At 74.4% G+C, this 57,671-nt stretch carries 41 protein-coding genes and 2 pseudogenes (2 of these 43 only partly in view); 29 read left to right on the forward strand and 14 right to left on the reverse strand.

All coding sequences use genetic code 11. The annotated features are described in order from the left end of the window. The 9 genes and pseudogenes from glnA (ACH4B3_RS10940) to ACH4B3_RS10980 form a co-directional block, all read left to right on the forward strand. On the forward strand, positions 1-404 hold the final stretch of the coding sequence (glnA, locus tag ACH4B3_RS10940) for a type I glutamate--ammonia ligase (RefSeq protein ID WP_398462472.1). It extends 1,006 nt beyond the left edge of the window; only the last 404 of its 1,410 coding nucleotides appear in the window; its start codon lies off the left edge, out of view; the stop codon is at positions 402-404. 196 nt (positions 405-600) lie between these two features. Further along, complete coding sequence (locus ACH4B3_RS10945; RefSeq protein WP_398462473.1) at positions 601-1,002, forward strand: cytidine deaminase family protein; 402 nt, start codon at positions 601-603, stop codon at positions 1,000-1,002. A gap of 394 nt (positions 1,003-1,396) precedes the next feature. Continuing rightward, positions 1,397-2,230, forward strand: a complete 834-nt coding sequence (locus tag ACH4B3_RS10950) for a thioesterase II family protein (protein WP_398462474.1) — start codon at positions 1,397-1,399, stop codon at positions 2,228-2,230. Further along, positions 2,230-2,499 carry a DUF5988 family protein gene (locus tag ACH4B3_RS10955; RefSeq protein ID WP_398462475.1) on the forward strand — a complete coding sequence of 90 codons (270 nt, stop codon included), beginning with the start codon at positions 2,230-2,232 and terminating at the stop codon, positions 2,497-2,499. Before ACH4B3_RS10950 ends, ACH4B3_RS10955 begins: the two co-directional genes overlap by 1 nt. Positions 2,500-2,598: 99 nt before the next feature. Then, positions 2,599-3,453 (forward strand): annotated as a pseudogene (locus tag ACH4B3_RS10960) (TauD/TfdA dioxygenase family protein); the annotation flags it as partial. Positions 3,454-3,487: 34 nt separating this feature from the next. Next, entirely contained in the window at positions 3,488-4,054 is a 567-nt protein-coding gene (locus ACH4B3_RS10965; RefSeq protein ID WP_398462476.1) for an FcoT family thioesterase, read from the forward strand. Positions 4,055-4,101: 47 nt separating this feature from the next. Further along, on the forward strand, positions 4,102-9,900 hold the full coding sequence (locus ACH4B3_RS10970; protein WP_398462477.1) for a beta-ketoacyl synthase N-terminal-like domain-containing protein: 5,799 nt from the start codon (positions 4,102-4,104) through the stop codon (positions 9,898-9,900). Then, positions 9,897-11,450, forward strand: coding sequence for a long-chain-fatty-acid--CoA ligase (locus tag ACH4B3_RS10975; protein ID WP_398462478.1), 1,554 nt, complete (start codon positions 9,897-9,899; stop codon positions 11,448-11,450). The genes ACH4B3_RS10970 and ACH4B3_RS10975 overlap by 4 nt, the downstream gene beginning before the upstream one ends. Before the next feature lie 155 nt (positions 11,451-11,605). Next, on the forward strand, positions 11,606-12,751 hold the full coding sequence (locus tag ACH4B3_RS10980; RefSeq protein WP_398462479.1) for an SAM-dependent methyltransferase: 1,146 nt from the start codon (positions 11,606-11,608) through the stop codon (positions 12,749-12,751). A gap of 65 nt (positions 12,752-12,816) precedes the next feature. On the opposite strand, the gene ACH4B3_RS10985 is transcribed toward ACH4B3_RS10980, so the two are convergent. Next, positions 12,817-13,095 (reverse strand): hypothetical protein, encoded by a 279-nt coding sequence (locus ACH4B3_RS10985; protein WP_398462480.1) that lies wholly within the window; start codon positions 13,093-13,095, stop codon positions 12,817-12,819. A 117-nt stretch (positions 13,096-13,212) separates the two neighbouring features. Between ACH4B3_RS10985 and ACH4B3_RS10990 the strand changes: the two genes are divergently transcribed. Beyond that, the gene (locus ACH4B3_RS10990; protein WP_398462481.1) at positions 13,213-13,581 is read left to right on the forward strand and encodes an arsenate reductase family protein; all 369 of its coding nucleotides are present in this window, start codon (positions 13,213-13,215) and stop codon (positions 13,579-13,581) included. Between the two features lie 191 nt (positions 13,582-13,772). Here ACH4B3_RS10990 and ACH4B3_RS10995 read toward each other — a convergent pair whose 3' ends face one another. Beyond that, entirely contained in the window at positions 13,773-14,216 is a 444-nt protein-coding gene (locus ACH4B3_RS10995; protein WP_398462482.1) for an SPW repeat protein, read from the reverse strand. 181 nt (positions 14,217-14,397) lie between these two features. On the opposite strand from ACH4B3_RS10995, the gene ACH4B3_RS11000 reads away from it, so the two are divergent. From ACH4B3_RS11000 to ACH4B3_RS11020, 5 genes are all read left to right on the forward strand, one after another. After that, positions 14,398-17,226: an AAA family ATPase gene (locus ACH4B3_RS11000; protein ID WP_398462752.1), complete on the forward strand. Its 2,829-nt coding sequence runs from the start codon at positions 14,398-14,400 to the stop codon at positions 17,224-17,226. 642 nt (positions 17,227-17,868) lie between these two features. After that, the gene (locus ACH4B3_RS11005) at positions 17,869-18,660 is read left to right on the forward strand and encodes a S1 family peptidase (protein WP_398462483.1); all 792 of its coding nucleotides are present in this window, start codon (positions 17,869-17,871) and stop codon (positions 18,658-18,660) included. A 278-nt stretch (positions 18,661-18,938) separates the two neighbouring features. Continuing rightward, positions 18,939-19,073, forward strand: a complete 135-nt coding sequence (locus ACH4B3_RS11010) for a hypothetical protein (RefSeq protein ID WP_398462484.1) — start codon at positions 18,939-18,941, stop codon at positions 19,071-19,073. A 100-nt stretch (positions 19,074-19,173) separates the two neighbouring features. Beyond that, positions 19,174-19,731: a winged helix-turn-helix domain-containing protein gene (locus ACH4B3_RS11015; protein ID WP_398462485.1), complete on the forward strand. Its 558-nt coding sequence runs from the start codon at positions 19,174-19,176 to the stop codon at positions 19,729-19,731. Positions 19,732-20,037: 306 nt separating this feature from the next. After that, the gene (locus ACH4B3_RS11020; RefSeq protein ID WP_398462486.1) at positions 20,038-21,315 is read left to right on the forward strand and encodes a sensor histidine kinase; all 1,278 of its coding nucleotides are present in this window, start codon (positions 20,038-20,040) and stop codon (positions 21,313-21,315) included. Between the two features lie 156 nt (positions 21,316-21,471). On the opposite strand, the gene ACH4B3_RS11025 is transcribed toward ACH4B3_RS11020, so the two are convergent. After that, positions 21,472-22,365, reverse strand: a complete 894-nt coding sequence (locus ACH4B3_RS11025) for an alpha/beta fold hydrolase (protein WP_398462487.1) — start codon at positions 22,363-22,365, stop codon at positions 21,472-21,474. A gap of 204 nt (positions 22,366-22,569) precedes the next feature. On the opposite strand from ACH4B3_RS11025, the gene ACH4B3_RS11030 reads away from it, so the two are divergent. From ACH4B3_RS11030 to ACH4B3_RS11060, 7 genes are all read left to right on the forward strand, one after another. Next, positions 22,570-23,217: a LuxR C-terminal-related transcriptional regulator gene (locus tag ACH4B3_RS11030; protein WP_398462488.1), complete on the forward strand. Its 648-nt coding sequence runs from the start codon at positions 22,570-22,572 to the stop codon at positions 23,215-23,217. A 344-nt stretch (positions 23,218-23,561) separates the two neighbouring features. Next, entirely contained in the window at positions 23,562-26,678 is a 3,117-nt protein-coding gene (locus tag ACH4B3_RS11035) for an alpha-N-acetylglucosaminidase (RefSeq protein WP_398462489.1), read from the forward strand. Between the two features lie 460 nt (positions 26,679-27,138). Then, positions 27,139-29,259 carry a hypothetical protein gene (locus tag ACH4B3_RS11040; RefSeq protein WP_398462490.1) on the forward strand — a complete coding sequence of 707 codons (2,121 nt, stop codon included), beginning with the start codon at positions 27,139-27,141 and terminating at the stop codon, positions 29,257-29,259. 137 nt (positions 29,260-29,396) lie between these two features. Then, positions 29,397-30,098, forward strand: coding sequence for a TetR/AcrR family transcriptional regulator (locus ACH4B3_RS11045; protein ID WP_398462491.1), 702 nt, complete (start codon positions 29,397-29,399; stop codon positions 30,096-30,098). 77 nt (positions 30,099-30,175) lie between these two features. After that, entirely contained in the window at positions 30,176-30,652 is a 477-nt protein-coding gene (locus tag ACH4B3_RS11050) for a MerR family transcriptional regulator (RefSeq protein ID WP_398462492.1), read from the forward strand. A 200-nt stretch (positions 30,653-30,852) separates the two neighbouring features. After that, positions 30,853-31,188 (forward strand): YnfA family protein, encoded by a 336-nt coding sequence (locus tag ACH4B3_RS11055; RefSeq protein ID WP_398462493.1) that lies wholly within the window; start codon positions 30,853-30,855, stop codon positions 31,186-31,188. 56 nt (positions 31,189-31,244) lie between these two features. Then, positions 31,245-31,907 (forward strand): class I SAM-dependent methyltransferase, encoded by a 663-nt coding sequence (locus tag ACH4B3_RS11060; RefSeq protein WP_398462494.1) that lies wholly within the window; start codon positions 31,245-31,247, stop codon positions 31,905-31,907. A 226-nt stretch (positions 31,908-32,133) separates the two neighbouring features. On the opposite strand, the gene pulA is transcribed toward ACH4B3_RS11060, so the two are convergent. From pulA to ACH4B3_RS11095, 7 genes and pseudogenes are all read right to left on the reverse strand, one after another. Continuing rightward, positions 32,134-34,854 (reverse strand): pullulanase-type alpha-1,6-glucosidase, encoded by a 2,721-nt coding sequence (gene pulA / locus ACH4B3_RS11065; RefSeq protein ID WP_398462495.1) that lies wholly within the window; start codon positions 34,852-34,854, stop codon positions 32,134-32,136. A 166-nt stretch (positions 34,855-35,020) separates the two neighbouring features. After that, positions 35,021-36,397, reverse strand: a pseudogene (locus ACH4B3_RS11070) (alpha-amylase family protein); the annotation flags it as partial. A 538-nt stretch (positions 36,398-36,935) separates the two neighbouring features. Beyond that, positions 36,936-38,003 (reverse strand): LacI family DNA-binding transcriptional regulator, encoded by a 1,068-nt coding sequence (locus ACH4B3_RS11075; protein ID WP_398462496.1) that lies wholly within the window; start codon positions 38,001-38,003, stop codon positions 36,936-36,938. Next, positions 37,991-39,661 carry a glycoside hydrolase family 13 protein gene (locus ACH4B3_RS11080; protein WP_398462497.1) on the reverse strand — a complete coding sequence of 557 codons (1,671 nt, stop codon included), beginning with the start codon at positions 39,659-39,661 and terminating at the stop codon, positions 37,991-37,993. The genes ACH4B3_RS11075 and ACH4B3_RS11080 overlap by 13 nt, the downstream gene beginning before the upstream one ends. Before the next feature lie 73 nt (positions 39,662-39,734). Then, a complete protein-coding gene (locus ACH4B3_RS11085; protein WP_398462498.1) occupies positions 39,735-40,595 on the reverse strand; it encodes a sugar ABC transporter permease in 861 nt (286 codons plus the stop codon). 2 nt (positions 40,596-40,597) lie between these two features. Beyond that, positions 40,598-41,620 carry a carbohydrate ABC transporter permease gene (locus ACH4B3_RS11090; protein ID WP_398462499.1) on the reverse strand — a complete coding sequence of 341 codons (1,023 nt, stop codon included), beginning with the start codon at positions 41,618-41,620 and terminating at the stop codon, positions 40,598-40,600. A 13-nt stretch (positions 41,621-41,633) separates the two neighbouring features. After that, positions 41,634-42,908, reverse strand: a complete 1,275-nt coding sequence (locus tag ACH4B3_RS11095) for an extracellular solute-binding protein (protein WP_398462500.1) — start codon at positions 42,906-42,908, stop codon at positions 41,634-41,636. Between the two features lie 318 nt (positions 42,909-43,226). On the opposite strand from ACH4B3_RS11095, the gene ACH4B3_RS11100 reads away from it, so the two are divergent. From ACH4B3_RS11100 to ACH4B3_RS11120, 5 genes are all read left to right on the forward strand, one after another. Beyond that, positions 43,227-44,900 carry a glycoside hydrolase family 13 protein gene (locus ACH4B3_RS11100; protein ID WP_398462501.1) on the forward strand — a complete coding sequence of 558 codons (1,674 nt, stop codon included), beginning with the start codon at positions 43,227-43,229 and terminating at the stop codon, positions 44,898-44,900. A gap of 25 nt (positions 44,901-44,925) precedes the next feature. Next, positions 44,926-45,996 carry a LacI family DNA-binding transcriptional regulator gene (locus tag ACH4B3_RS11105; protein WP_398462502.1) on the forward strand — a complete coding sequence of 357 codons (1,071 nt, stop codon included), beginning with the start codon at positions 44,926-44,928 and terminating at the stop codon, positions 45,994-45,996. A 36-nt stretch (positions 45,997-46,032) separates the two neighbouring features. After that, positions 46,033-47,070, forward strand: coding sequence for a phosphatase PAP2 family protein (locus ACH4B3_RS11110; RefSeq protein WP_398462503.1), 1,038 nt, complete (start codon positions 46,033-46,035; stop codon positions 47,068-47,070). Between the two features lie 99 nt (positions 47,071-47,169). Further along, on the forward strand, positions 47,170-47,910 hold the full coding sequence (locus tag ACH4B3_RS11115; RefSeq protein WP_398462504.1) for a sporulation protein: 741 nt from the start codon (positions 47,170-47,172) through the stop codon (positions 47,908-47,910). A 110-nt stretch (positions 47,911-48,020) separates the two neighbouring features. Then, positions 48,021-48,908, forward strand: coding sequence for an HAD family hydrolase (locus ACH4B3_RS11120; RefSeq protein WP_398462505.1), 888 nt, complete (start codon positions 48,021-48,023; stop codon positions 48,906-48,908). Between the two features lie 147 nt (positions 48,909-49,055). On the opposite strand, the gene ACH4B3_RS11125 is transcribed toward ACH4B3_RS11120, so the two are convergent. The 4 genes from ACH4B3_RS11125 to glnA (ACH4B3_RS11140) form a co-directional block, all read right to left on the reverse strand. Further along, entirely contained in the window at positions 49,056-52,295 is a 3,240-nt protein-coding gene (locus ACH4B3_RS11125) for a bifunctional [glutamine synthetase] adenylyltransferase/[glutamine synthetase]-adenylyl-L-tyrosine phosphorylase (protein ID WP_398462506.1), read from the reverse strand. A 147-nt stretch (positions 52,296-52,442) separates the two neighbouring features. Beyond that, positions 52,443-52,937: a hypothetical protein gene (locus ACH4B3_RS11130; protein WP_398462507.1), complete on the reverse strand. Its 495-nt coding sequence runs from the start codon at positions 52,935-52,937 to the stop codon at positions 52,443-52,445. 269 nt (positions 52,938-53,206) lie between these two features. After that, on the reverse strand, positions 53,207-54,487 hold the full coding sequence (locus ACH4B3_RS11135) for a hypothetical protein (protein ID WP_398462508.1): 1,281 nt from the start codon (positions 54,485-54,487) through the stop codon (positions 53,207-53,209). A gap of 106 nt (positions 54,488-54,593) precedes the next feature. Then, the gene (gene glnA / locus ACH4B3_RS11140) at positions 54,594-55,958 is read right to left on the reverse strand and encodes a type I glutamate--ammonia ligase (protein ID WP_398462509.1); all 1,365 of its coding nucleotides are present in this window, start codon (positions 55,956-55,958) and stop codon (positions 54,594-54,596) included. 467 nt (positions 55,959-56,425) lie between these two features. On the opposite strand from glnA (ACH4B3_RS11140), the gene ACH4B3_RS11145 reads away from it, so the two are divergent. Together ACH4B3_RS11145 and ACH4B3_RS11150 are read left to right on the forward strand one after the other, a co-directional pair. Continuing rightward, the gene (locus ACH4B3_RS11145; protein WP_398462510.1) at positions 56,426-57,022 is read left to right on the forward strand and encodes a DUF6153 family protein; all 597 of its coding nucleotides are present in this window, start codon (positions 56,426-56,428) and stop codon (positions 57,020-57,022) included. 131 nt (positions 57,023-57,153) lie between these two features. Then, positions 57,154-57,671, forward strand: partial view of a DUF305 domain-containing protein gene (locus tag ACH4B3_RS11150; protein ID WP_398462511.1) — the 5' portion only. The gene runs 121 nt beyond the window's last position; only the first 518 of its 639 coding nucleotides appear in the window; it begins with the start codon at positions 57,154-57,156; its stop codon lies off the right edge, out of view.

Consider the following 57,671-nt stretch of genomic DNA (forward strand, 5'->3'; position numbering starts at 1 on the left):
GCAACCGCTCGGCCGCGATGCGTATCCCGATCACGGGCTCCAACCCGAAGGCCAAGCGCGTCGAGTTCCGCGCCCCGGACCCGTCCTCCAACCCGTACCTGGCCTTCTCGGCCCTCCTCCTCGCGGGCCTGGACGGCGTCAAGAACAAGATCGAGCCGGCCGAGCCGATCGACAAGGACCTCTACGAGCTCGCCCCCGAGGAGCACGCGGGCGTCCCGCAGGTCCCGACCGACCTCTCCTCCGTCCTCGACGCGCTGGAGCAGGACAACGAGTACCTGCAGGCCGGCGGGGTGTTCACCGCGGACCTGATCGAGACCTGGATCGACTACAAGCGCACCAACGAGATCGCCCCGATCCAGCTGCGCCCGCACCCGCACGAGTTCGAGCTGTACTTCGACCTCTAAAGACCGCCACGGGTCGCAGCGGATCTCCGCGCACCCGGGCCGTCCGCAGGCCGTCGGCCGTGTCCTCCCCGCACCGGAGGACACGGCCGACGGCCGTTTTTCCGGGCCGGCCGCCCCGGGGCCCGGCGTCCGGCCCCGGATCCGCCGGTACCGCCGGTGGGCGCCCCCGACCGGCCGAGCGGGGAGGATGGGGCGCATGAGCGCTTCCGTCGACCACCAGCTGATCGAGGCCGCGGCGCGGGTCGCCGCCACCCGCTGCCGGGGGGACAACCACACGATGGCGTCCGCGGCCCGGGCCGCGGACGGCCGGATCATCACCGCGGTGAACGTCTACCACTTCACCGGCGGGCCGTGCGCGGAGCTGGTGGCCATCGGCACCGCGGCCGCCCAGGGCGTGTACGAGCTGGAGACCATCGTCGCGGTGGGGGACCGCGGCCGGGGGGTGGTGCCGCCGTGCGGCCGCTGCCGCCAGGTGCTGCTCGACTACTTCCCCGGCGTCGGGGTGATCGTCGGCGCGGGCGACACCCTCCGGACCGTTCCCGTCCGGGAACTGCTGCCGGAGAGTTACGTCTGGGCGGACCACCAGCTCGACGAATGACTCCCCCGGCGGTCGGGCGGCCCCGGGGCGGACCGGTTCGTCCGCCGGGAATCCCCGATTCCTCAATGCATCCTCAAGGCACATTCCACCGCCTTCGGAGTGTAAATAAATGCCCTTAATCCGATAGTGGGTGGGGCGCATGAAGCCCGATGCGGTGGGGCACTCTGACGCCTGGCGGCAGATGTTTCCGGACACCTGGGAAGTCATCCAGTGAGGTGATTCCGGCGGGCACCTGCCGCGGGCAGCCGATTCCGGCCTCCGTCGTCCACCTCAGGGTGAGCAATGTGACCACGGGGGTTCGCAATGATCGCGACGACACCAGGGGCTGGATTCGTGCTGCCCGAAAGCCATGCCGACGGGTGTGGGGAGGTTCCGACGGAAGGCAGGGGCGGAAATGGCCGGGCAGGTCGACGGCGCACTGTGGGTTCGCAGCTTCCAGCCGGTTGACCGGGCGGGGGTACGGCTCGTGTGCTTTCCGCACGCGGGCGGATCGGCGAGTTTCTTCCACCCCATGGCGCGCTCGCTCCACCCCCACATCGGGGTGCTCGCGGTGCAGTACCCGGGGCGCCAGGACCGCCGGTCGGAGCCGGGGGTGCGGGACATCAGGGAGCTGGCCCGGCGGATCGCACCGGAACTGGTGCCCTGGTCCGCCGCCGGGCCGCTGGCGTTCTTCGGGCACAGCATGGGGGCCGTCGTGGCCTTCGAGACCGCCCGGGAGCTCCGGCGGCTGACCGGCCGGCCTCCGGTGATGCTCTTCGCCTCCGGCAGGCGCGCCCCCTCGACGGTCCGGGACGAGCGGCTGCACCAGCACGGTGACGAGGCCATCATCGGCGAGCTGCGGCTGCTCAACGGCACCGACGCCGCGATCTTCCAGGACGAGGAACTCGTCCGGATGGTGCTGCCGGCCCTCCGCAGCGACTACGAGGCCATCGAGACCTACTCCTGCGCTCCGGACGTCACGGTGGACTGCCCGGTCCTGGCCCTGATCGGCGACCGCGATCCGCGGGTGACCGCGGATGAGGCACGGGCCTGGCGGCGGCACACCACCGGCCCGTTCGACCTGGAGGTCTTCGACGGCGGCCACTTCTACCTGGTGCCGCACGCCGCCCGGATCATCGACCGGATCAGGGCCCGGCTCGCGACAGCGGCGGCAGTACCCGGACATCGGACGGACCGGCCCCTCCCGGAAGGTGGAGGCGACCGGGTGACCACGGAAGGGAGGCGATAATGGCGACCTGCCAGGACGACCCGGGAAAGGCCCGTGACAGCGAGGTGACCGCGGCTCCGTGCGAGGGGAACGCCGTGCTGCGCGGCAGTCCGCTCGGCGCGCCGGCGGACATGGACCGCATCGTGACGGTGCAGGACATCGAGCAGGTGCTGAAGCTGTGCAAGGGCAGCCACTACGACCACTACCTGCCGACCGCCGACTGGGAGGTGCGGTCCGGGCGCCGGCTCCGGGTGTTCCGTTGGAGCCACCGCACCCGCGTCGCCGAATGATCCGCCCCGCCCTCCGCCCGCCGGGCGCGTAGTACCGCCGAACCACCTGTACCGAAAAATGGGGACAACATGAGCACCATCCCGCGGACCGATGCCGAGATGGGTCTGAGCGTCGAGGGGTTCGACGCCCTGAACGACCCGGCCGAGAGGCTCCAGGAGCTCAAGGCACTGGTCTACCGGCACAAGGTCGTGGTCCTCCGCGACCAGCACCTCGCACCCGCCGAGTTCGTCGCCTTCGGCAGGCGGCTGGGAGAGGTGGAGACGTACTACCAGCCCATGTACCACCACCCCGAGCACAAGGAGATCTTCGTCTCCTCCCATCTGGCCGCCGACGGCGAGCAGGTGGGGGTGCCCCGGACGGGCCAGTTCTGGCACCACGACTACGCGTTCATGCCCCGGCCCTTCGGGCTGACGCTCATCCATCCGCAGTCGGTCCCGGGGAAGAACCGCGGCACCTACTTCATCGACATGGGCAAGGCGTACCGGCAGCTGCCCGACGGGCTGAAGGCGGAGATCCAGGGCAGCCACGGCCTGAACAGCGTGCGCCGGTACTTCAAGATCCGGCCCAGCGACGTCTACCGCCCGATCTCCGAGGTCCTCGCGGAGATCGAGGACGTGACCCCGGCCTGCGCGCACCCCACGGTGTTCAGCCACCCGGTCACCGGGGAATCGGTTCTCTACATCAGCGAGGCCATCACCTACGCGCTGCAGGACGCCGACGGCCGCCCCCTGCGGGACGGACTGCTGGAAGAACTGCTCGACGCGTGCGGTCAATCGGACACCACCTTCACGCACGAGAACATCCATCTGCAGACCTTCGACAAGGGCGACCTGCTGATCTGGGACAACCGCAGCCTGGTGCACCGCGCCCTGCACACGGTCGCCCCCGAGCCGGCCGTCTCCTTCCGGGTGACCGTGCACGACGAACACGAGTTCTACCCCGGCATCGGCCGGCAACCGTCTGTCGGCGGGGCGCTGAGGAGGGCGCATGACCGTCGACGACTCCCCGCCGGAGTCCGTCAGCCACCGCGACGACCAGGATCTGCTGACCCGGGTGCTCCGGGTCTACAAGCCGCACTGCCGCTACCTGCGGTCGGCCTCGGTCACGTGCGCGGGACAGCCGAGGGACGGCGGGAAGGTCAGCCTGCGCGGTGAGTTCCACATACCCGAGTCGTGCTACATCGACGACACCGGGCATTTCAACTCGGTGGAATTCAATCTCTGTTACAACCAGATGATCTATTTTGTGATGGCGAAATCGGTGAAAGAGCGGGCCATGTGGCCGTTCGACCACTGGACCATGGACGAATTCTGGGCCCGGCAGTTACCGGACATGTTCATCGTGGATTTCCGCAGCAGCTTCCGGCGCCATATGCGGGGCCGCCGGTTCTGGGGGGAACTCGATGTGACCGGCGTCGTGGAGCGCGACGGCGGCAACGGTCCGCTGGTCCTGGTCAAAACGGTGTGCCGCTTCGGCGAGGAGGAGGTGCCCGCCTGCCACGGGGAGGTGCGGATAGCCGTACGGAAGAGCCCGCCGACGGCACACCGGCTCTGACGACCGCCCGTGTGACCACCCCCTACGCGACCCCGCAAGCAGGAGCCATGCCTGGAACCGACCCCGGACCGCACGACCGTGCCGGCGGACCGCACGACCGTGCCGCGGAAGGCGCCCCGCGGACGGCGCGCGCCCCGGGTGCCGAACCCGTCGCCGTCGTCGGTATCGGGCTGCGACTGCCCGGTGGCAACGACACCCCGGACGGATTCGCCGAGTTCCTGCGCGCCGGACGGTCCGGGGTCGGTCCGCCGCCCGCCGGCCGCTGGGACCCCCGGGGTCCGGCCGCCGAAGACCCGGACGGCGGCGGAGACCTCCGGTGCGCCCGGGGCGGCTTCCTGGACCGGCCCGACCGGTTCGACGCCAGGTTCTTCAACATCTCGCCGAAGGAGGCCGACCATCTGGACCCGCAGCAGCGGCTCGCCCTGGAGGTGAGCTGGGAGGCGCTGGAGGACGCCGGGATCGACCCCGGCCCCCTGCGGCACGGCCGGGGCGGCGTCTACCTGGCGGTCAGCAACAGCGACTACGCGCACGAGCTGGCCCGGTACACCGACCGGGAACTCAACGGCTACATGGCCACCGGCACCACGCCGAGCGCGGTGTCCGGCCGGGTGTCGTACTTCCTCGGCTGGCGCGGCCCGTGCATCACGGTGGACACGGCGTGCTCGGCCTCGCTGGTGGCGGTACACCTCGCCGCGCAGGCCCTGCGCTGCGGCGAGACCGACATCGCGCTGGCCGGCGGGGTCAACGCGCTGGTGGGCTCGCGCCCGTACGTCATGGCGCGCCGGGCGAACCTGCTGGCCCCGGACGGGCTGTGCAAGACCTTCGACGACGCGGCCGACGGCTACTGCCGCGCGGAGGGCGGCGCGGCCCTGGTGCTGAAGAGGCTGTCCGACGCGGAGCGGGACGGCGACCGGATCCACGCCGTGGTCCGCGGCTCGGCCGTCGGCTCGGACGGCGAGAGCGGCTCGCTCACCGTGCCCAGCGGCCCGGCCCAGGAGGAGCTGATGCGCACCGCGCTGGCGTCCGCCGGGCTGCGGCCGCACGACGTGTCGTACGTCGAGGCGCACGGCACCGGGACGCCGCTGGGCGACCCCATCGAGGTCGGGGCGATCAGCGCCGTGTTCGGCGCGTCGCACTCCCGGCGGAACCCGGTGGCCATCGGGTCGCTGAAGACCAACATCGGGCACCTGGAGTCGGCGGCCGGCATCGCCGGTGTGGTCAAGACCGTGCTCCAGCTGCGGACGGCGACCTACTTCCCGCATCTGCACTTCACCCGGCCCTCCAGCCGCATCCCGTGGCGGACCGCGCCGGTCACCGTCCCCACCGAGGCGCGTCCGTGGACCGCCGGCGTCCGGCGGGCGATGGTCAACTCCTTCGGCCTGACCGGCAGCATCGCCTCGGTGGTGCTGGAACAGGCGCCCGAGCGGTCGGCCGGCCCCGGGCGCGCGCCGGCCGACGGCGGCCATCTGCTGACCCTGTCGGCGAAGACCGTGCCCGCCCTGCAGGGCCAGATCCAGCGCTACCAGCGGATGCTGCGCGACCATCCGGAGACCGACCTCGGCGACCTGTGCTACTCGACCAACGTCTGCCGCGCCCACTTCGGACTGCGGCTGGCCGGGGTGGTGCGCGACCACGACGACGTCCACCGGCTGCTGGAGCGCGGGCTGTCCCGGGCCGTGCGGCCGGAACCCTCCGGTGCGGCGAAGGTGGCGTTCCTCTTCCCCGGCGGCGGCACCCAGTACGTGGGGATGGGGCGCCCGCTGTACGAGCGGTACCCGGTGTTCCGGGCCGAACTGGACGCCTGCGACCGGCTGTTCGCCCCGCTGCTGGGCCGCTCGGTCCGGGACGTGCTCCTCGGCCGCGCCGCGGACGCCGCGCTCGTCCACCGGGTCGGGTACATGCAGCCGGCGCTGTTCGCGCTGGAGTACGCGGTCGCCCGGCTGTGGCTGGCGTGGGGGGTGCGTCCCGCGGTGCTGGTCGGGCACAGCGCCGGTGAGATCGTCGCGGCCACCGTGGCCGGGGTGCTCACCCTGCCGGACGCGGTCACCCTGACGGCCGCCCGCGCCCGGCTGATGGAGGCCGCGCCGCCCGGTGCGATGACGGCCGTGGAGGCGTCCGCCGGCGAGGCCGCCCCGCTGCTGGAGGGGTACCGGGACCTGTCGGTGGCGGCGGTCAACGGCCCCCGGCAGCTGGTGCTCTCCGGCGGCACGGCGTCCCTCGCCGAGGTCGAGCGGGCACTCACCGGGCGGGGGATCAGGCACCGCAGGCTGGCGGTGTCCTGCGCCTCCCACTCGCCGCTGATGGCCGGGGCCGCCGAGGAGCTGCGGCGGCTGGCCGGCGCGTTCACCTTCCACCAGCCGGAGTTCACCCTGGTGTCCGGTCTGACCGGCCGGGTCGCGGACCCCGCCGAACCGGCCACGCCCGACTACTGGGCCCGCCATCTGCGGGAGACGGTGCTGTTCGCCGACGGCCTGCGGGCCGTCGCCGCCCGCGGCCGGCACACCTTCCTGGAAGTGGGCCCGGCCACCGAACTGACCGGCCTGGGCAAGCGGTGTGTGGACGACGCGTCCGCCCACCGGTGGCTGCACAGCCTGCACCAGGAGGACACCGACGCCACCACCGTGCGCCGGACCCTCGCGCGGCTCTACACCGGCGGGGCGGCCGTCGACTGGCACGCCCACCACCACGGCCGCCACCGCCGGCGCATCACCCTGCCCGGGTACGCCTTCGACCGCCGGCGCCACTGGCTGCCGCCCGGCTCGGCGGCCGCGCCCGCCCCGAGCGGCACCGCCGGCGCCCATCCGCTGCTCGGCCGGGAGGTCTCCACCGGGGAGCAGCTCGCCGCGGGCGTCCGGGAGTTCTCCGCCCGGCTCGCCGCCGACCGGCCCGGCTACCTGGCCGACCACCGGCTCCTGGGCAAGGTCGTCTTCCCCGCTGCCGGCTACGTCGAGATGGTGCTGGCGGTGCAGGACGCGGTGCACGGTGAGACCGGTCTGCCCGTCGCGGACCTCCGGCTGCACGAGGCGCTGCTCCTGCCCGAGGGGACCGCGGTGGAGGTGCGCACCCGGCTGCGCACGCGGCCGGACGGGACCGGTGAGGTCACCGTCGTCAGCCTGCCGGGCGGCGAGGGGCGCGACGGCCCGCCCCTGGAGCGGCGTCATGCCACCGCCGCCCTGGGGGCCGGCGCGGACGGGCCGACCGCGGTGGAGGCGGCCCTGCGGGCGTCGGCCGGCCGTGCCGCCGAGCCGCTCGCCCGGCACTCCGCCGACGACCTCTACGCCGGCTTCGCGGAACGGGGCGCGGAGTACGGGCCGCGCTTCCGGGGGCTGCTGCGGGCCGAGACGCACGACGGACCGGTGGTCGTCGCCGAGCTGCGCGGCTGGGACCCGTCGATGGGCGGGCACCTGCCGCCGGCCATCCTCGACTCCGCCCTGCAGAGCCTCGCGGCGCTGCGCGGCGAGGACGACGTGGTGGCCGTGCCGGTCGGCATCGCGCGCTGCCGGCTGCTGCGCAAGCCGCGCGGCGGGACGCTGCGGAGCGTGCTGCGCGCCGTCCCGGTCGGCTCCCCCGCCGGGGCCGGCGGCGCGGCGGTGCCGGCCGGCGCCGATCTGCTGGTGCTCGACGGCGACCGCGCGGTCTTCGTGCTGGAGGGGCTGACGCTGCGCGGGGTGACGAACCCCGCCCCGGACCGCGAGCGGCTGTACTCGGTGCTGCGCTGGGAGCGGCGGCCGCCGGACGCCCCGGGGGCCGCGGGGCCGCGCCGGGCGCTGCTGGTCGGCGCCGACGAGCGGGGCGCGGCCGCGCTCGCCGCCGCGGCCACCGCCCGGAACGTCGCGGTGTCGGCGGTCGCGACCCCGGCGGAGGCGTCCGCTCCGCTGCGGGAGCGGCCCGCGGAGGTGTGCTGGTTCTGGCGGCCGCGGCGGTCGGCCGAGGAGACGCTGCGGACGGAGTGCGAACGCAACTACCGGAGTCTGCTGGCGCTGCTGGACGTGCTGCGGGACACCGGCTTCGGCCGCGACCAGCGGCTGTGGCTGGTCACCGCGGGCGGGCAGTGGGTGCCCGGGGACCGGCCGCCGCACGGCGCGCCCGGCGGGGCGGCGGACGGCGCGGGCCCACCGGCCGCCGCGACGCTGTGGGGCTTCGGGCCCGCGCTGGCGGCGGAGTCGCCCGGGTACCGGGTCACCCTGGTCGACCTGCCCGCCGAGGACCCCGGCGGGGCCTACCCGGTGCTGCTCGACGAATGGGCGGCGGTGGCGTCCGCCGAGCACCGGGTGGCCTACCGGTCGGGACTGCGGCACGTGCGCCGGTTGCTCCCGGGCCGGGGCGGTCCGGACGGGACCGGCGATGCGCCGGCCGTCGCGGAGCACGGGCGGGGCGGCGGCGCCGGGCCGGTGCCACCGCGGGCGGAGCCGGCGCCCGGGGGGAACCGGCCCGGGGGGCGGGCCGCCGCCGGCCCCGCGGTGGTGTCCGGCGCACCCGGGCCGGGCGGCCCGTCCGCGGCGGCTCCCGGGGCCGGTACGGAGCCGGGGGCGGGGGCCGGGGCGGATGCCCGCGAGGTGGCGGACGACGGGGTGGCGCCGCACGCGCCCCCGGTCGCCGTCCGGCCGGACCGCACCTATCTGATCACCGGGGGGTTCGGTGCGCCGGGGATGCTGACCGCCGAGCACCTGGCCGCGCGCGGCGCCCGGCACATCGCGCTGCTGGGCAGGCGTACGCCGGACGCGGCGGCGCTCGCCGCGCTGCGGCAGCGGGTGGGCCCGGACACCGAACTCCTCCTCTACGCGGCGGACCTCGGCCGGGCCGGGGACGTCCGGCGGGTCAGCGACGCGCTGCGCGCCGGGCCGCGGCCGCTGGGCGGCATCGTGCACGCCGCCGGGGTATCGGCCGGGGTGGCGGCCACCGCCCGGACCTGGGAAGACCTCGACACCGCGTTCCGTGCCGGGGTGTACGGCAGCTGGCTGCTCCACCGGGCCGCGCTGACCCATCCCGAGCTGGAGTTCTTCATCGGGTACGGGTCGATGGCCGCGCTGCTCGGCCTGTCCGGGGAGGCCGGCCGCGCGGCGGGCGACGCGTTCCTGGACACACTGCTGTGCGGGCGGTACGCGGCCGGGCTGCCGGGGATGAGCGTCCACTGGGGCGCGTGGGACCGGACCGGCCGGGCGGACACGGACACATGGGACAGGACCGGCCGGGCGGACACCGACACAAGCGACCGGGCCGGCCGGGCGGACACCGGCACACCGGACCGGGTCGGCCGGGCGGACACGGGGGCGCGGGACCGGGCCGGCCCGGAGGACACCGACACACGCGACCGGGACGACCCGGCGGACACGGGGGTGCGGGACACCGCCGGTGCGGGCGGCCTGGGGTTCGCGTTCCTGCGGCCGGCCACCGCCATGCGGGCCGTGTTCCGGCTGCTGTCCGCGCCGCTGCCGCAGATCGGTGTCGCCGAGGTGGACTGGGACCGGGTCGCGGCCACCCGGCCGCGGCCCGACGCGCTGTACCAGCGGGTCGCGCGCGGCCGCGGCCCGGCGGGCGCCGGGGTGGACCTGGCGGCGCTGCTGCGGCAGCCGCGGGCGGACCGGCGGGAGTCGGTCTCCCTGGTGGTGCGCGGCTTGATCGCCGAACTGCTGCACTTCGACGGCGCGGAGGACGTGCCGCCGGACGCCCGGTTCTTCGAGGTGGGGCTGGACTCGCTGGCGGCCGTGGAGCTGAAGAACGCGCTGGAGCTGTGGTTCCGGCTGCCGCTCTCCGCCTCCAGCGTGTTCGACCACCCGTCGGTCGGCCGGCTCGGGGAGTACATCGACGGGCGGCTGGCCGCCGTCCTGGAAGGGGAGTCGCGATGAGTGATGGGACGTCGTCCCGGCCCGGCACGGTCGCCGCCGCGGCGGCCCGGCACGCCGAGGTCCGGCCGGACCGGGTGGCGGTGGAGTGCGAGGGCCGTACGGTCTCCTTCCGCGAGCTGCACCTGCGGAGCAACCGCACCGCGCACGCGCTGCTGGCGTCCGGGGTGGCGCCGGGGAGCCGGGTCGCGCACCTGGGGCAGGACTCGGAGCACTTCTACGACCTGCTGCTGGCGTGCGCCAAGACCGGCGCGGTGCTGGTGCCCGCCGATCCCCGGCTGACGCCCGGCGAGGTGGTGCACGTGCTGCGGGACTCGGACAGCGAGCTGCTGTTCGCGGCGCCGGAGCAACTGGCCGCGGTGCAGGGGGTGCTGCCCGCGCTGGAACGGCTGCGGGCGGTGGTGACGGTGGATCCGGCGGCGCCGGGCGGCGGCGCCTTCCTGCGCTGGAAGGCGGGGAGTCCGGACTGCGGTCCCGGCACCGCCGGAGGGCCGGGGCAGCCGCTGGCCCAGCTCTACACCAGCGGCACCACGGGCCGCCCGAAGGGCGTGGTGCTCAGTCAGGGCAGCTTCTGGGCGATCGGCGACCTGCTGGCCCGGCACGGGCTGGACTGGCTCGACTGGCGGGAGGGGGACCGTGCTCTGGGGGTGCTGCCGGGCCACCACGTGGGCGGTCCGTGGTGGTTCCTGCAGGGCTTCCGGGCCGGGGCGGCCACGGTGCTGGCGCGCGGCTTCGACGCCCGGCGCGTGCTGGAGCTGATCCGCACCGGTGCGGTGAGCATCACCCTGCTGGTGCCGTCGATGCTGCGGATCCTGCTGGACGAACCGGAGGTGCGGCCGGCCGACTTCCGCGGCCTGCGGAAGGTGGTCTACGGCGGGGAACCGATCCCCGCACCGCTGCTGGGGCGGTGTCTGGAGGTGATGGGCTGCGAGTTCGCCCAGATCTACGGCCTCACCGAGACGTGCGCGCCGGCGGTGTGCCTGCCGCCGGCCGACCATGTGGCCGGCGGGCCCCGGCTGCGGGCCGCGGGCCGCCCGTTCCCGGGGGTGGCGGTGCAGGCGGTGGACGAGCGGGGCGAGCCGGTGCCGGACGGCCGGGTCGGCCAGTTGCGCATCTCCACGCCCGCCGTGATGGACGGGTACTGGCGGCAGCCCGCCGAGACCGCGCGCTGCCTCATCGACGGCTGGCTGTACACCGGGGACGCGGGCCACGTCGACGAGGACGGCTATGTGTACATCCGGGACCGCATCAAGGACGTGATCCTGGTGGCCGGGGAGAACGTGTACCCGGCGGAGGTGGAGAACGCGCTGCGGAGGCATCCGGCGGTGGCCGACGCCGCGGTGACCGCCGTGCCGCACCAGGTGCGGGGCGAGCAGGTGCACGCGTGGGTGGTGCCGCGCCCCGGTGAGCGGCCGACGCCGCGCGAGCTGCGGGGGTTCCTGGCGGACCGGCTCGCGGACTACAAGCGGCCCTCGGCGTACACCTTCGTCGCCGAGCTGCCCCGCAACGCCGGCGGGAAGATCATGCGTCGTGCGCTGCGCGACCGCGCCTAGAGGGAGGGAGGGAGGGAGGGAGGGAGGGGCGGAGGGCCGGACGTGCCGTCCGGCAGCCGCCGGAGGTGCCGCACACCCCGGTGGCGGGCGCCGGCGGCGGCCGGCGCGGTGTTCCGACCGGAGGCGGCGTCCTCCGCGACCACGGAGGTAGTCCCATGATGCTCAAGGCGCTCATGAACCTCGCGGGCAGCGACCGGCCGGCGCTGTCGCTGACGCTGGCCCGGCAGTTGTCCAAGCCGGTGTACCGGGCCTGCTTCCTCGCCTCCGCGGCGAGCAGCGGGGTGCTGCGGCGGCTCGCCGACCGGCCCAGCGACGTGCCGGCGCTGATGGCCGCCCTCGACCTCGGCACCGACCGGCACCGGCTGCGGGTCTGGCTGGACGTCGGCGTCAGGCTCGGCGATCTGAGGGTGCGGGACGGCCACTACCGGCTGCGCAGCAGGGCCGCGAAGGTACTGGCGCGGCCGGACAACGACTGTTTCGCGGCGATGGTCGACCAGTTGGTGCGGCACCACGGACCGCTGCTGGCCGACGCTCCGGACATGCTGCGCGAGGGGCGCCGGCTGTCCCTCGCCGACCAGGACGGTCCGCTGGTCGCCCGGGTGTCCCGGGTGCTGGAGCCGGCCGTGGAGTCGGCCGTGGAGCGGGTCGTGCGGCGGCGGGGGCCGGTGCGGCTGCTGGAGCTGGGCTGCGGCAGCGGCACGTACGTGCGGTACGCCGCGTCGCTCAACCCGGAGCTGACCGCGGTGGCGGTCGATCTCCGGCGCGACGTGGTGGAGCAGGCGGCGGCCAATCTGGCCGGCTGGGGGCTGGCGGACCGGGTGGAGACCCGGGTGGGCGACCTCCGCACGCTCCGCGCGGGGCCGGAGTTCGACCTCGTCACGCTGCACAACGCCATCTACTACTTCCCGTCCGAGGAGCGGGTCGCGGTACTGGCACGGGCCCGTTCGTTCCTGGCTCCGGGCGGCACGCTGCTGCTCACCACGGGCTGCCGGGGCGGGCCGGCCGCCCTGCACGTGCTCGACCTGTGGTGCCAGTACGGGGACTTCGGCGGTCCGCTGCCGCGGGCGGCGGAGCTGGCCGGCCAGCTGGCGAGCGCGGGACTCGCCGGGGTGCGCAGTCACGCGCTCGTTCCGGGCGGGTCCTTCCGGGCCTTCGTCGGCACCAACGCGCCGCACGGCGCGCACCCCCGGCACGGCGCCGGCGCCCGGCGCGGCTGGGGAGGCTGGGGCGGGCGGGCCGGTGCGCGGGCCCGCCGCCGGTCCGGCGGGCAGGACCCGGCGGGTGGCGCGGGAACGCGCTAGCCCGCCGTGTGGTGCGTCGGATCCCGGCCTGGCGGGGCCGGGATCCGACGCGGCCGGTCGTCAGGTCACCGGTTGTCGTAGCGGATGAAGGAGCGGACCATCCGGCAGGTGGTCTCGGAGGGCGGGTGCACGCCGATCTGGGCGGCGGTGGCGCGTATCCGGGTGTCGGAGGCGTTCTCGGCGCGGTAGACGCCGGAGTTGAGCAGGGCGATGGCCAGGCGCATGGCCTTCAGCCGGCGGTTGTGGGTCTCGTACCACTCGCGGGGCTGCCCGGCGGGCATCCGCTTCTTCGGCAGCGTCGGGAAGCTCGGCAGGTCGGGAAGAGGTGTTGCGGCAACGGCCATCGGCATCCTCCTGAGGCGGTGGGAAACCCTCTGTCTCACCCCTGATTTTACTGCGGGGGACTGACAAAGTCCCCAGGCCAGAGGGGGTTTGAAGGCGCTCGCGATACGGTGTCCGGCATGGAGATCTGGATCAATCCGGCCTGTTCGAAGTGCCGCGGCGCAATCGGTCTGCTCGACGCGGAGGGGGCCGAGTACACCGTTCGCCGCTACCTTGAGGACGTCCCCTCCGAGGAGGAGATCCGGGCGGTGCTCGACCGGCTCGGCCTGGAGCCGTGGGACATCACCCGGACGCAGGAGACGGCGGCCAAGGAGCTGGGATTGAAGGACTGGCCGCGAACGGAGGCGTCCCGGGACCGGTGGATCACGGCGCTCGCGGGGCACCCGAAGCTGATCCAGCGGCCGATCATCACCGCGGACGACGGGTCGGCGCTGGTGGCCCGCACCGACGAGGCGGTGCGGGAAGCGGTGTCGCGGTCGCGGGGGTGAGCGGGCTGTCACGCGCCGGAGCGACTCGCGTGCGGTGGGTGCGGGAGGCGCGCCCCCGGGCCGCCGGGCGGCGCTCCGCCGCGGGCCGGGCCCACGGCGCGCCGGGCGGGGGGTTCGCGCGCCGCGCCGGACAGCCCGCCGGCCGCGCCCCGGACGGGGTGCGGCCGACGGCCTCCGGTGCGGGCCACCGGTCAGGTGGCCCGGCTCCGGCTGTTCCGCATCACCACACCTGCGGCGGCCAGGCCCAGCAGACAGGTGACGGCTCCGACAATGACGTTGTTCCAGATCATGCCCGCGTCCGGGAACCTCGTGACCACCCAGGGGGACACGATCAGCCAGGCTCCGACCGCGCACATGGCCCAGCTCAGGCCGTACATCCGCTCCGGTGCCAGGGTGAGCCCGAGGCCCAGCAGGGCGATGCAGACGCCGACGATCAGGTTGTGCGTGGTGAGGTCGACGTTGCCGGAGAAGTGGACGACCCACGGGGACACCGCGAGGTAGAGACCGGCGAGCAACACGGGCCCGTCGACCAGTACGACATCCCGCTCACCGAGCACACGAGCGTAGCGCTCCTGCATCTCGGACGCGTCGGGATGGCCCCTAAGATCACTTGTGTGACGCGAGAGGTCGGCCATACGTCTCGCCTCCTTCGATCATGTAAGTCTGACCGCGCAGTGCGACGAAGCGCCGCATCACCATTGTGCGCCTCACCTTGATTTATAGGTAGATGTCCGGATCGTTCGGATTCTCCCGGGGTGAGGCGGCCGTTCGAGGGCCAGGGGGCGACGACACGTGGAGCGAGAACCGCACGAGCGCATGGTCGGCCGGGAGGGGCTGCTGGCCCGGGCGCGCGCCCGGCTGGCGGACGGCGGCAGCGTGCTGCTGCCGGGGCCGGCCGGCATCGGCAAGTCCACCGTGCTGCGGGCGCTGGCGGCCGAGTTCGCCGCGCAGGGACAGCTGCTGCTGCGCTGCTCCCCCACCGCGTCCGAGGCACAGCTGCCGTTCCTGTCGCTGATCGACGCGCTCGGGCCGGTGGTGGACGAGGTCGCGGACGGCCTGCCGCTCTCCCAGCGGTCCGTCCTGGACGCCGCGTTGACCGGCCGTTCCGGCGCGGTGGAGCACGGCGACGGCCTGGCCCTGCGGCTGGCCGTGCTCTCGGTGTTCCGGGCACTCGCGGCCCGCTCCCCGGTGCTGCTGGTGGCCGACGACATGCAGTGGGTGGATCCGCCGAGCGCGGAGCTGCTGGCGTTCGTCGCCCGGCGGGTCGGCGGGCTGCCGATCCGGATGATCGGCGCGGTGCGCACCGAGACGGCCGGCGAGCGGCCGGACCGGGACGGCGCCCCGGACCTGGAGCGCCACCTGCGCACCCTGCCGCCGCCGGCCCTGGTGCTGCGGGTCCCGCCGCTCACCCCCGCCCAGGTGTCGGAGCTGCTGGGGCGCCGAAGACGGCCGGCGCTGCCCGGCGCCGTACTGCGCGAGGTCCACCGGGCCAGCGGCGGCAATCCGCTCTTCGCCCTGGAGCTGGGCCGCGCCCTCACCGAGCTGGGCGCCGCGCCCCGCCCCGGCGACCCGCTGCCCGTCCCCACCAGCCTGCGCACCCTGGTCCTGGACCGGTTGCGCACGCTGTCCCCCGAGGCCCGGACCACACTCCTGGTGGCCAGTGCCGGCGCCCGCCCCACACCGGCCCTGCTCCGGGCCGCCGGCCGCGACGACGCCGAGGCGGAGCTGGCCCGGGCGGCCGAACTGGGGGTCGTCGAGGCCGACCACGAGCCGGTCGTCCGGTTCACCCACCCGATCGTGTCGGCCGCGCTGTACGCGGAGGCGTCGCCCCGCGACCGGCGGGCCGCGCACGCCGCGCTGGCCCGCGCGGCGGACGACCCCATCGAGCGCGCCCGGCACTTCGCGCTCGCCACCGTGGGCCGGGACGGCCAGGTCGCGGACACCCTCAGCCGGGCGGCGAGGGTGGCCCGGGAGCGCGGCGCGCCCGCGACGGCGGCCCGGCTGGGCCTGCTGGCCGCCGAACGCACCCCCGAACACGACCCGCGGGCGATCGCCCGGCGGCTGGACGCGGCCGAGGACGCCCTGGTCGCGGGCGAACCGGAGTTCGCCCGGCAGACCGCACAGGAGGTGCTGGCGGACGCGACGCGGCCCGCCGACCGGGTCCGGGCGTGGATCGCGGTGATCGACTCGGCCGGGCAGGCGATGGCGGATGTCGACGACGTGTTCCCGCAGGCGCTCGCGGACGCCGGCGGCGACCCCCGGCTGCTGGCTCCGCTGCGCTACCAGTTGGCCTGGCACGCGCTGCTGGCGAGCGGCTCGCTGCCGCGCGCCCGGACCGAGGCGGCCACCGCGGCGGTACTCGCGGCCGAGTCCGGCGACCGGCGCACCGAGCTGCTGGCGCTCTCCTTCCAGACGCAGACCGAAGTGCTGATGGGGCACCAGAACGCCGAGCAGACTCTGGCCGCGGCACTCGCCGCACCGCAGGACCCGCAGGTGGCGTGCGACCACAACGGGCCCGGTTACAGCCGCTTCCGCTGGCTGCTGATGAGCGACCGCCTGGACGAGGCCCGGGCGGCGGTGAGTTCGCTGGCCCGGCTGGCCGAGCAGCGCGGCGCGGTGGAGGGCCAGATGCTGTTCCTGCGCGGACTGGCGGAGACCGAGCTGCGCGCGGGCCGGTGCGCGAACGCCCTGGAGAGCGCGCACGACAGTCTGCGGCTGGCCCGGGACGCCGGGGTCGGCGAGGGGCCGATACGGCAGCTGGTGGCGCTGGCGGAGGCGGCGGGCGGCAGCGTGACCCGGGCCCTGGCACTGGCCCAGGACGCGGTGTGGCGGGCCGAGGAGGACGGCGACGTGCTGTACCTGGCGCGGAGCCTGTACGCGCTCGGGCACGCCAGGCTGACCGGCGGCGACGCCGAGGGGGCGGTACCGCTGCTGCGCCGGTCCCGGGAGATGGAGGAGCGCCAGGGGGTGGCCGACCCGGCGCAGAGCTACTGGCACGTCGACCTCGCGGAGGCGCTGGTGCGGGTCGGCGAGCCCGATGCGGCACAGCAGGTGGTGGACGAGGCCCGCGCGGTGGCGCTGCGGCTGCGCCGGGGCGGGGTGCTGGCCGTGCTGGACCGGGCGGAGGGGCTGGTGCGGGCCGCGCGGGACGATCTGGACGGCGCGGCGCAGGCCCTGCGGGCGGCGGCGCGCGGGCTGGGCGGGCTGGGCTACCGCGTCGAGGAGGGGCGCGCGGAACTGGCCCTCGCCGATGTGGAGTTCCGCCGCGGCGACCCGGCGGCGGGGCGGGCCGGGCTGGACACGGCGGCCCGGATCTTCCGGCGGGCGAAGGCGGTCCCGTGGCTGGAGCGGGCCGTCGCGTCGCTGGCCGCCGCGACCGACGCGGGCTGCCGGGTCGACGACGGCCCGGGTCCCGGCGGAGCCCGGACGGTCGGCGGCACGGCGCCGCCCGGGCTGCTGGACTCACTCGCCGAGATGGAGCGCCGGGTCGCCACCCTGGTGCTGGAGGGAGCGACCAACCGCGAGATAGCGGCCCGGCTGTTCATCAGCGTCAAGACCGTCGAGGCCACGCTGACCAGGGTCTACCGCAAGCTGGGCATCCGGTCGCGGGTGGACATCGTGCGCCTGGCGTCCCGCGGCGGCTGACCCGGCGGAACCCGGAGGACGACGTCCCGCGACGGGGGCGGCGACCACGGGAAGCGGCCACCCCGCGGCGGGGGAAGGCGACATGGCGGCCACGTGGTGGCGACGTGATGGCGACGGCGGGGCGGCGACCGGTCGGCGACGCCGGAGCCACCGGGCCCGGGGCACCGCGTGCCCGGCCCGCCGCGGCGACCGACCCGGTCGAGCACCGGAAGGGACCGTCCCGCGGCGGGAAGACGACCGGTCCGCGACGCCGGGTCGGCGACCGGTCCGCGAACGCCGCCGGAGCCACCTGTGGGGCCGGAAATGCGGGGCGGGCGGCGTGCGGGCCTGACCGGGAGCGCCGTTCGGAGCAGCCGGTTCCGGGCCGGCGGCGGGCCGGCGCGGCGCGTTCCCGGGGGCCGAAAAGGCCGTGCCCGGCGGGGGCGGCCCCGCCCACCCGGACACTTTCGTCATGGACATGGGGATCTCCCTATGCCCGTACCTGAGGGGCAACCCTCATTGGGGGCACGGCGGCCCGGCTTCTAGCGTGACGCCGTCGACGAGGAAGTCGACAAGTCGTCCCGTCCGGTGTGTGCGCGCCGCGAACGGTGTCACTCCCCACCGCCGGCGGAACCCCCCACTCATGAAACTCCGAGGAGAATCATGTTCTTCAAGCTGCCTCGCCGTGCCAAGCTCGCCGCCGCGGCCGTCGGTGTCGCCGCGTCCCTGGGCGTCGCGCTGTCCGGCACCACCGCCCAGGCCGCGCCGCAGCCCATCGTGGGCGGCTCGACCACCACCGCCAGCGCGTACCCGTACGTCATGCAGATCACCGACTCCGGCCAGAACCAGTTCTGCGGCGGCACCCTGGTGACCCCGACGAAGGTCGTCACCGCCGCGCACTGCATGGTGGGCGAGACCACCAGCTCGGTCCGGGTGGTCGGTGGCCGCACCTACCGCAACGGCACCAACGGCACCGTGGCGAGAGTCAGCAAGATCTGGATCCACCCGGAGTACCGCTCGGTCACCAAGGGCAAGGACATCGCCGTGCTGACGCTGTCCTCGGCCATGCCGTACACCACGGCGAAGTACGTCTCCCCGACCGAGACCAACGTCTACGCCGCGGGCACCACCACCCGCATCGTCGGCTGGGGCACCACCAGCTCGGGCGGTTCCTCCTCCAACCAGCTGCGCACCGCCACCGTGCCGACCACCTCGGACACCTACTGCCGGGGCGCCTACGGCACCCGCTTCATCGCCAGTGACATGGTCTGCGCCGGCTACGACGCGGGCGGCGTGGACACCTGCCAGGGCGACAGCGGCGGCCCGCTGCTGATCGGCGGCCGTCTGGCCGGCATCGTGTCCTGGGGCGACGGCTGCGCCGACCCGGGCATCCCGGGCGTCTACACCCGTCTGACCACCTTCTCCAGCCTGGTGACCCAGCAGATCAACTCCTGAGTCCCGCAGGGCCCCGTGCGACCTGCGCGGGGCCCGGAACCGGCCACCAGCGGCCCGACGCCGCGCGGTGCCCTCCGCACACCGTCACCACCGCCCGCCGGGGACCGACCCCTTCCTCCGGCGGGCGGTCCGACGTCCGGCCCCGGTACCGCCCCGCGCGGCACCGGGGCCGGAACCATGCGGGCCCGCCGGTCCGCCGGGGCCGCCCGGCCGGGGGAATCCCTCGATCCCTCACCTGGCCCAGCGCTCCGGCCGGGTTGTCTGGTTCAATAGGGGGCATGGCCAGCTACCACGACCACGACACCGCGACGGGTCGCTCCGACCTCGAGCCGTTCTGGCCGTCCCGGCAGGCGCACCATTTCGACCGCGAGTGTTGCCGCGCATCCCGCGCGCGGGCCCGCTCGCTCGGCTGACGCTCTCTCAGCAGCCTCCGGCCTCTCCGAGCATTCAGCGGCCTTGACCCGCGCACACGACGTCCCCGTCGCCCCTCTGCGCGAAAGAAGCCGACTCGTCATGTCGTATGTTCGTCCGCTCTCCTCCCCGGCCTCCGCCACCCCCGTCGCCACCCCGCCGCACCCGCACCGGCAGCGGTTGCGAGCCGTCGCACCGGACGAGGTGCCTCCGGTCGCCGAACTGCTGCACTCCGGCGCGACCTGGCTGCCCGCTCCCCCGCACACCCTGCCCAGCCTGCCCGGGCAGCCGCCGATGGTCGGCTACCTGGTGCTCGTCCCGGCCGACCGGCCGGCCGCCGAACCACCCGCCCAGCCCGCCGCCCCGCGCGGGGACGAACTCGTGCGCATCGACGGCGACCAGCGGACCGCCTGGGTGCGGGGGCGCCAGCTGGACCTGACCTACCTGGAGTTCGAGCTGCTGGCCCACCTGGTCGCCCACCCGCACCGGGTGCACACCAGGGACCAGTTGGTGACCACGGTCTGGGGGTACGGCCACGTGGGCGACGGCCGCACGGTGGACGTCCATGTGGCCCGGCTGCGGCGGAAGTTGGGAACCGAACACCGGAAGACGATCGTCACGGTCCGCCGGGTCGGCTACAAGTACGTGCCCACCGCCTAGCGGTGCCGGCCCCGGGGTCTGCCGGGGCGGCGGGCCCGGATGGGCCGCCACGAGGCACCGGGACCCGGGTACGCGGTGAGGGGCCGGGCTCCGCAACTCCGTCGCGCGGGACCGGTTCCGGGCACCCCGTCAACTCGCCCCCGGGTCTCCGGCGCCCTCGGTTCGGGGGTACCCGGCATACCCGCGGGGTGGGGCTAGGTATACCCCTGAAGTGGGGAGAGACCCCGTGACCGATCATGGTCGCCGGCCGCACACTGGAGCCGTCGCCCGAGGTCCGGGTGGCGGGGCAGAGGCAGGAGTGAGGCGATGAAGGCTGGCGGAGCGCTGGTCACCGCGGTGCGGGGGCTGGTCCTGACGATCATGACGCTGGCCGGTTCGATCACCTTGTTCGTCCTGTCGCTGGTGTCGATCGCGCTGATCCCGACGGGTGTCGGGCTGTTCACCACGCCACTGGTGATCGATCTGGTCCGTGCCCATGCGGACAACCGGCGGCGGCTGGCCCACGAGTGGGGCCAGGTGTCCATAGCCCGGCCCTACCGCCCCGTGCCCGAGGGCCTGCGCGGCGGCCTGCCCGGCGTGGTGAAGCGCTGCTTCCTGCTGCTCAGGGACCCGGCGACATGGCGGGACCTGATGTGGCTGTCCGTCGACATGACGGCGGGCTGTCTGCTGGCGATCCTGCCGCCGGCCCTGCTCCTCGACGGCGTGTTCGGCTATGTACTGGCGGCCGGGGTGTGGCGGCCGATATACGACACGGGGTCCGGCTACTGGTACAGCTTCATCCAGATCGAGAGCCAGACCTCCGCCTTCCTCGCCGCGGGGCTGGGCACCGTGTACATCGCGATCGCGCTGACCGCCGGCCGGGCGATCCAGCGCGGGCACTTCTTCCTGACCCGGGCGTTCCTGGCCCCCACCCCCCAGATGTCCCTCGCCGCCCGGGTCGAGCGGCTCACCGCCACCCGGCACGACGCCCTGGACACCTCGGCCGCCGAACTGCGGCGTATCGAGCGGGATCTGCACGACGGCGCGCAGGCCCGGCTGGTGGCCATGGGGATGAGCCTGGGCACCATCGAGGCGCTGATCGAGAAGGACCCCGCCAAGGCCAAGGAACTGCTGGCCGCGGCCCGCACCAGCTCGGCGGAGGCCCTGGCCGAGCTGCGCGACCTGGTGCGGGGCATACATCCGCCCGTGCTGGCCGAGCGCGGTCTCGGCGACGCGGTCCGGGCCCTGACCCTGCGGATGGAGATGCCCGTGATGGTCGACGTGGAGATCCCCGGGCGGGTCGAGGAACCGGTGGAGGCGGCCGCGTACTTCGCGATCAGTGAAGCCCTGACGAACGCGGCGAAGCACTCCGGCGCCGACCAGGTCTGGGTGGACGTGCACTACGCCGAGGGGGCGCTGCGCATGGCGGTGACCGACGACGGCCGGGGCGGGGCGGCGCTGTCCGCCGGGTCCGGGCTGCGGGGAGTGGAACGCCGGCTGGGAGCCTTCGACGGTGTGCTGGCGGTCAGCAGCCCGCCCGGCGGGCCGACGATGGTGACCATGGAAGTGCCCTGCGAGCCGGCGATACGGGAGGGCCGACGGTGACCGCGGCCTGACCGGACCGACCGGCCCGCCGAGTGGCGGTCTCCGTCCCGGTGCCCGAGTGGCAGGCGGCCGTCCGCGGGCGGTCCCCGGGCGTCCACCGGCGGGCGGTGTCCGTCCGCAGCAGGCCGAGGCCCGTCCGCGGCCGGGCGGTGTCCGTCAGTGGGCGGGCCCGCCGGAGCGCAGCAGGTGCCGCAGGATCCGTTCGGCATGGGTCCACAGCAGCGCGCCACCGGCCTCGGGCAGGACATGGTGGCGTGCGGTGGGGATGCGCCGGGCGAGGGTGGCGCCTTGATCGGGGGAGTGAACGGTACTCGTGTCGAGTGCCCCGTACCAGATGTCGACCGGGACGGTGATCCGCGCCGGGTCGAACGTCCACCGGCTCATGCTCAGCAGCGTGTCCCGGGCGTATCCGGCCGGCCCCTGGCGGAAGCCCTCGGCCAGGGCCTGGCGGAACAGCGGCTCGAACCGGGCCTCGCGGTACACCGCCCGATCGGTCTCACCGCTGCCCGCCAGGATCACCTCCCACAGGGTGTCGGCGCTGCCGAAGGCGGCGAAGGACTCCTCCGCACGCCGCGGGTCGGTGGTCGCGAGGCGCACCAGTTCGCGGACCTCCGGCGGCAGCGCGTCCGCGAAGCCGGGGGCGGCCAGTTCGTCCCCGGCCGAGACGACGGCCACCGCCGAGGCCAGTCCGCGCGCCGCGCAGCACAGGGCGAACGGGGTGCCCTGGGAGAAGCCGACGATCCGCAACCGCTCGGCCGGCAGGTCGCGGTCGGCGGCGAGGTGGCGGACGTCCGTCGCCCAGTCGTCCAGGGTCCGGCCGGGCGACGGGTCGGAGGCACCGAGCCCGGGGCGGTCCACCGACACCAGGCGCACCCGCAGCGGGTCGCGCGGGACGTCCGCCCCGAAGTTCAGCCGCCGGGAGGTGCCCGCGCCGGGGCAGAGCAGGACCGGCGTACCGTCCGGAGGTCCCCACTCGGCCCAGCCCAGCCGCCGCCCGTCGGGCAGCACGCTCACTCCCGTCCGGTGGGGGTCGTCCGCGTATGCGCTCATGCCGCCATGTTCGCCCGCCGGCCCCACCGGTGCATCCGATTTCCGGGCGGTGCGGTATGCCGTTCGGCCGGCGGTACATTCATGGCTGTCCGGTGCCTCGTCGTCCGGAGCTGTTCCCCGCCGTCCCGCCCGCCGGGCCGGCCCGCTCTCCCGTCCCCCGTCCCGCCTGGTCCCCCATCTCCGAACCGTCTCCGTGGAGTTGCTGTGCGCGTGGTTGTCGCCGAAGACCTCTTCCTGCTGCGGGACGGTCTGGTCCGGATGCTGGAGGCGTACGACTTCGAGATCGCCGCGGCGGTGGAGAGCGGCCCGGAGCTGAGCCGGGCGCTGGCCGACCTCGATCCGGACGTCGCCGTGGTCGACGTGCGGCTGCCTCCGTCCTTCACCGACGAGGGCCTGCAGTGCGCGCTGGCCGCCCGCCGCGCCTCCCCCGGCCTTCCGGTCCTGGTGCTCTCCCAGCACGTGGAGCAGTTGTACGCGCGGGAGTTGCTGGCCGACGGCAGCGGCGGGGTCGGCTATCTGCTCAAGGACCGGGTCTTCGACGCCGACCAGTTCGTCGACGCGGTGCGGCGGGTGGCCGCGGGCGGCACCGCGATGGACCCGCAGGTGATCTCGCAGCTGCTGACCCGGCGGGGCCGGGACAAGCCGATGGGGAGCCTGACGCCCCGTGAGCGGGAGGTGATGGAGCTGATGGCCCAGGGCCGGTCCAACGCGGCGATAGCGGCGCAGCTGTTCGTCACCGAGCGGGCGGTGGCGAAGCACACCTCGAACATCTTCGGCAAGCTCGGGCTTCCGCAGTCCGACGACGACAACCGCCGGGTGCTGGCCGTGCTGGCCTACCTGGACCGCGGCTGAGCACCCGCCCGCCCTTGCCCCGGCCCCGGCCCCGCGTCGGCCCCCGCGGGGCGCCGCGGGCCCGGACCCCGCACCGCTGCCACCGGCACCCGCCCGGGCCCGCACCGCCGCCGCCCCCCGCCCGGGCCCCGCACCGCCGCCGGCGGCACCGCCAGGGCCGCGGGCCCGCCACCGGCCCCCGCCCGGCACCGCCGGCCCCCGTCCCGTCCGGCTGAGCGGGGGTGGCCCGTCCGGCTCACCCGCGGCCGCCGTACGGCGTGCCCCGCGCGCACCATTGCTCCCGTCACGCAACGCTGGTTAAGTGCCCAGGGCACACGACCGTTGGCCTTTCGTTGGGGGCACACGTGAGTGATCTGACCAGACGTACGCTGATCGGCACCGCCGGGGCGCTCGGTGCCGGAGCCGCGCTGGGGAGCGGGACTCCCGCCGCGGCCGGTGAACCGGACGACGACGCCGGCCGCGCCGACGGCCCCGCGTTCGACACCGGACCGGCCCGGGCCGCGCTGGAGCGGCTCCTCCCCGACCATGCCGACCAGTTCCGGCTGGATCCGCTGCGCGGCGCGCCGGAGCGGTTCGAGGTGTCGGGCAGGCCGGGCCGGATCACGGTGGCGGGGACCAGCCCCGCGGTGCTCCTGACCGGTGTGCACTGGTACCTGAAGTACACCTGTCAGGCACATGTCTCCTGGTCCGGAAACCAGCTCGGGCTGCCGAAGAAGCTCCCCGCGCCGCGCGACGCGATCCGGCAGAGCACCTCGCTGCCGCACCGGTTCGCGTTCAACGACACCCACGACGGTTACACCGCCCCGTACGCGGACTGGGACCGCTGGGAGCGGCTGATCGACGTGGCGGCGCTGCACGGCTGCAACGAGCTGCTGGTCACCACCGGGCAGGAAGCGGTGTACCACCGGTTGCTGCAGGACTTCGGGTACTCCGACGAGGAGGCGCGAGCCTGGCTGCCCGCGCCCTCCCACCAGCCGTGGTGGCTGCTGCAGAACATGAGCGGCTACGGCGGCCCGATGAGCCGGGCACTGCTCGACCGGCGGGCCGGGCTGGGCCGGCGCATCGCCGACCGGCTCCGCGAACTGGGCATGGCCCCGGTGCTGCCGGGCTACTTCGGCACCGTCCCGGACGGCTTCGCGGCCCGCAACCCGGAGGCGCGCACCGTGCCGCAGGGGGACTGGGCCGGGCTCAAGCGCCCGGACTGGCTCGACCCGCGCACCCCGGCCTTCCGGGCGGTGGCCGAGTCGTTCTACCGGCACCAGCGGGAGCTCTTCGGCCCGGTCGACCTGTTCAAGATGGATCTGCTGCACGAGGGCGGCAGTCCGGGCGACGTGCCGGTGCCGGAGGCGGCGCGGGCGGTGGAGGCCGCGCTGCAGACCGCCCGCCCCGGCGCGACCTGGGTGATCCTCGGCTGGCAGGAGAACCCGCGCCGGGACCTGCTGGACGCGGTCGACCACGACCGGATGCTGGTGGTGGACGGGCTGTCGGACCTGGAGACGGTCACCGACCGGGAGCGGGACTGGGGCGGGGTGCCGTTCGCGTTCGGCACCATCCCCAACTTCGGTGGGCGCACCACGATCGGCGCCAAGACCCACATGTGGGCGGAGCGGTTCACCCGGTGGCGGGACAAGCCCGGCAGCAAGCTGGTCGGCACCGCCTACATGGCGGAGGCGGTGGAGCGGGACCCGGCGGCGTTCGAGCTCTTCAGCGAGCTGGCGTGGCGGGACGGGGCGGTGGACCGGGCGGAGTGGTTCGACGGTTACGCCGACGCCCGGTTCGGCGGCCGGGACCACCGGGCCCGGGAGGCGTTCGCGGCCCTGCGGGAGACCGCGTACGAGATCAGCAGCCGCGACGGGCGCCCGCATGACAGCGTCTTCGCCGCCCGCCCCAGCCTGGCGGCCCGTTCCGGCACCAACTACGCCACCCACACCCCCGCGTTCGACCCGGCGGGCTTCGACGCCGCGCTCACCGCGCTGCTGGCGGTGCGCCCGCCGCTGCGGGACAGCGACGCCTACCGGCACGACCTGACCGATGTGGCCCGGCAGGCGCTGGCCAACCGCTCCTGGCAGCTGATCCCGCAGCTCCAGGCCGCCTACGCCCGCAAGGACCGGGAGACGTTCGCGGCGCTCTCCCGGCTGTGGCTGAAGCTGATGCGGCTGAGCGACGAGATGTCGGGGGCCCACCGGGCGTTCCTGCTGGGCCCGTGGCTGGAGGACGCCAAGCGGCTGGCCACGGACGAGGCGGAGGCGGCCCGGCTGGAGTGGACCGCCCGCACGCTGATCACCACCTGGGCGGACCGGCCCACCGCGGACGGCGGCAAACTGGCCAACTACGCCAACCGCGACTGGAGCGGCCTGATCGCGGACTTCCATCTGCCGCAGTGGCAGAGCTACCTGGACGAGCTGGAGGACGCGCTCGCCCAGGGGCGGCCGCCCAGGAGCTTCGACTGGTACGCGATCGAGGAGCCGTGGACCCGGGAGCGCAAGAGCTACCCGGTGCGGCCCACCAGTGACGCCCACCGCACCGCCCGCCGGGTGTACGACGCCCTGGCCAAGGCCCCCTACCAGGGCACCCTGACGGTCGGCGCGGAGCCGACCGCGCTGCCGCCGGGCGGCACCGGGACGCTCACCGCCGCGTTCCGGAACGTCAACGGGCTGAGCGCCACCGGCCGGGTGGACTTCGAGCTGACCGGCCTGGCGGCCACCCCGCAGGGACCGCTGTCGCTGGACGGCGTCCCGGCCGGCGGCACCGGCGAGGCCCGGTGGCGGACGGCCGCGCCGGCGGAGCCGCTGGACCGTCCGCTCAAGCCGCTGCCGTACCAGCTGGCGGTGTCCTACGGGCCGAAGGGCGAGGAGCGGGTCCGGGCCGTCCAGGACGGCACCCTGTGGGTGGCCGGGCCCCTGGAGACGGGGCTGCGGACGGTCACCGGCAACACGGCCGTGTTCGGGCAGCTCGGGGAGCGGTTCGCGATCGACGGTGCCGGCCAGGACCTGTGGCGGGCCACCGCGGAGTTCGGCTCGGTCTACCGGGAGGGCGCGCTGGCCGCCGGTGGGCAGCTGACGGTACGGGTGGACGCCCAGGCGGTCACCGGGCCGTGGGCGCGCGCCGGGCTGGTGGTGCGGGACAGCCTGGCCACCGCGGGCGCGCCGGGCTTCCTCAACCTGGCGGTCACCCCGGCCAACGGCGTGGTGCTGTCGTACGACAGCAACGGTGACGGGACGCTGGACACCTACCGGCGGATCACCGGCGTCAAGGCTCCGGTGCACCTGCGGCTGATCCGGACCGGCGCCACCTCCTACACCGGCGAGCTGTCCACGGACGGCGCGACCTGGCGCACGGTCGCCACCGTCACCGTGCCGCGGGCGGCGCCCGCGCAGGACGCGGGGATCTTCATGACCGCCACCCACGGGGGCAGCGGGGCGCGCGGCACGGTCGAGTTCAGCGGCTGGCGCTTCGGCTGAGACGGCCCCGGCCCGCCCCCACCGCCCGGTGTCCCGACGGCCCGGCCCGCACCGCACGGGCCGGGCCGCCCGGGCCGGTGACGGCGACAGCCCGGCGGGCTGGTGACGGCCCGGCCGGCCGGCGCCTGCCGTGAGGTGCCGGTCCCGGTCGCGGGTGCCGTGAGGTGCCGGTCCCGGTCGCGGGTGCCTGCATGCGCTGGACGGACCGACACGGTGGGGAGCCGCCGGTGGCCGGGCGGGCCCCTGCCGTACCGGGCGCCTGGGGTTACCGGGCCCCTGTCGTACCGGCGCCTGTACCGGACGCCTGTCGTACCGGCGCCTGTCGTGCGGGCCCCCGTCGTACCGGGGCCCCGCCGTACCGGGCGCGGGGTTCCGGGCAGGCGGGGCCTGGCGGACGAGCGCGACACTCCGCCCGAACGGCTCAAAGTGACCATCGCACCTATCACTCGTTCTACGCACCGTGGAGCACCAGCAGTCGACAGCCACCCTCTCCGGGCCTCCCCCGCAGGCCGACGTCGAGCCGGTCGACGTCGAGCAGGCCGAGGCGGCCATCGTCGAGCACTACCCGCGACTGGTGCGGCTGGCCTATCTCGTCCTGCCGCCGGGCATGCCCCGGGACCGGCGGGTGCTGACCGCGCACGGCCTGGTGCAGCGGGCGCTGCCCCGTCACCGGTCGAGCGGGGCCGTGACCGGACCGCCCGGGCAGCGGATGCCGGACGGGCCGGGTCCGGCCGGGTCCGGCTACGCCTACGTACGGCTGCGGGTGGTGCGCGGCGCCCTGGCGGCGGGCCGGACCCGCCGCTTCTGCCGGCTGCCGCGCCGCGGCCAACTGCCGCCGCTGCTCCCCCTGGTCCGTGGGCTGCGGCTGCTCCCGCGGACCGGCGGGGCGGACGCGGTCGCCCTGGACGGGGCCCTGGCCGGGCTCTCCGGGCCCGGCCGCGCCGCGTACGCGCTGCGCGCCGCGGAACGGCTGCCCGAGCGGGCCGCGCGGGCCGTGCTGGCCGCCGCCGGTGTGACCGACCCGGGGGCCGCGCTGGCCGAGGCCGCGGCGGTCCGGGATCCGGCCGGCAGCCGGGACGCGTCGCCGCTGGAGTCGCCGGGGTTCGACCCGTGTGTGCTGCAGGCGCGGCCGACGGACCTGCTGCGCCGGCGGCAGCACGGGCGGGCGGCCCTGGTGGGTGCCGCGGCGCTGGTGGTGTGCGGCACCCTGCTCGGCGTGCCGGGCGAGGGCTGGGGGCCGGAGCGTGCCGTGGTGCCGGCCGAGCGTCCGGACCCCGCGCTGGTGGCCGCCACGGACCCGGCCAGGCTCACCCGTGCCGAGCCCGGTGCCTGGCGGTCGGCCACCCGGGCCGACTTCGCCACCTGGCCCGCGCGGGGCGGCCGCACCGGTGACAGCGCACTGCTCCGCCGCGCGCTGCGGACCTGGGCGCGGCCGGGTGCGCAGGTTCAGCTGTCGGTGACACCGGGCACCCCCTCCGGCGCACCGGCCGGCCCGCCCCAGCTCCTCTACGCCGGGGACGTCGGGCAGGCCAGTGTGGTGGTGCTGTACGACGGGCTGCGGGTGGTGCGGTACGCCGAACCCAGCAGCGGCGGTCCGGACTCCGCGGGGCGGCGGACCGGGGAGCGGCGGACGGCCCGGGCGGACGGCGCCGGCGGCCCGGCGGCCCCGGACCGCACCACCGGCACCACCGGCACCGGCAGCGGCACGGCCGGCCGGGAAGGGCTCGATGCGGACGGCGTCGGCACCGGACCGCGTCCCGCGGCGCTGGACTTCGCCCGGGTCGACGCCGGGGACGAGGCGTCCGCCACCGCACTGGTGATCAGCCGGTCCGCCGACCGGGTGCGCTATCTGACCGCGCCGTGGGTCCGTACCGTACGGGTGCGCGACCTGCTGGCCCCGCAGGCCGCGGGGAAGCCCCTGGACCGGGCCGCGGACGGGGTGACCGCCCCGGTGAGCAGTCCGGTGGCCCGGGAGGGTGGTGGATGCGGCAGCTGGGCGGCGCTGCAGTTCGGCGCGCGGCTGGTGACCGACCTCGGCGAGATCGTGCCGGCCCGGCTGACCCACGGCACCCCGCCGGCCGTCCACGACGTGACCGGGCCGCAGGCCCGCGCGCGCTGGGCGGGGTCCGCCTGCCGGCTCGCCTCGATGGCCTCGCGCGGCGTGCGGAGCGTGAACACCTGGCGGTTCGCCACCCAGCCGCTGCCCGACGGGACCGGGGTCGCCGACTGGGTCTGCACCCGCGCGGAGACCTGGCGGGGTTCGGGGAGCAGCGTCCTGGCGCAGTTCCGGCCGGCCGCGGCGAAACCTGGCACCCAGGGCACGGTGACCGCGACCGCGCGGGACTCGGCGGCGTGCGGGCCGCGGCAGCCGCGGGTGCTGAGCGGGGTGCGGTGGCGGTCCGGGGCCGGCCAGTGGTTCCTGCTCGCGGCCGGCAGCCCGGAGGTGGTCTCCATCGCCTCCGGTGGTGAGGTGCGCGGCGCGGTGCTGGGGCACACGCTGGCGCTGCCCGCCTCGGCCGAGGTCCGGCCGCGGCTGCGGGCCCGGCTCTCCGACGGCTCGCGGATCCGGGCGCTGGGCTGACCGGCGATGCGGAACGTGCCGGCGGGCGCCGGTCCGCGTCCCCGGGCCGGTGGCGCGAGGCCGGCCCCGCGCCGGTGAGCCGGGGTTTCGCCGTCCGCGGCGGCCACGTCCCGGGCCCCGGTCATTAGAGTGTCCGCATGACGAGCGGAACGCGCCGCAGGATGGGTGTCCAGGAGCGCCGGGAGCAGCTGATCGCGGTCGCTCTGGAGCTGTTCAGCCACCGCTCCCCGGAGGACGTGTCGATCGACGAGATAGCGGAGGCGGCGGGCATATCGCGGCCGCTGGTCTACCACTACTTCCCGGGCAAGCAGAGTCTGTACGAGGCCGCGGTGGAGCGGGCCGCGCGGGAGCTGGCGAGCCGCTTCCGGGAGCCGCACGACGGCCCGCTGGGCGCCCGGCTGCTGCGGGTGATGCACCGGTTCTTCGACTTCGTCGACGAACACGGCCCCGGGTTCTCGGCGTTGATGCGCGGCGGTCCTTCGGTGGGGTCCAGCAGCACCAGCGCGGTCGTCGAGGAGGTCCGGCAGGCCGCGTACGAGCACATCCTCGACCATCTGGGCATCGAACGGCCCGCTCCCCGGGTGGAGCTGCTGGTCCGCTCCTGGGTGTCGCACGCGGAGACGACGGCGTTGCTGTGGCTGGACGGCCGCACGGTGGCGCGGGCGGACCTCGAACGGCAGTTGGTGCACGACTTCGGCGCGCTGGCGGCCGTCGCCGCCGCCTACGACCCGGACGTGGCGCGGCTGATGGGCGGCATCCTCGCGTCCGAACCGCCGGACGGCCCGTTCATGGAGCTGCTGACCCGGCTGGTGACGCTGGTCCCGCACCCCGCGTCCTGAGCCGTGCGGTGCGGTGGTGCGCGGCGGCCGCTCGGACCGGGCCGGGCGTCCCGGCGCCGGGCCCGTACGCTGGGCGCATGTCTGAGGTGATGGCACCGTCCGCGGCGGGACCCGCGGAGACGACCGGCGAAGCGGAGCTGAGCATCGGCCAGGTCGCCGAACTCACCGGGCTGAGCGTGCACGCCCTGCGCTTCTACGAGCGCGAGGGCATGCTCCCCACGCCGGTACGCCGGAATCCGGGCGGGCGCCGCGTCTACACCGGACGGGACGTGGACTGGCTGGTCCTCTGCACCCGTTTCCGGGCCTCCGGCATGCCGCTGACCACGATCCGGGACTTCGTGGACCTGGTCCGGCAGGGTTCCGGCAACGAGGCCGACCGGCTCGCGCTGCTCCGGGCGCACCAGGACCGGGTGGTGGCGCAGATCGCCGAACTCACCGAGTGCCTCGACGCGATCCGGCACAAGGTCGAGGTGTACGAGCGGCATCTGGCCGCCGGGACCGCCGACGGGCTGTGGAGCGGCGCCGGCCCGGCGGACCGCTGCGCGCGCGGGTGACCGGCCGCCGGGCGCCCGGCGACGGCACCGGTGCCCGGCCGCTCGGTGCCGGCCGTCGCGTGCCCGGCCACTCCGTGCCGAGGGCCTCGCTGCCGTTGCGCCTGCCGCCCGGCCGGTCGGTGTCGCTCCGCCGCCCCGCCACCTGAACGGCCCATCCGCCCTGTTCCCCGCTTCCCCCTGCCGTCAGAGAGACTCGCACGGTGATCGTCGCCCGTTCCGTCGCCCTGTTCGTCGTCGCCGCCCTGTTCGAGATCGGGGGTGCCTGGCTGGTGTGGCAGGGCGTCCGGGAGCACCGGGGATGGGTCTGGGTCGGTGCGGGCGTCATCGCGCTCGGTCTGTACGGCGTGGTGGCCACCTTCCAGTCCGACGACGACTTCGGCCGCATCCTGGCCGCGTACGGCGGGATCTTCGTCGCCGGGTCGATCGCCTGGGGCATGGTCGCCGACGGCTACCGCCCCGACCGCTACGACGTCATCGGCGCCCTGGTGTGCCTCGCCGGGATGGCCCTGATCATGTACGCCCCGCGCGGTCGCTGACCGGCCGGGACAGCACGTCCAGGCTGCCCCTGGACACGAACGGAAGGTCCGAGACCGTGGCGGACGAGCGGGAACTGGCCGAGACCCAGCGGCTCCACTGGCAGGACACCTACGCCGCGCACCCCGGCATGTACGGCGAGCGGCCCTCCGAACCGGCCGTCCACGCGGCCGGCCTGTTCCGCGCGGCCGGGGCCGGGGAGGTGCTGGAACTCGGCGCCGGGCACGGCCGCGACGCCCTGTACTTCGCCCGTGCGGGGTTCACCGTGCGGGCCACCGACTTCAGCCCCACCGGGCTGGCGCAACTGCGCGACGCGGCCCGCGCCCGGGGCGTGGCCGGGCAGGTCACCACCACGGTGCACGACGTACGCGACCCGCTGCCCCTGCCGGACGCCTCCGTCGACGCCGTCTTCGCGCACATGCTGCTGTGCATGGCCCTGTCCACCGGGGAGATCCACGCGGCGGTCGGCGAGATCCGTCGCGTCCTGCGGCCCGGTGGCATCCTCGTCTACACCGTCCGGCACACCGGCGACGCCCACTACGGCGCCGGCACCGCCCACGGCGACGGCATCTACGAGCACGGCGGCTTCGCCGTCCACTTCTTCGACCGCGCTCTGGTCGACGCCCTCGCCGAAGGCTGGTCCCTGGACGAGGTGCACGCCTTCGAGGAGGGCGATCTGCCCCGGCGCCTGTGGCGCGTCGTCCAGACCCTGCCCCGGTGACCGCGGCGGCCGGGCCGCCGGCGGGCCTCACCGGTGACGGCACCGGCCCGGCGGGCGTCCCCGGCACGGCGGTGTTCCGGACCGGGCCGGGGCCGGACGCCGGACGCCGGACGGAGGCCGCGGTCGAGCCCGGGCGCCGGGCCCCGCTCCCGGCACGCCGCGGCCCGCCCCCGGGCTCCGCGCGCCGGGGGCGGGCCCACCGGTCGCGCGGGGCCGGGGTCGCGGGTCAGCCGCGGGTGAAGACCGCGACGGTGCGGGCCGGGACCTCGAAGGTGCCCGAGTCCCGCTGGTAGCCGGCCGACCTGACCACCCGGTCGGCGCCGTCCGCCTGCACCGGGTGGAGCCGGTACCGCTCACCGGCCAGCGTGCCCACGGTCTGCCGCTGCCGTTCCGGGGTGGCGTTGAAGACCACCACCAGCGGTCCGAGCCGCATGGTGATCACGCCGGGTGTCTCGGTGGGCCCGGACAGCGGGAAGGAGAGGGCGGCCTGCACCCCGTCCGTGGTGGACTGGCTGAACGCCGGTTCGGTGGTGCGGATGCGCAGCAGGTCCCGGTAGGCGTCCGCGCTGCCGGTGATCTCCGCGCAGCCGGGGCGCAGCGCCGGGTCGGCCAGCAGCGGCCGGGCGTACGGCCACTTGGCCTTGTTGTCGGCGGCCGGCGGCAGTCCGCGGCCGAAGCCGTTGCCGGCCCGGCAGTCCCAGTGGAGTGCGTTGAACCAGTCGCCGCTGTCGAAGGAGTTGCGGTCCAGCGACTTGGAGCGGAGCCGGTCGGTGCCGGCCTGGCTGAGCGCGGGGCCCTGGGAGAGGGTGGCGGTGGCCATCGCCAGGACCTGCATCCGGGCCCGGTCCGCGGCCGTGGTCCGCTGCGGGAGTTTGAAGGCGAGCGCGTCGTAGAGGGTTTCGTTGTCGTGCGCGTCGGCGTAGGCGAGGGCGTCGCCGGGGGCGTCGGCGTAGCCGGCCGGGGCGCCGTTGTAGTCGACCTCGGAGCCCTTGACGCGCTTGCCGCCGGTGTCGGTGAAGGTGAAGTCCTTGAGGTTGCCGCTGAGCCCGACCTTGATCAGGTCCTGGTAGTGGAGGAGCCGGGCGCGCTCCTCGGCCGGGTCGCCCCCGCCGGACGAGGGGTCGGGGTCGGTGAAGAGACCGGAGGCGAAGCCCTGGACGCCCGGGTCCTCGTCGAAGGGGCCCCCGCCGCGGACCGCGTCCCGGGCCCGGTCGCTGAAGGTGGCGATACCGGTGCCGGCCATGTTCGCCTGGGTGGCCTGGACGAAGCGGGCGTCGTCGGCGACCTCGCCGAAGTTCCAGCCCTCGCCGTAGAGGATGATCGCCTTGCCGTCGACGCCGTCCTTCTCCGGGGTGAGCGCGTCCAGGGCCTTCCGCACGGCGAGGATGTTGGCCTTGGGGTGGTGGCCCATCAGGTCGAAGCGGAAGCCGTCGACCTTGTACTGCCTGGCCCAGGTGACCACCGAGTCGACGACCAGCTTGGCCATCATGCGGTGCTCGGGGGCGGTGTTGGAGCAGCAGGTGGAGGTGGCGACGGCGCCGTCCTCCAGCAGCCGGTGGTAGTAGCCGGGGACGATCCGGTCCAGGACCGACTTCTCGTCCTGGCCGTGGGCGACCGTGTGGTTGTAGACGACGTCCATCACGGTGCGCAGCCCGGTGCGGTTGAGGCCCTGCACCATCTGCCGGAACTCGCGGGTGCGGGCGGTGCCGTCCGGGTCGGTGGCGTAGGAGCCCTCCGGGACGGTGTAGTGCAGTGGGTCGTAGCCCCAGTTGTAGCCGTCCCGGGCGGCGACCGCACCGGTGCACTCCTGCTGCCGCTCGGAGTCGGCGGGCAGTGCGGGCAGGGCGCAGTCGGGCTCGGCCTGCTGGGAGCGGAGTTCCGGCACGGTGCCGAGGTCGAAGACGGGCAGCAGGTGGACGTGCGAGGTGCCGGCGTCGGCCAGCCGCTTCAGGTGCTTCATGCCGTCGGAGCCGGCTTCGGTGAAGGCGCGGTACCTGCCCGGGTGGCGGCTGGTGGGGTCGGCGATGGAGAAGTCGCGGACGTGGAGTTCCTGGATCTGGGCGTCCCGCAGCGGCACCGCTTCCGGCTTCTTCAGCGTCGACCAGCCCTTGGGGGCGAGCCGGGGGTCGCCGAGGTCGGTGACCAGGCTGCGGGCGGAGTTCGCGGTGAGCGCGGTGGAGTACGGGTCGGTGACCTTGTTGGTGACGACCCGGCCGGCGCTGGGGGCCCAGACGGTGACCTGGTAGCGGTAGGGCTTGTCACGCCAGCTCCGGTCGCCGGTGACGCGCCAGACGCCGTTGCTCGCGTCGCGGCGCATCGGTACCGTCCGGCCGTCCAGTTCGAGGGTGACGGTGCGGGCGGTGGGCGCCCACAGGGCGAGGGTGGGGCGTCCGTGGTGGAACACCGGGCCGAGTGCGGCGCGGGCCGCCCGGGTGCCGTAGAGGTCGTCGAGCACGCCGGGGATCTGGACGCCGGTGGCCGCGGTGACCCGGCCGTCGGCGTCGTGGCGGGCGGCGACGACCTGGCCGCGCAGCGCGGTGCGGGCCAGCTGCCGGTCCCGGGGGTCGATCGTGTAGGCCGGGTGGTCCTTCAGGTGCGGGTAGGCGGCGCGCTGGGCGGGGGTGAGCCCGTCCGGTACCGGGTTCAGCCGGAGCCGTCCGGCCGCGCCGGTCAGCTCGCCGTCGGTGACGGTGATGCCGCCGTCCGGCGCGTAGGCCAGGCTCTGGCCGGTGCCACCGGCGGTGGTCGGCCAGACGACGGTGTCCCGGTCGATCCACTGGGCGGTGGCCTTGCCGAGGTCGACGGGCGGCGGTGGGGTGGGCGCGGTGGCGGGCCGGGAACCGGCCGCGGCGGGGGCGGTCGGTGCGGCGGGGGCGGCGGCCGTGGCGCACAGTGCCAGCACGGCGGCCGCGACCGCGGTGGCGGCCCGGCGCGGGGAACGGGTCAAGGCTGCTTCTCCTGGTCGGAAGGGCAGGGGTGGGGTGGCCGCCCGGCGAGGCGGGGAGGTCCGCCGGGCGGCCGGTCCGGGGAAGCGGGCCGGTGCGGCGCTCGTCCGCGGCGGGGGCCGGGAGGGCGCCGGACGGGCCCGCTTCGGCGGGCGGAGCCGGCTAGGCGCAGTTCCGCGCGCCGGTGTGCAGCGCCACGGCGGTGTCGGCGCCGAGCGAGGCGGTGAACTGCCCGGAGCCGTTGACCGTGACGGGCCTGTTCGACTGCACGTCGCAGTAGGTGCCGGCGGGCAGGGAGGTCTGGAAGGTGCGGTCGAGGGTGGTCTTCTCGTGGTTGATGGCGACGTACGCCTTGCCGCCCCGGCCGAACGCGATGGCGTCGCCGCCGTTGTCCCACCAGTCGGTGACGGCCTGGCCGCGCGCGGTGTTGCGGAAGGCCACCATGCCGGAGATCTCGGGCCAGGCGTGCTGGCACTTCCAGCCGTCCCGGTAGCAGGCGTTCACGGTGCCGCCGTTCGGGGGCCCGGCGTCCCGGTCGGTCCACTCGTATCCGGAGTGCACGTCCGGGGAGCCGTAGGGCCAGGCGAGCATGAAGACGTTGGCCAGGGTGTAGGCGGCGCCGTCCTTGTAGTTGAGGGTGTCGCCGCCGCGTTCGGTGTCGTGGTTGTCGACGAAGACGGCGGACTTCCCCGACTCCATGTAGCCCCAGCCCTCGCCGTAGTTCCTCAGGTAGGCGAGGTTCTCGTCCCGGAAGACGCGTTTGAGGTCGCGGGCGTAGCGGAACTCCTGCACGTCGCCGTTGCCCAGGTACTCGGCGGGCGAGACGGCCTCGCCGGCGCCGTGGATGGCCTCCTGCTTCCAGTAGGCGTCCGGGTCGGTCAGCCTGGCCTTGATGGCGGCGAGGTCGGCGGCGGGCATGTGCTTGGCGGCGTCGATGCGGAAGCCGTCCACGCCGAGCGACAGCAGGTCGTCGAGGTAGTCGGCGATGCGGTCGCGGACGTAGGGCTCGCCGGTGTCGAGGTCGGCGAGGCCCACCAGCTCGCAGTGCTGGACGTTGTACTTGTCCCGGTAGTCGGAGATCGCCGCCCGGCAGTCGTCGAGGTCCGGCCCGGAGTAGGTGCCGGGGTAGTCGTACTTGGTGTACGCGGAGCCGCCGGTGCCGGTTCCGGAGCCGGCCGCCATGTGGTTGATGACGGTGTCGGCGACGACCTTGACGCCTGCCGCGTGGCACGCGTCGACCATCTCGGTGAAGTCGGTGCGGTTGCCCAGCCGGCTCGCGATCTTGTAGCTGACGGGCTGGTAGGAGGTCCACCACTGGCTGCCCTGGATGTGCTCCTGGGGCGGGGACACCTGGACGTAGCCGTAGCCCTGGGGGCCCAGGGAGTCGGTGCACGCCTTGGCGACCGACGCGAAGCGCCATTCGAAGAGGACGGCGGTGACGTCCTTCTCGCCGGGCGGCGCGGCCTGCGCGGGGGCGGGTGCGGCGAACAGCGTGGCGGCGGCCGCCGCGAGGGCGAGTGCGGCCGCGACCGGTTGCTTGGCCATCGTTCCTCCGTGGGGGTGGAGTTGCGGGTGGTGACGATCAGCCTCGTACGGCAACGCGCCATGCCCGTAGGGCCGGTGAGGGGGGCGGGGCGGCGGGGGCCGGTGCTCCGGCCGTGAACCGTCCGTTCCGGCAGCCGCCGGCCGATCGGCGGCTCCCGGAACGTACCTTCGGCACCGGGTGGTTGCAAGACCTTTCGCAAGAGATTGCGGTGGTGCTACGTTCCCCTGCAGCCGGTCCGGCCGGCCGGAGACCCTCTCCTCGCCCGCCCTCGGGCAGGAGGAGCCCACCTCCTCGCCCGCTTTCGGGTGGGAGGGGGCCTGACTGCCCGTCTCGGGTGGGAGGGGTCCGACGGGTCCCACGCGCCCGGCCGGCCGGACCGGTCCGCGCTGCCCGCGGGTGTGCGGGCGCCCGCCGGGCACCGGGACGCCCGCGGTCCCGCCCCCGTCCGTCGCGCGCCGACGGGCGCGCCCCATCGCCGCGGCGGACCGGCGGCACCGCACGCCCCGGCGCCGCCCGGCACGCCCGGTGCCGCCTGAGTCAGCCGCGCGGCCGCAGCTGCGCGGTGGACCCGCGCACCACCAGGTCCGGCTGGAAGACGAACTCGGTGGGCTGCACCGGGTTTCCCTCCACCGCCTCCAGCAGCGCCCCCACCGCCGCGGCGGCCATCGCCTGCACCGGCTGGCGGACCGTGGTCAGCGGGGGATTGGTGAAGGCCATCAGCGGGGAGTCGTCGAAGCCCACCACGGAGACGTCGCCGGGCACGGTCAGCCCGCGCCGCCACGCCTCCCGGATCGCCCCCAGCGCCATCAGGTCGCTGCCGCAGACGATGCCGGTGCAGCCCTGGTCGTACAGGGCTCCGGCCGCGACCTGGCCGCCCTCGACGGTGAACAGGGTGTGCTGGATCAGCGGTTCGGTCTCCTCGCGGGCCCGCCCCAGCAGCTCCCCCAGGGCGGACACGAACCCCTCGGCCTTGCGCCGCGCCGGTACGTACCGGGCGGGCCCGACGGCCAGCCCGATCCGCTCGTGGCCCAGGGCGACCAGGTGCGCCACCGCCATCCGGGCCGCCGAGCGGTCGTCCGGCGAGACGAAGGGCGCGGCGACCGCCGGGTTGTGCCCGTTGATGAGCACGAACGGCACGCCCCGGTCGGCCAGTTCCACGTACCGGGAGGGGTCGGCGGTGGTGTCGGCGTGCAGCCCGGAGAGGAACACGATGCCGGTGACCCCGCGCTCCTCCAACTGCTCCACCAGCTCGTCCTCGGTGGCGCCGCCGGGCATCTGGGTGCACAGCACCGGCGTGTACCCGTGGCCGGCCAGGGTCTGCTCGATGACCTGCGCGAAGGCCGGGAAGATGGGGTTGGTGAGTTCCGGGATCACCAGCCCCACCAGCCCGGCGCTGCGGCGGCGCAGCTTCACCGGCCGCTCGTAGCCGAGCACGTCCAGCGCCGCGAGCACCCGCTGACGCGTGGTGCCCGCGACGCCCGGCTTGCCGTTGAGCACCCGGCTGACGGTGGCCTCGCTCACCTTCGCCTGGGCGGCGATGTCGGCGAGCCGTGGGGTGGCGGCGAGGTCACCGGCGCGCGACGGCGGTGGGATCACACCGCCCACCAGACCGTGGTGTCGGCGGGCAGCCGGAACTCCGCACCGTCGCCCGGGAGCGGGCCGCTGGCCAGCAGGACCCGGCCCGGTGCCGGCAGGGCGACCGGCTGCCCGGTGGCGTTGACGGTGCATATGAAGTCGTCGCGGCGGAATGCCAGGACACCTTCGGGCGCCTCCAGCCACTCCACCGCGTCCCCGGCGCCCAGGGCGGGGTGCTCGCGGCGCAGGGCGATGGCGGCGCGGTACAGCTCCAGGGTGGAGTCGGGGTCGCCGGTCTGGGCCTCGACGCTGAGCCGGGCCCAGCTGTCGGGCTGCGGCAGCCAGCTCGGGCCGCCGGCCACCGGCCCGAAGCCGTAGGGCGCCTCGGTGCCCGACCACGGGATCGGCACCCGGCACCCGTCCCGCAGCCCCTCCTGGCCGTTCTCCTTGAAGAAGGAGGGGTCCTGGCGGACCTCGTCGGGCAGGTCGGTGACCTCGGGCAGGCCGAGTTCCTCGCCCTGGTAGACGTAGGTGGAGCCGGGCAGGGCCAGCATCAGCAGCGCGGCCGCGCGGGCCCGGGCCAGGCCCTGCTCCGGGCCGGACTCGGCGTACCGGGTGGTGTGCCGCACCACGTCGTGGTTGGACAGCACCCAGGTGGTCGGGGCGCCCACCGGCCGCATCGAGTCCAGCGACTCGTCGATGACCGCGCGCATCGCCGCCGCGTCCCAGGCGGTGCCCAGGAAGTGGAAGTTGAACGCCTGGTGCAGCTCGTCCGGGCGCAGGTAGAGCGCGGTCCGTTCGGGGCTGGGCGTCCACGCCTCGGCGACCCCGATCCGCTCGGTGCCGGGGCCGTCCGCGTACTCGTCGAGGATCTTCCGCCAGCCGCGGTAGATCTCGTGCACCCCGTCCTGGTCGAAGAACGGCATGGACTGGTTGCCGAGCAGCTTCAGCTGCTCGCTGTGGCCGAGGTCGGGCAGCCCTTCGGCCTTGACCAGGCCGTGCGCCACGTCGATGCGGAAGCCGTCGGTGCCCAGGTCCAGCCAGAACCGCAGGATGGAGCGGAACTCGTCGTGGACGGCGGGGTGCTCCCAGTTGAAGTCCGGCTGCTCGGGGGCGAACAGGTGCAGGTACCACTCGCCGGGGGTGCCGTCCGGGTTGTCGGTCCGGGTCCAGGCCGGGCCGCCGAAGATGGACTCCCAGTCGTTCGGCGGCAGTCCGCCGTCCGCGCCGCGGCCGGGGCGGAAGTGGAAGCGGGACCGCAGCGGGGAGCCGGGCCCCTCGTGCAGCGCCTGCCGGAACCAGGCGTGCTGGTCCGAGCAGTGGTTGGGCACGAGGTCGACGATCACCCGCAGGCCCAGCCGGTGCGCCTCGCGGATGACCGCGTCGGCGTCGTGCAGGGTTCCGAACATCGGGTCGATGGCCCGGTAGTCGGCGACGTCGTATCCGGCGTCGGCCTGCGGGGAGGCGTAGAAGGGGCTGAGCCAGACGGCGTCGACCCCGAGGTCCTTCAGGTACGGCAGCCGGCTGCGGACGCCTTCGAGGTCGCCCATGCCGTCGCCGTTGCCGTCCGCGAAGCTGCGCGGATAGACCTGGTAGATCACCGCGTCCCGCCACCAGTCCGGGCGCTCGCCCGGGGTGGTGGACGTGGTTGCCGCACCGACGGCGGGGTCAGCGAGATGCTGCGTCATGGTGTCCTTGGGTTTCGAGAGGTCGTGCCCCGCCCGGCGCCGGGGGTGGCCCGGCGCCGGGCGGGGCGGTGGCTCAGGACTTGGTGGCACCGGCCGTGAGGCCGGCGACCAGGTGCCGCTGGGCCCAGGAGAAGACCAGCGCCGCGGGGACCGCGATCATCACGGCAGCCGCGGTCATCGCGCCCCAGTCGGAGGTGTACTGGTTGACGAAGGTCTGCAGGCCGGCCGGGAGGGTGAGGTTCTCCTCGCCGGTCATGAACGCGGAGGCGTAGGCGACCTCGGCCCAGGCGGTGATGAAGGTGTAGAAGGCGGTGACCGCGATGCCCGGCTTCGCCAGCGGGACGATCAGCCGCCAGAAGGTGCCGAACGGGTTCAGCCCGTCGACCCGGCCGGATTCGTCGATCTCCACCGGGATGGTGTCGAAGAAGCCCTTCATCATCCAGGCGCAGAAGGGGACCGCGATCGTCAGGTAGGTGACGATGAGCGAGATCGGCTGGTTGAGCCAGCCCAGCGTCGACATGATGTTGTAGAGCGGCACGATGAGGATGGCCATCGGGAACATCTGGGTGATGAGCAGCAGCCACATCAGCGGCCGCATCCCGGGGAACCGGAAGCGGCTGACGGCGTATCCGGTCGTCGCGGCCACGAAGACCCCGAGCACGGTGGTGACGACCACGACGAACAGCGAGTTCCCGAACCAGGCGAGGAACTCCGTGTCGTTCAGGACGTGGGTGTAGTTGTCCAGCGTCGGGTTCTTCACGACGTCGGTGCTGAACGACTCGCTCTTGGGCTTGAACGACGTCACCAGCAGCCACAGCGGCGGGAAGACCGCGACGGCGGAGGCGACGATCAGGGTCAGGTGCAGGCCGAAGGAGGCCAGCGGGGAGCGCCGGCCGCGCGTCGCGCGGGCCTTGGGTGCGGTGGGTGCGGCCATGGCTACCAGACCTCTCCCTGCTTGCGGAGCGAACGGCGGTAGACCACCGCGAAGAGCAGGAGGATGAGCAGGATGAGGACGCCCCAGGCGGAGGCGCCGGCGAAGTCGCGGGGGCTGTTGACGAAGGACAGCCGGTAGGCGTAGGTCACCAGGATCTCGGTGCTGTCACCGGGACCGCCCCGGGTGAGCAGGAAGATCACCGGGAACATGTTGAAGGTCCAGATGGTGGAGAGCAGGATCACCGTGCTGCTGACCGAGCGCAGTCCGGGCAGCGTGATGTGGCGGAACCGCTGCCAGGGGCTCGCGCCGTCCATCTCGGCCGCTTCGTACAGCTCGCCGGGGATGGACTGCAACCCGCCCAGCAGCGCGACCAGCATGAACGGCACGCCCAGCCAGATGTTGACGGCGATCACCGAGACCTTGGCCATGGTGGGGTCGTTCAGCCACGGCACGGCGTCGATGCCGCCGCCGTCCAGGATCTTGTTGAGGATGCCGTTCTTCTCGTTGTACAGCAGCCGCCAGGCGAAGACGGAGACGAAGGCGGGCACCGCCCAGGGCAGGATCAGCAGCGAGCGGTAGAGCGCGCGCCCCTTGATCTTGCGGTTGAGCATCACGGCCAGGCCCAGGCCGAGCGAGAAGGAGACCGCGACACAGGAGACCGTCCAGGTCACCGTCCAGCCGAGCCGGTCCCAGAAGACCCCGTCCTGCAGGATCGCGGTGAAGTTGTCGAGCCCCACGAAGTCGTAGGTGGCGGGGATGTGGTTGACCCCGATGTTGCGCTCGACGTTGGCCTCGTTCGCGTCGGTCAGCGACAGGTAGACACCGCGGCCCAGCGGGTAGCCGATGATCACACCGATCACGATCACCACGGGGGCGACCATGGCCCAGGCGTACCAGTGGGTGGCCAGCGCGCGCCGGATGCGGCCGGGAGCTCTCTTGTCGGTGCGGCCGGCCTTCCGGACCCGGCCGGGGGCGCGGTCAGCGCCCCCGGCCGGTCCCGCCGACCGGCTGGTGTCGACAGCCATCTGTGCCGGTCCCCTACTTCCAGTCGCCCTTGAGCAGCTTGCGGTACGCCTCGCCGACCGATTCGGCGGCGTCCTCGGGGGAGGTCTTGCCGGTCAGCACGCCGGGGAACTCCACGAGGATGCCCTGGAAGAGGCTGTTGCCCTCGGGGATCCACGGGCGCTCGACAGCCTTGTCGACGGCGTTCTTGAAGAACTTCACGTTGGCGTTGGACGCCACGGCCTTGTTCTCGTAGACGGAGGCGCGGGTGGGCAGCAGGCTGAGCTTCTCGGTGGTCTTCGCCTGCACCTTCGCGGAGGACATGTACTTGGCGAAGGCGTAGGAGGCGTCGAGGTTGCCGCTGCCGGCGTAGACGGTGAGGTTGTGGCCGCCCTGCGGGGAGCCCTGGCCGCTGCTGCCGGCCGGGACCGGGACGACGCCGAGGTTGTCGCGGTCCTTGAACGCCTTGCCGGAGAGGGTGTCCTCGATCGCCCACGGCCCGTTGATCGTCATGGCGACGTCGCCGTTCTTGATGGCGTTCTGCATGTTCTCCCAGCCGTCGGTGGCGTCGGTGACGGCCGCGCCCGACTCGACCAGGTCGCGGGCGGCGGCGAACGCCTTGACGCCCGACTCGTCGTCCACGGTGATCCGCTTGGACTTGGTGTCGACCAGGTCGCCGCCCTCGCCGTAGAGGAAGGACAGGTACCAGTAGGCGTCGTCACCGCGGAGGTACATACCGGTCTTGCCGGTCTTCTCCTTGATCTTCTTCGCGGCGGCCTTGAGCTCGGTGAGCGAGGTCGGCGGCTCCACCCCGGCGTCCTTGAGCATCTTCTTGTTGTAGAAGAGGCCCATGGTGTCGATGACCTGGGGCACCCCGTAGGTCTTGCCCTTGAACTGGGTGCTCGCCATGGCCTGCGGCAGGTAGTCCAGCCGGTTCTCCAGGGCCGGAGTGCCGTCGAGCGGGGCGAGGTAGCCGATGTTGGCCAGGTCCTGGGTCCAGGCGACCTCGGCACGGAGCACGTCGGGGGCGCCGGAGCCGCCGGAGCCCGCGGCGTTCTTGAACTTGTTCAGCGCCTCGCCGAAGGGCACGTTGACGTACTTGACCTTCACCTTCGGGTATTCCTTGGTGAAGTCCTCGGCGAGCTGCTTGTACGTGGCCTTCTCAGCGTCGTTCGAGGTGTCCCAGTAGGTCACGGTGCCGGAGATCTCGCCGGGGGACTTGCTCTCCGCGCTGTCGTCACTGTCGCCGCAGGCCGTCGCCGCGAGCGCCAGGGCCGCGACGAGCGCAGTGGCCGCTATGCCACGTCGCATCTGAACTCCTTACAAAGCCGACCGCGCCATCGCGGCGCCGGGTTGTCGAGGAACGTAACAGGGATGCAAAAAACCCGAAAGACCTTGCGCAAACTTTCTGCAAGGGTGCCGGATCGTTACATCGGTGTGTCCGTCCGGTGCCCCACGGGGCGGGCGGGGCGGGGCGCCGCCCGCGCGCCCGGGTGCCTCGGGCCGCCACGGGGGCCGCGCCTGCAAGCCCTTCCGCAAGACTTGCAGAGATGTTACGTTCCGGTTAAGCCGCCCGTCCGACCCATCCGACTCATCCGGTTCCGTCCGATCCGTCCGACAGGGAGCGCCATGACGCAGGAGCTGACCGCCTCCGGCCCGACCGACGCCGACGCCCGCACCACCGCCGAACAGCCGTCCACCGACCCGGGCTGGTGGCGCCACGCCGTCATCTACCAGGTCTACGTACGGTCCTTCGCCGACAGCGACGGTGACGGCATCGGCGACCTGCGCGGCGTCCGGGACCGGCTGCCGCATCTGGCCCGGCTGGGCGTGGACGCCGTGTGGCTGACCCCGTTCTACGCCTCCCCGCAGGCCGACGGGGGCTACGACGTGGCCGACTACCGGTCCGTCGATCCGCTCTTCGGCGACCTGCGGGACGCCGACGACCTGGTCCGCGCCGCCCATGAGCTGGGGCTGCGGGTCATCGTCGACGTGGTGCCGAACCACACCTCCGACCAGCACCCCTGGTTCCGCGCGGCGCTGGCGGACCGGCCCGGCGGCCCGGCCCGGGCCCGCTACCACTTCCGCCCCGGGCGCGGCCCGGACGGGTCGCTGCCGCCCAACGACTGGCAGTCGGTCTTCGGCGGCCCGGCCTGGACCCGGACCACCGGCCCGGACGGCGCGCCGGGAGAGTGGTACCTGCACCTGTTCGCCCCCGAGCAGCCCGACCTGGACTGGGACTGCCCGGAGGTGCACCGCGAGTTCGACTCGGTGCTGCGGTTCTGGCTGGACCTCGGCGTCGACGGGTTCCGCATCGACGTGGCGCACGGCATGGTCAAGGCCCCGGGGCTGCCCGACATCGGCCACCAGGAGCAGGCCCGGCTGATCGGCGCCCAGCGGCTGCCGTTCTTCGACCAGGACGGGGTGCACACCATCCACCGGGCCTGGCGGCGGCTGCTGGACTCCTATCCGGGGCAGCGCATCGGCGTCGCCGAGGCCTGGGCGCCCAGCTCCGAGCGGCTGGCACTGTACGTCCGCCCGGACGAGCTGCACCAGGCGTTCAACTTCCAGTTCCTGCGGTGCCCGTGGGACGCGGCGGCGATGCGCACGGTCATCGACGCCTCGCTGGCCGCCACCACCTCGGTGGGCGCCCCCACCACCTGGGTGCTGTCCAACCACGACGTGGTGCGGCACACCACCCGGTACGCCGAGACCGGCCCGGAGCAGGGCCTGGCCCGGGCCCGCGCGGCCGCGCTGCTGATGCTGGCCCTGCCCGGCTCCACCTACGTCTACCAGGGCGAGGAACTCGGCCTGCCCGAGGTCACCGACCTCCCCGACGACGTGCGCCAGGACCCGGCGTTCTTCCGCGGCGACGGCCAGGACGGCTTCCGGGACGGGTGCCGGGTGCCGATCCCCTGGTCCGGCACCGAGCCGCCCTACGGCTTCGGACCGGTGGCCGGCGGCCCGAGCTGGCTGCCGCAGCCCGACAGCTGGGCCCGGCTCAGCGTCGAGGCCCAGACCGGCGACCCCGACTCCACCCTGGAGCTGTACCGCGCCGCCATCGCCCTGCGCCGCGAACGGCCCGGCCTCGCCGAACCGGTGATGGCCTGGCGGGACGGCGCGGAGCTGCCGGAGGGGGTGCTGGCGCTGGTCCGCCCCGGGCTGGTGTGCACCGTCAACACGCGCGGCGAGGAGGTCGAACTCCCCCGGCCCGGTCGGCTGCTGCTGGCCTCGGCCCCGGTGGTGGCGGGCGAGGTGACCGTACGCATTCCCGCTGATTCCAGTGCGTGGTGGGCAATCTGACATGCGCCCGGTACAGTCCAGCTCCATGACCGCACGGCTTGCTGACATCGCAGCCCAGGCGGGGGTCAGTGAAGCCACAGTCAGTCGCGTGCTCAACGGCAAGCCGGGAGTGGCCGCGGGCACCCGCGAATCCGTCCTGGCAGCGCTCGACGTACTCGGCTACGAACGGCCGGTCCGGCTGCGCCAGCGCAGCGCCGGGCTGGTCGGGCTGATCACCCCGGAGCTGGAGAACCCGATCTTCCCCGCGCTGGCCCAGGTGATCGGGCAGGCGCTCACCCGCCAGGGGTACACCCCGGTGCTCGCGACCCAGACACCGGGCGGGTCCACCGAGGACGAGCTGACCGAGATGCTGGTGGACCGCGGGGTCGCGGGCATCATCTTCGTCTCCGGACTGCACGCCGACACCTCCGCCGACATGGCCCGCTACGACCTGCTGCGCGGCCAGGGGGTGCCCTTCGTGCTGGTGGACGGGTTCTCGCCGAAGGTGCGGGCACCGTTCATCTCCCCGGACGACCGGGCGGCGATGCTGCTGGCGGTGACCCACCTGGCGTCCCTGGGCCACACCCGGATCGGGCTGGCCCTGGGCCCCCGGCGCTTCGTGCCGGTGCTGCGGAAGATCGAGGGCTTCCAGCGCGGCATGGCGGAGCAGCTGGGGCTGGGGCCGGAGGAGTCGGCGGAGCTGATCCAGCACTCGCTCTACACCCTGGAGGGCGGCCAGGCGGCCGGCACCGCGCTGATCGACCGGGGCTGCACGGCGCTGGTGTGCGCCAGCGACATGATGGCGCTGGGGGCGATCCGGGCCGCCCGGCAGCGGGGGCTCGGGGTCCCGGAGGACGTCTCGGTGGTGGGCTTCGACGACTCGCCGCTCATAGCGTTCACCGACCCGCCGCTGACCACGATCCGCAAACCGGTGCTGTCGATGGGGCAGGCGGCGGTACGGGCGCTGCTGGAGGAGATCGGCGGCACGCCGGCCCCGCACAGCGAGTTCGTCTTCCTCCCCGAACTCGTCGTTCGAGGTTCAACGGCATCGGTACCCGGAGGTCGCGGTTCCGTACAGAAGCGGGACAGAAGTGGCGAAGACCGTACCTCCGAATGATCTGCGTCTGTCCGTTCTCTGGCAGACTGTAGCTCTATGGGTGAAGCGACTGTAAGGACTCCGGAAGGGTCGGCCGCCCCGTCACCCATCGAGGAGACCGAGGCTGCCCGCCCGCCACGCCCGTCTGTTCTGCCCCGGCTGCGAACCCCCCGGCGACCACGGCTGTGGTTCGAGATCCTGCTGATCGGCCTCAGCTACTGGACGTACTCGCTGGTCCGCAACGCGGTCCCGGAGCAGCGCGGCGAGGCGCTGCGCAACGCCGACTGGATCTGGGACTGGGAGCACCGGCTCGGCCTCGCCTTCGAGCGCTCGGTCAATCACGCCGTCGACTCCGTCGGCTGGCTGATCGTCGGCATGAACTACTACTACGCCACGCTCCACTTCATCGTGACGATCGCCGTGCTGGTGTGGATCTACCGGTGGCATCCCGGACGGTACGCGGCGACCCGGCTGGTCCTCTTCACCACCACCGGCGTCGCCCTGCTCGGCTACTACCTCTTCCCGCTGGCGCCGCCCCGGCTGATGCCCGGCGGCGGCTTCATCGACACGGTCGTGGTGCACGACACCTGGGGCTCGATGGCCTCCGGCAACCTGTCGGAGATGTCGAACCAGTACGCGGCGATGCCCTCGATGCACATCGGCTGGTCGCTGTGGTGCGGCCTCACCGTCGCCATGCTGGCCCGCCTGGTGTGGGTCAAGGTGCTCGGGCTGCTCTACCCGGCCGTGACCGGACTGGTCATCGTCGCCACCGCCAACCACTTCTGGCTGGACGCGGTCGGCGGCGTCCTCTGCCTGGCCCTCGGCTTCGCGCTGTCCTTCCTCTGGTACCGGGCACTGTGCTACCGGCTGCCCAGGGTGCCCGCCGCCCGCGCGGTCGCCCCGGGGGCGTCCTGGCCCCGCACCGGCGGTGCCGAGGCGCCGCGCGGATCCGTACCCGACCGCCCCGAGGCGCCGAGCGGCGCGTACCGCACCGAGGCACCGCGCGGCGCTTCCCTGCCCGGCCCCGGCGGCGCGGCCGGCCGGGCCGGCGGGGGCTCCGCGCCGCTGCCCGCCCCGGGCCGCCCGCACCGGTGACGATCACCCCTCCGGCGGCTGCGATCATGGCCTCGCACCCCCACGGGGCGTGAGCCGCGCGCGCACCCCCGTGGGACGTCACGAGGGAGGGGTAGACCGATGGCTTTCCGCAGGTTCCTGAGTTCCCTGGGCATCAACGCGCCCAGCGTCGAGACCGTGCCGGACCGCACCGCGGTCCGTCCCGGCGAGCAGCTGGGGTGCACCGTCACGGTGCGGGGCGGCGGCGCGGACGTCACGATCGAACGGCTGACGCTCCAGGTGGTGGCACGGTTCGAGGACCTGGAGGGCGGCGAGCACGGCTGGGACAACCCCGGCGCCCTGCTCACCTCCGGGGTGCCCGGGCCGTTCACCCTGCCCGCGGGCGCGACGCGCACCGAGCGCGTCGTCTTCGACCTGCCGTGGGAGATGCCGCTGACGCACGTCCTGGGCGGCCGGCGGCTGCGCGGCGCCCGGGTGGCGGTCCGCACCGAGCTGGCCGTCGACAACGCCGTCGACAAGGGCGATTTCGACGAGTTCGAGGTGCACGCGCTGCCTGCCCAGGACATCGTCCTCCAGGCGTACGCGGACCTCGGGTTCCGGTTCGACGAGGCCGAGTGCAAGCAGGGCACGCCGAGCGCGGCGGTCCGCTCCCAGGTGGGGTGGTGGCAGGAGATCGAGATGTGGTTCCCGGCCGACTACCGGCGCGATGGCCAGAACGAGATCGCCTTCAACGCACGACACGACTCCCTGGACCTGCTCACCGGCGGCGACGGGCTGCTGACCTTCGACTACCGGGAGCTGGACCCGGCCCAGGTCACCAAGGTCATCGACGAGCACGCGCGCTCCCGGTTCGCGCAGTGACCGGCGCGTGCCCCCGGGCTGGTGCCGCGCCCGCGGCCGGCGGCCCGGACACCGCGCCCCCGCCCCGCCCCGGCCACCGGCGTCCGGCGGCCGCCGCCGCCCGGTTCCGGGTGGTCGCCACCGACCTGGACGGCACCCTGCTGCGCGGCGATCTGACCGTGTCGGCCCGCAGCCGGGCGGCGCTGGCCCGGGCGGCGGACGGCGGCGCGCGCCACATCGTGGTCACCGGCCGGCCCGCGTCCTCCTGCCGCGAGTTCCTCGTGGCCATGGGTTACCGGGGGCTCGCGGTGTGCGGCCAGGGCGCGCAGCTGTACGACGCGTCGGCGGACCGGCTGCTGGACAGCGCCGCGCTCGACCGCGACCTGGCCCGTTCCGTGGTGGAGGCGACCGAGCGGGCGCTCGGCGGGGCGCGGCTGGAGCTGGCCGTGGTGACCGCCGCGCCGGCGAACCGGTTCGTGGTGACGCCCGGTTTCGCCGACCGCCCCCGGGCCGGCTGGGGCCGGGCCGCGGACCGGGCCGCGCTGTTCGCCGGTCCCATCGAGAAGGTGCTGATGCGCCACCGGGAACTGCCGGACGAGCTGGTCGCCGCGGCGGCCGCCCGGGCCGGCGGTCCCCGGGTGTCGGTCACGCACTCCGAGAAGGGCATGATCGAGGTGCTGCCCGCCGGGGTCACCAAGGCGGCCGGGTTGCAGCGCGCGGCGGAACGGCTGGGCTTCACCCCGTCGGAGACCATCGCCTTCGGCGACATGCCGAACGACATCCCGCTGCTGACCTGGGCCGGGTACGGGGTGGCGATGGGCAACGCGCACCCCGACCTGCGCGCGATCGCCCACGAGGTGGCGCCGCGCAACGACGAGGACGGGGTGGCGGTGGTGCTGGAGCGGCTCTTCGGCGCCGCGCCGGCGGGCGGCCCACCGGGCCGGGCGCCGGGCGGGGACACCGGGGCCGGCGCCGGACGGCCGCGGGCCGCGGTCCCGCCGGCCCGCTCGGCCCCCTAGCCCGGGCCGGGGCCCGGGCCCCGGCCGGCCCCGCCCCCGGGTGCCGGCCCGCGGTGGGCGGGCCGCCGGGCGGCCGCCCCCCGGGAGGGGCGGGCGCCTCGCGGGGGGCGGCCGCCCCCCGGGAGGGGCGGGCGCCCCGCGGGCGGCTCAGTCGGCGTCGTAGAACAGCCGCTCCACCACGGCACGGGCCCGGCGGGTGATCCGGCGGTAGTCGTCGAGCATCTCGCCCACGTGACCGGTCTCGTACCCCAGGTAGCGGCCCACCGCGGCGAGCTCCCGGCTCTCGCCGGGGAAGGTGTCGCCGGGCCTGCCGCGGACCAGCATCACCGCGTTGCGCACCCGGGTGGCGAGCACCCACGCCTCGTCCAGGGTCTGCGCGTCCTCGGTGCAGAGCAGCCCGGCCGTGTGGGCGGCGGCCAGCGCCTGCCGGGTGCGGGTGGTGCGCAGGCCCGGCTCGCTCCGGCCGTGCCGCATCTGCAACAGCTGCACGGTCCACTCGACGTCGGAGAGGCCGCCGCGGCCCAGCTTGGTGTGGGTGGTCGGGTCGGCGCCCCGCGGCAGCCGCTCGCTCTCCATCCGGGCCTTGAGCCGGCGGATCTCCCGGACCGCGTCGTCGTCCAGCCCGTCCGCCGGGTAGCGCAGCGGGTCGATCAGCTCGATGAAGCGGGCTCCCAGCTCCGGGTCGCCGGCCACCGGTTCCGCGCGCAGCAGCGCCTGGCTCTCCCACACCACCGACCAGCGCCGGTAGTACGCGGCGTAGGAGGCGAGGCTGCGCACCAGCGGGCCGGTCCGGCCCTCCGGGCGGAGGTCGGCGTCGATCAGCAGGGGCGGGTCCACGGTGGGCAGCTGGAGCAGTCGCCGCATCTCGTTGGCCACCGCGAACGCCGCCCGGGAGGCCACCTGCTCGTCGACGCCCTCCCGTGGCTCGTGGACGAAGAGCACGTCGGCGTCGGATCCGTAGCCGAGTTCATGGCCGCCGAAGCGGCCCATGCCGATCACCGCGAAGCGGGTCGGCAGCTCGTCGCCCCAGCTCTCCCGTACGGCGGCGCGCAGCGCCCCGGCCAGCGTCGCGGCGTTGATGTCGGAGACCGCGCGGCCGACCATGTCGACGGCGGTGCCGAGGTCGTCGTCTGCGGCGCCGGCCGGCTGCCGGGCCGGGCCCTCCGGGGCCCGGCCCGGGTCGGTGGTCCCCTGGCCGGGCGCCGGGCCCGTCACCGGGCCGTTGCCGGGCGCGGACTCCGGGCCCGTGGCCCGGGTCCGGCCGGCCGCCCCGGGGCCGGCGGAGCCGGTGTAGGCGCCGATGATGTCGGCCGCCGCGGTCCGGAACAGCTCCCGCCGCCGCACCCCGCGGGCCGCCGCCACGGCCTGCTCGCCGCCGTCCGCCCGGCCGACCGCCGCGAGGATCTCCTGTTCCAGCGCGGCCCGGCCGCGCGGCCGCAGCCCTTCCGGGTCGCCGAGCAGGGCCACCGCCTCCGGGGCGCGGAGCAGCAGGTCGGGGGCGAGCCGCCCGGCCGACAGCACCCGGGCCAGGTTCTCCGCCGCGGCGCCCTCGTCCCGCAGCAGCCGCAGGTACCAGGGGGTCTTGCCGAGCGCGTCGGACACCTGGCGGAAGTTGAACAGTCCGGCGTCCGGGTCGGCGGAGTCGGCGAACCAGGCCAGCAGCACCGGCAGCAGGGTGCGCTGGATGGCGGCCTTGCGGCTGACCCCGGAGGCCAGTGCCTCCAGGTGCCGGAGCGCGGTGGCCGGGTCGGCGTAGCCCAGCGCCTCCAGGCGCTGGCCGGCGGCCGTGGTGCTGAGCCGGGCGGCACCGGGCTCCAGCTGGGCGACGGCGTCCAGCAGCGGCCGGTAGAAGAGCTTCTCGTGCAGCCGCCGCACCTCGCGGGCGTGCCGCCGCCACTCCTTGCCCAGCTCGGTCACCGGCTCGGTGCGGAAGCCCAGCGAGCGGCCCAGCCGGCGCAGCTCCTGCTCGTCCTCGGGCACCAGGTGGGTGCGGCGCAGCCGGTGGAGCTGGATGCGGTGCTCCATGGTGCGCAGGAAGCGGTAGGCGGTGTCCAGCGCGGCGGCGTCGGCCCGCCCCACGTAGCCGCCGCCGGCCAGCGCGTCGAGCGCGTCGAGGGTGGTGCCGCTGCGCAGTGCCGGGTCGGTCCGGCCGTGCACCAGCTGGAGCAGCTGGACGGCGAACTCGACGTCCCGCAGCCCGCCGGGGCCGAGTTTCAGTTCCCGGTCGACCTGGGCGGCGGGGATGTTCGCCACCACCCGGCGGCGCATCTGCTGCACGTCGGGGACGAAGTTGTCGCGTTCGGCGGCCTGCCAGACCAGGGGGGCCACGGCGTCCACGTACGCCTGCCCCAGCGCGGCGTCGCCGGCCACCGGCCGGGCCTTGAGCAGGGCCTGGAACTCCCAGGTCTTCGCCCACCGCTGGTAGTACGCCAGATGGCTGGACAGGGTCCGCACCAGCGGTCCGTTGCGGCCTTCCGGACGGAGGTTGGCGTCCACCGGCCAGATGGTGCCCTCGATGGTGACGTCGGAGCAGACCCGCATCATCCGGGCGGCGAGCCGGGTGGCGGCCTGCAGGGCCTGCGGCTCGTCGACCGGCTGCTGCCCGCCGCCGTTCCGCTCGCGGGGCTCGGCCACGAAGATGACGTCCACGTCCGAGACGTAGTTCAGCTCCCGGCCGCCGCACTTGCCCATGCCGATCACCGCGAGCCGGCACCGGGCGGCGTCCTCGGGCTGCTCCTCGGCGGCGATCCGCAGCGCCGCGCGCAGGGTCGCGGTGGCCAGGTCGGCCAGCTCGGCGGCGGTCCGGGCGACGTCGGTGGTGCCGCAGACGTCGCGGGCGGCGATCCGCAGCAGACAGCGCCGGTAGGCGATGCGCAGCGCGTCCGGGCGGGGGCGGGTGTCACCGGCGCCGCTCCAGATGTCCTCGGCGAGCGCCTGCTCGAAGTCCGCGGTGGTCGGGTGCAGGTCGGCCGACTCGTACCTGACCAGCGACTGCCAGTCGTGCGGGTGCCGGGCCAGGTGGTCGCCGAGCGCCTCGGAGGCGCCGAGCACGCCGAGCAGCCGGTCGCGGAGCGGCTTGGCGGTGACCAGGGTGTCCAGCAGCGCCTGCCGGGAGCCGGAGCGGGGCGCGTCCGCGGTGCCCGCCGGCCCGTCGGCGGCGGGCCGGGCGGCGCCGTCGTCCGGCCCGGGCAGCGCCTCGACCAGCCGCACCAGGCTGCGCAGCGCGCCGTCGGGGTCGGCGGTGGCGCCGATCGCGTCCAGCAGCACCGGGTCGCCCCGGACGGCGGCCATCTCGGGCAGGTCCAGCAGCCGGCCCGCCGCCGCGGAGTCGGTGAATCCGTACCGCAGCAGCCGCCCGAACCGGCTGTCCCGTCGCCCGTGCAGCACCTGGCACCGCCTCTCCCGACCACCTCATGATCGCCCTTGCGAGCTTAGTGCCGGCGGGTCGGGGCGGGAACGCCGGGCGGTCCCGGCGCGGGGGCCGGCGCGCCCGGCTCCGGGCGCGCCGGGGCCGCGGGCCGTCACTCGTCCGGCCTAGTCCTGGGGTTGGAGATAGCTCTCCGGGTCCCAGTCGAGCGAGGGGAAGTGCCGGTTCACGTCGGCGACCCAGCTGCCGGCCCGGTCGATCTGCTCGCCGATCTCCGCCAGCTTCTCGCGGTCGAAGTCCTCGACGGCCTGGCAGACGTCGTCCTGCCGCAGCCGGTCGACCACCGCGTCCACCAGATCGCGCCATTCCTCGCCCTTGTAGGGCGGGTCCGGGACGCTCTCGACGGCCTCGGCGACCGCGTCCACGGTGCCTTCGCAGTCCGTCAGCAGGTTCAGCGCCGCGTCCTCGGGGCTGCCACCGAGGACGTCCTCGCCGGCCTCGGACGCCTCGTCCCGCCACGCCTCCATCTCGGCCGCCGTGACCGCGCCCTGGTCGTCGCCCTCCTCTCCCCCGCCCCCGCCGCCCCCGCATGCGGCGAGCGGGACCCCGATGGCGGCCACCGCGGCGCCGGAGACCACGAGGGACCTGGTCGTGCGGTTCATGGGAGAGCCCCCTGTCGGTCGGTTCGGCCCGGTGCCGGCCGGCCCGGGGCCGCCGGCACGCGCGGCACGTGAAGCCCTGCCCTTCCATCATCGGCGACCCGCGCGCCGGGGGCGCTGCCGGGGACGGGCTGCCGGGACGCGCCGACCAGCCGGCGCCGCGGGAACGCCGGCCCGGGATGCCGGCGAGGCCGTCCTAGGACGGCCCGGAGGCGGCCCGGCCCGACCGGTTTCCCGGGCCCGCGGTGTCCCCCCGTACCCGGCCGGCTCGCCTAACCGAGACCCGAGAACGTCCTCCCGGCGGGGTCCCACCTCGACCCGTAGACCTTGCAGAGCTTGCAGAGATCGAGCCAGAGGACCAGCAGGACGATCTGTTCGACCAGTGCCTCGATGAACACGTGACAGGGGACTTCCCTCCCCTTGTACCGCACGAGTCCGTCGTGCATCACGTAGTCGAACTCCGCGTGAGCGATGCTGTTCCTGACATCCCTGCTGAAGGCCGAGTGCCAGAAGTGGCGCAGATGGGTGTAGCGGCAGAGATACGCCTCCTTGGTCGCGGCCTTCGACTTCGCGAACTGCTGGACGTTGTTCACCAGATCCCGGGCACGCAACGCGCGAGGAGCCCATCCGTTCGAGAGCGCCGGGTCGCGGATGGTGCCGTCGTCCCGGCCCTCGGCCATGTTCTGCATCCGGATGACCACCGGAAGCATCTGGCAGCTCACCTCGAAGTTCTGCCGGTAGGCGTCACGCAGGGAGTCGATGCGCCCGATCGGCACCCGCCAGTCCCCGGGAACCGGGATGCGACTCGCCCGAAGATGTGCGATGGCCAGCGCCGGAATCCACTCCGAACCGTCCCGAAGCAACCCGAAGAATTGGTCCGCGACGCGCTGGTGGATGGTCGAGAACCCCGGTTCCGAGATGATTCCGAACGCAAGCTCCGAAAACTCTGCCCGCTTTCGGGAGACGCGAGACCACAGTTCACGCCTGGCCCTCGAGTAATGGCCCGCCGGATCCATGGCGCCCGCCAGCAGGGAAATGATCCTGTGGAGCTGGGTGTGCCTGCCCAGCTCCGAGAGGCCACTCGGCCAGCTTTCCTCGATCGGCCAGTCTTCCTCGAAGCGCCGCTTCATCACGGAATCAAGCAGATCCCAGCGCTCTTGCAGATAGAACCCGTAGGCGTGCTCAAGAGGATCCGCCTTCTCCGCGAAGGCTCGGACGAGCGTGACGCGGCGAAGGTACCAGAGTGCGCGGTCCCCGAACACGCGCGAGACGGACAGGAAGGACGAGAATTCCTCCGCCGAACCACTCGGCAGGTCCCCGTAGGTGTTGACCACCCTCCACTCCTTTCCAGGAGTCCGATGGTCAAGCTCCTTGATTCCCGGGAGGTCGAAGCGTGGGAGCAGTCGATCACCGGACGGGACGATCGACCCTCGGATGACGGAGTGACAGTCCGGACATGCGACCATGATTCGCTGCCGGTCCCGGGATAATCCGACGCGCAGCAGAATTGCCGCTTCGCAGGCCGGGCACTCCAGGTGGATGGGCAGGATCATCAGGATCTCCCCCGACTCGCATGACGAGCAAGACGACTCAGGGCCGACGGTTCGCCACCGTCGACCCTGAGCCTCGGTTCCGAGCTTTGCCCGTCCCGATCTGCGGTCACAGCACCGGCAGGCTCTTGCGCAGCTCGTAGGCGGTGACCTCGGAGCGGTACTCCTCCCACTCCTGCTTCTTGTTGCGGAGGAAGAAGTCGAAGACGTGCTCGCCGAGCGTCTCGGCGACCAGTTCGCTGCGTTCCATCAGCGAGATCGCCTCACCGAGGTTCTGCGGGAGGGGCTCGATGCCCAGCGAGCGGCGCTCGGCGTCGGACAGCGCCCAGACGTCGTCGTCGGCACCGGCCGGCAGCTCGTAGCCCTCCTCGATGCCCTTCAGGCCGGCGGCCAGCAGCACCGCGTACGCCAGGTAGGGGTTGGCGCCGGAGTCGATGGACCGGACCTCCACGCGGGTGGAGCCGGTCTTCCCGGGCTTGTAGAGCGGGACCCGCACCAGCGCGGACCGGTTGTTGTGGCCCCAGCAGATGTACGAGGGCGCCTCGCCGCCGGCGCCGGCGGTGCGGCCCTGGGCGACGCCCCAGATGCGCTTGTAGGAGTTGACCCACTGGTTGGTCACGGCCGAGACCTCGGACGCGTGCCGCAGCAGGCCGGCGATGAAGGACCGGCCCACCTTGGACAGCTGGAACTCGGCTCCGGACTCGTAGAAGGCGTTGCGGTCCCCTTCGAAGAGGGACAGGTGGGTGTGCATGCCCGAGCCGGGGAACTCCGAGAACGGCTTGGGCATGAAGGTGGCGTGCACGCCCTGCTCCAGCGCCACCTGCTTCATCACGAGCCGGAAGGTCATGATGTTGTCGGCGGTGGACAGCGCGTCGGCGTAGCGCAGGTCGATCTCCTGCTGGCCCGGGGCGCCCTCGTGGTGGGAGAACTCGACCGAGATCCCCATCGACTCCAGCATGGTGATGGCCTGGCGGCGGAAGTCCATGCCCACGTTCTGCGGGGTGTGGTCGAAGTAGCCGGAGGAGTCCGCCGGCACCGGCCGGGACCCGTCGTCCGGCTTGTGCTTGAGCAGGAAGAACTCGATCTCGGGGTGGGTGTAGAAGGTGAACCCCAGGTCGGAGGTCTTGGCCAGGATGCGCTTGAGGACGTAGCGCGGGTCGGCGTAGGAGGGCGACCCGTCCGGCATCAGGATGTCGCAGAACATCCGTGCGGTGCCGGGTGCCTCGGCGCGCCAGGGCAGGATCTGGAAGGTGCTGGGATCGGGCTTGGCGATCATGTCGGACTCGTAGACGCGGGCGAATCCCTCGATCGCCGAGCCGTCGAAACCGATGCCTTCGTCGAATGCCTGTTCAAGCTCGGCGGGGGCCACGGCCACCGACTTCAGGAAGCCCAGCACATCGGCGAACCACAGTCGCACGAACCGGATGTCGCGCTCTTCGAGCGTCCGGAGCACGAACTCCTGCTGCTTATCCATTTCCACCCATCCTCGCAGGTCAGGCCGCCCGTTCCCAGGCCGCGGGGCACTTCGGGGGCACCTGAGCATCCCACCACACGATTTCGCGTGCGTTGCGCACGCGGCTCGGCACGGCCTCATCTCGTGTGAGCGGCACCACTCGGTGCCCATACTGCCTGTTGGGCCGCCCCTCTCAAAGAGCGGGTGCGGGGCGCCCTCGCGCGGAACTCCCCGCGCCCGGAGCGGCGGACGGGCCACGCCACCCGTTCGCGGTACCGGCCTGTGCCCGTCCCTCATTGTGGGACATCACGCGATCATGGTCGAACCCGGGCCGCACGGCGGGACCCGGCCCACCGGGAGCGGGTCGGAGGTGGCCGGACGGCGGCGGACCTGCCGGTCCGGGGCGGCCGAGGACGGCGGGCCCGCCGGTCCGGGGCGGCCGGAGGGCGGCGGGCCCGGCCGGCCTGCCGCCCCCTACGATGAGCGCCATGACCACGCGGCCGCGGATCCTCAAGCCCTCCCGGGCCTGGGCGTGCCTGCTGCTGATGTGGTCGGTCCTGGCGGGGGTCGTGGCCATGCACGGGTTGGGGAGCGGCGCCTTCGCGGCCGCCGCGCACACCGCCCAGCCGTCGCCGCATACCGCCGAGGCCCCGGCGCCGCACAGCGCCCAGCCCCCGTCGCACGCCGCCCCGCCGCCGTCCGCCGGCCGGCCGGGGCACGGCCTGCGGGCCTGGCACGCCGCACCGGCGCACGGCACCCACCGGGCGCCGGCCGCGGACACGGACACGGGCGCGACGGACCGCTCCGGGGCGCATCGGTCCGGGACCGAGGCGCACGGGTCGGCCGGTACGGCGCGGGTGAGCGCCTGCCACCACGCGGGCCTCGGCGACGGCCCGGAGCATCCGCACCACGCGGACGCCACCTGCGCGGCACCCGGCATCAGCACCGGGCCACTGCCGCCATCGCTCCTCCCGGGCGCCACGGCGGCCCCGGCCGACGGGGCGGGCCTGGCGCCGGCCGCGGCGGCGGGTCCGGACGGCCGCTCCCCGCCCTCCCTGAGTCAGTTGCAGCTCCTGCGTATATAGGCCCGCACCCCCGGCCCCGGTCACCACGGCCGGTCCGGCACGCGCACGCCTCGGTGCGGATGACGTCATCCGCACCCCTTCACCCGGATGCCCCGGGGGCATCCCCTCCGTACTCGCAGGAGCACACCATCATGACCACGCACCGTTCCCTCGCCCGCCGCGCGGCCGCGCTCTCCGCCGCCGTCGCCGCCGCTCTGGTCCTCGCCGCGTGCGGCAGCGACGACGACGGTGCCGGCGGACACGGCGGCCACGACAAGCCGTCCGCCGGTGCCCCGGCCGGCGCCCCGGACGGAAAGGGCGCGCACAACGCGGCGGACGTCGCCTTCGCCCAGGGGATGATCCCGCACCACCGCCAGGCCGTGGAGATGGCCGACCTCGCGGCCACCCGGGCGTCCTCCGCCCAGGTGAAGAAGCTCGCGGCGGAGATCAAGCAGGCCCAGGACCCGGAGATCCGGACCATGTCCGGCTGGCTGAAGAGCTGGGGCGAGGAAGTGCCCGCGGCGGACTCCGGGGCGGACCACTCGGCCCACCACGGCATGCCGGGCATGATGACCGCGGCCGACATGGAGAAGCTGGAGCGGGCGTCGGGTGCGGCGTTCGACACCGCGTTCCTGGAGTTGATGGTCAAGCACCACCAGGGCGCGGTGGA

This window comes from Streptomyces sp. NPDC018031 (assembly GCF_044327625.1).
Taxonomy (GTDB): Bacteria; Actinomycetota; Actinomycetes; order Streptomycetales; family Streptomycetaceae; genus Streptomyces.

What these genes read in the sequence shown, in the direction of transcription:
- ACH4B3_RS10945 (WP_398462473.1), top strand. Translation starts at nt 601, where the DNA reads ATGAGCGCTTCCGTCGACCACCAGCTGATCGAGGCCGCGGCGCGGGTC.
- ACH4B3_RS10950 (WP_398462474.1), top strand. Translation starts at nt 1,397, where the DNA reads ATGGCCGGGCAGGTCGACGGCGCACTGTGGGTTCGCAGCTTCCAGCCG.
- ACH4B3_RS10955 (WP_398462475.1), top strand. Translation starts at nt 2,230, where the DNA reads ATGGCGACCTGCCAGGACGACCCGGGAAAGGCCCGTGACAGCGAGGTG.
- ACH4B3_RS10965 (WP_398462476.1), top strand. Translation starts at nt 3,488, where the DNA reads ATGACCGTCGACGACTCCCCGCCGGAGTCCGTCAGCCACCGCGACGAC.
- ACH4B3_RS10970 (WP_398462477.1), top strand. Translation starts at nt 4,102, where the DNA reads ATGCCTGGAACCGACCCCGGACCGCACGACCGTGCCGGCGGACCGCAC.
- ACH4B3_RS10975 (WP_398462478.1), top strand. Translation starts at nt 9,897, where the DNA reads ATGAGTGATGGGACGTCGTCCCGGCCCGGCACGGTCGCCGCCGCGGCG.
- ACH4B3_RS10980 (WP_398462479.1), top strand. Translation starts at nt 11,606, where the DNA reads ATGATGCTCAAGGCGCTCATGAACCTCGCGGGCAGCGACCGGCCGGCG.
- ACH4B3_RS10985 (WP_398462480.1), bottom strand. Translation starts at nt 13,095, where the DNA reads ATGGCCGTTGCCGCAACACCTCTTCCCGACCTGCCGAGCTTCCCGACG.
- ACH4B3_RS10990 (WP_398462481.1), top strand. Translation starts at nt 13,213, where the DNA reads ATGGAGATCTGGATCAATCCGGCCTGTTCGAAGTGCCGCGGCGCAATC.
- ACH4B3_RS10995 (WP_398462482.1), bottom strand. Translation starts at nt 14,216, where the DNA reads ATGGCCGACCTCTCGCGTCACACAAGTGATCTTAGGGGCCATCCCGAC.
- ACH4B3_RS11000 (WP_398462752.1), top strand. Translation starts at nt 14,398, where the DNA reads ATGGTCGGCCGGGAGGGGCTGCTGGCCCGGGCGCGCGCCCGGCTGGCG.
- ACH4B3_RS11005 (WP_398462483.1), top strand. Translation starts at nt 17,869, where the DNA reads ATGTTCTTCAAGCTGCCTCGCCGTGCCAAGCTCGCCGCCGCGGCCGTC.
- ACH4B3_RS11010 (WP_398462484.1), top strand. Translation starts at nt 18,939, where the DNA reads ATGGCCAGCTACCACGACCACGACACCGCGACGGGTCGCTCCGACCTC.
- ACH4B3_RS11015 (WP_398462485.1), top strand. Translation starts at nt 19,174, where the DNA reads ATGTCGTATGTTCGTCCGCTCTCCTCCCCGGCCTCCGCCACCCCCGTC.
- ACH4B3_RS11020 (WP_398462486.1), top strand. Translation starts at nt 20,038, where the DNA reads ATGAAGGCTGGCGGAGCGCTGGTCACCGCGGTGCGGGGGCTGGTCCTG.
- ACH4B3_RS11025 (WP_398462487.1), bottom strand. Translation starts at nt 22,365, where the DNA reads ATGAGCGCATACGCGGACGACCCCCACCGGACGGGAGTGAGCGTGCTG.
- ACH4B3_RS11045 (WP_398462491.1), top strand. Translation starts at nt 29,397, where the DNA reads ATGACGAGCGGAACGCGCCGCAGGATGGGTGTCCAGGAGCGCCGGGAG.
- ACH4B3_RS11050 (WP_398462492.1), top strand. Translation starts at nt 30,176, where the DNA reads ATGTCTGAGGTGATGGCACCGTCCGCGGCGGGACCCGCGGAGACGACC.
- ACH4B3_RS11080 (WP_398462497.1), bottom strand. Translation starts at nt 39,661, where the DNA reads ATGACGCAGCATCTCGCTGACCCCGCCGTCGGTGCGGCAACCACGTCC.
- ACH4B3_RS11085 (WP_398462498.1), bottom strand. Translation starts at nt 40,595, where the DNA reads ATGGCCGCACCCACCGCACCCAAGGCCCGCGCGACGCGCGGCCGGCGC.
- ACH4B3_RS11090 (WP_398462499.1), bottom strand. Translation starts at nt 41,620, where the DNA reads ATGGCTGTCGACACCAGCCGGTCGGCGGGACCGGCCGGGGGCGCTGAC.
- ACH4B3_RS11095 (WP_398462500.1), bottom strand. Translation starts at nt 42,908, where the DNA reads ATGCGACGTGGCATAGCGGCCACTGCGCTCGTCGCGGCCCTGGCGCTC.
- ACH4B3_RS11100 (WP_398462501.1), top strand. Translation starts at nt 43,227, where the DNA reads ATGACGCAGGAGCTGACCGCCTCCGGCCCGACCGACGCCGACGCCCGC.
- ACH4B3_RS11105 (WP_398462502.1), top strand. Translation starts at nt 44,926, where the DNA reads ATGACCGCACGGCTTGCTGACATCGCAGCCCAGGCGGGGGTCAGTGAA.
- ACH4B3_RS11110 (WP_398462503.1), top strand. Translation starts at nt 46,033, where the DNA reads ATGGGTGAAGCGACTGTAAGGACTCCGGAAGGGTCGGCCGCCCCGTCA.
- ACH4B3_RS11115 (WP_398462504.1), top strand. Translation starts at nt 47,170, where the DNA reads ATGGCTTTCCGCAGGTTCCTGAGTTCCCTGGGCATCAACGCGCCCAGC.
- ACH4B3_RS11130 (WP_398462507.1), bottom strand. Translation starts at nt 52,937, where the DNA reads ATGAACCGCACGACCAGGTCCCTCGTGGTCTCCGGCGCCGCGGTGGCC.
- ACH4B3_RS11135 (WP_398462508.1), bottom strand. Translation starts at nt 54,487, where the DNA reads ATGATCCTGCCCATCCACCTGGAGTGCCCGGCCTGCGAAGCGGCAATT.
- glnA (WP_398462509.1), bottom strand. Translation starts at nt 55,958, where the DNA reads ATGGATAAGCAGCAGGAGTTCGTGCTCCGGACGCTCGAAGAGCGCGAC.
- ACH4B3_RS11145 (WP_398462510.1), top strand. Translation starts at nt 56,426, where the DNA reads ATGACCACGCGGCCGCGGATCCTCAAGCCCTCCCGGGCCTGGGCGTGC.